The 56,093-nt window shown below is 69.0% G+C and carries 57 protein-coding genes and 1 pseudogene (2 of these 58 running past the window's edge); 30 read left to right on the top strand and 28 right to left on the bottom strand.

Annotated features, from left to right (window positions below):
• The 3 genes in view from ACQ7HM_RS06015 to ACQ7HM_RS06005 are tightly spaced (at most 14 nt apart) and all read left to right on the top strand, a layout consistent with a single transcriptional unit that may run on beyond the window.
• Positions 1 to 661, top strand: the final stretch of a protein-coding gene (locus ACQ7HM_RS06015; RefSeq protein WP_434215297.1) for an aminoglycoside phosphotransferase family protein. It extends 1,382 nt beyond the left edge of the window; 661 of the gene's 2,043 nt are visible here — the last part of the coding sequence; its start codon lies off the left edge, out of view; its stop codon occupies positions 659 to 661.
• A gap of 3 nt (positions 662 to 664) precedes the next feature.
• Complete coding sequence (locus tag ACQ7HM_RS06010) at positions 665 to 2,089, top strand: hypothetical protein (protein ID WP_434215296.1); 1,425 nt, start codon at positions 665 to 667, stop codon at positions 2,087 to 2,089.
• A 14-nt stretch (positions 2,090 to 2,103) separates the two neighbouring features.
• Positions 2,104 to 2,685: a GNAT family N-acetyltransferase gene (locus tag ACQ7HM_RS06005; RefSeq protein WP_434215643.1), complete on the top strand. Its 582-nt coding sequence runs from the start codon at positions 2,104 to 2,106 to the stop codon at positions 2,683 to 2,685.
• On the opposite strand, the gene ACQ7HM_RS06000 is transcribed toward ACQ7HM_RS06005, so the two are convergent.
• Genes ACQ7HM_RS06000 through ACQ7HM_RS05990 form a run of 3 tightly spaced genes read right to left on the bottom strand, consistent with a single transcriptional unit; the run spans position 2,678 to position 7,004 of the window.
• Entirely contained in the window at positions 2,678 to 4,309 is a 1,632-nt protein-coding gene (locus tag ACQ7HM_RS06000; RefSeq protein WP_434215295.1) for a glycosyltransferase family 87 protein, read from the bottom strand. The two genes, ACQ7HM_RS06005 and ACQ7HM_RS06000, sit on opposite strands and share 8 nt — an antisense overlap.
• Positions 4,310 to 4,323: 14 nt before the next feature.
• Complete coding sequence (locus ACQ7HM_RS05995; protein ID WP_434215294.1) at positions 4,324 to 6,540, bottom strand: transglycosylase domain-containing protein; 2,217 nt, start codon at positions 6,538 to 6,540, stop codon at positions 4,324 to 4,326.
• A 59-nt stretch (positions 6,541 to 6,599) separates the two neighbouring features.
• Complete coding sequence (locus ACQ7HM_RS05990; protein WP_045824842.1) at positions 6,600 to 7,004, bottom strand: DUF5318 family protein; 405 nt, start codon at positions 7,002 to 7,004, stop codon at positions 6,600 to 6,602.
• A gap of 219 nt (positions 7,005 to 7,223) precedes the next feature.
• On the opposite strand from ACQ7HM_RS05990, the gene ACQ7HM_RS05985 reads away from it, so the two are divergent.
• The 4 genes from ACQ7HM_RS05985 (at position 7,224) to ACQ7HM_RS05970 (ending at position 10,500) form a co-directional block, all read left to right on the top strand.
• Positions 7,224 to 7,820 carry a PadR family transcriptional regulator gene (locus ACQ7HM_RS05985; protein ID WP_045824843.1) on the top strand — a complete coding sequence of 199 codons (597 nt, stop codon included), beginning with the start codon at positions 7,224 to 7,226 and terminating at the stop codon, positions 7,818 to 7,820.
• Complete coding sequence (locus ACQ7HM_RS05980; RefSeq protein WP_434215293.1) at positions 7,813 to 8,910, top strand: inositol-3-phosphate synthase; 1,098 nt, start codon at positions 7,813 to 7,815, stop codon at positions 8,908 to 8,910. The genes ACQ7HM_RS05985 and ACQ7HM_RS05980 overlap by 8 nt, the downstream gene beginning before the upstream one ends.
• 107 nt (positions 8,911 to 9,017) lie before the next feature.
• Positions 9,018 to 9,572, top strand: a complete 555-nt coding sequence (locus tag ACQ7HM_RS05975; RefSeq protein ID WP_434215292.1) for a dihydrofolate reductase family protein — start codon at positions 9,018 to 9,020, stop codon at positions 9,570 to 9,572.
• A 4-nt stretch (positions 9,573 to 9,576) separates the two neighbouring features.
• On the top strand, positions 9,577 to 10,500 hold the full coding sequence (locus tag ACQ7HM_RS05970; protein ID WP_434215291.1) for an NADP-dependent oxidoreductase: 924 nt from the start codon (positions 9,577 to 9,579) through the stop codon (positions 10,498 to 10,500).
• Between the two features lie 78 nt (positions 10,501 to 10,578).
• Here ACQ7HM_RS05970 and ACQ7HM_RS05965 read toward each other — a convergent pair whose 3' ends face one another.
• Positions 10,579 to 11,838: a lipase family protein gene (locus ACQ7HM_RS05965; protein ID WP_434215290.1), complete on the bottom strand. Its 1,260-nt coding sequence runs from the start codon at positions 11,836 to 11,838 to the stop codon at positions 10,579 to 10,581.
• Positions 11,839 to 11,951: 113 nt separating this feature from the next.
• Complete coding sequence (dinB, locus tag ACQ7HM_RS05960) at positions 11,952 to 13,202, bottom strand: DNA polymerase IV (protein WP_434215289.1); 1,251 nt, start codon at positions 13,200 to 13,202, stop codon at positions 11,952 to 11,954.
• A 99-nt stretch (positions 13,203 to 13,301) separates the two neighbouring features.
• Here dinB and ACQ7HM_RS05955 point away from each other — a divergent pair, with 99 nt between their 5' ends.
• The 3 genes from ACQ7HM_RS05955 to ACQ7HM_RS05945 all read left to right on the top strand — a co-directional run bounded on the left by ACQ7HM_RS05955 (position 13,302) and on the right by ACQ7HM_RS05945 (position 16,694).
• The gene (locus ACQ7HM_RS05955; protein ID WP_434215288.1) at positions 13,302 to 14,111 is read left to right on the top strand and encodes an LLM class F420-dependent oxidoreductase; all 810 of its coding nucleotides are present in this window, start codon (positions 13,302 to 13,304) and stop codon (positions 14,109 to 14,111) included.
• Positions 14,108 to 14,497 carry a thiol-disulfide oxidoreductase DCC family protein gene (locus tag ACQ7HM_RS05950; protein ID WP_434215287.1) on the top strand — a complete coding sequence of 130 codons (390 nt, stop codon included), beginning with the start codon at positions 14,108 to 14,110 and terminating at the stop codon, positions 14,495 to 14,497. The genes ACQ7HM_RS05955 and ACQ7HM_RS05950 overlap by 4 nt, the downstream gene beginning before the upstream one ends.
• A 112-nt stretch (positions 14,498 to 14,609) precedes the next feature.
• Complete coding sequence (locus tag ACQ7HM_RS05945) at positions 14,610 to 16,694, top strand: PhoX family protein (protein ID WP_434215286.1); 2,085 nt, start codon at positions 14,610 to 14,612, stop codon at positions 16,692 to 16,694.
• A gap of 7 nt (positions 16,695 to 16,701) precedes the next feature.
• On the opposite strand, the gene ACQ7HM_RS05940 is transcribed toward ACQ7HM_RS05945, so the two are convergent.
• Positions 16,702 to 17,100 (bottom strand): hypothetical protein, encoded by a 399-nt coding sequence (locus ACQ7HM_RS05940; protein ID WP_434215285.1) that lies wholly within the window; start codon positions 17,098 to 17,100, stop codon positions 16,702 to 16,704.
• Between the two features lie 134 nt (positions 17,101 to 17,234).
• On the opposite strand from ACQ7HM_RS05940, the gene ACQ7HM_RS05935 reads away from it, so the two are divergent.
• A complete protein-coding gene (locus tag ACQ7HM_RS05935; protein ID WP_434215284.1) occupies positions 17,235 to 18,392 on the top strand; it encodes an acyl-CoA dehydrogenase family protein in 1,158 nt (385 codons plus the stop codon).
• 43 nt (positions 18,393 to 18,435) lie between these two features.
• On the opposite strand, the gene ACQ7HM_RS05930 is transcribed toward ACQ7HM_RS05935, so the two are convergent.
• From ACQ7HM_RS05930 to ggh, 3 genes are all read right to left on the bottom strand, one after another.
• Entirely contained in the window at positions 18,436 to 19,443 is a 1,008-nt protein-coding gene (locus tag ACQ7HM_RS05930) for a hemolysin family protein (RefSeq protein ID WP_434215283.1), read from the bottom strand.
• Entirely contained in the window at positions 19,440 to 20,846 is a 1,407-nt protein-coding gene (locus tag ACQ7HM_RS05925) for a hemolysin family protein (protein WP_434215282.1), read from the bottom strand. The genes ACQ7HM_RS05930 and ACQ7HM_RS05925 overlap by 4 nt, the downstream gene beginning before the upstream one ends.
• 89 nt (positions 20,847 to 20,935) lie before the next feature.
• A complete protein-coding gene (ggh, locus tag ACQ7HM_RS05920) occupies positions 20,936 to 22,276 on the bottom strand; it encodes a glucosylglycerate hydrolase (protein WP_434215281.1) in 1,341 nt (446 codons plus the stop codon).
• Positions 22,277 to 22,379: 103 nt separating this feature from the next.
• On the opposite strand from ggh, the gene ACQ7HM_RS05915 reads away from it, so the two are divergent.
• From ACQ7HM_RS05915 to ACQ7HM_RS05905, 3 genes are all read left to right on the top strand, one after another.
• On the top strand, positions 22,380 to 23,078 hold the full coding sequence (locus ACQ7HM_RS05915; RefSeq protein ID WP_434215280.1) for a YceI family protein: 699 nt from the start codon (positions 22,380 to 22,382) through the stop codon (positions 23,076 to 23,078).
• A gap of 97 nt (positions 23,079 to 23,175) precedes the next feature.
• A complete protein-coding gene (locus ACQ7HM_RS05910) occupies positions 23,176 to 23,802 on the top strand; it encodes a TetR/AcrR family transcriptional regulator (RefSeq protein ID WP_434215279.1) in 627 nt (208 codons plus the stop codon).
• Positions 23,803 to 23,838: 36 nt separating this feature from the next.
• Positions 23,839 to 24,516 (top strand): SDR family oxidoreductase, encoded by a 678-nt coding sequence (locus ACQ7HM_RS05905; RefSeq protein WP_434215278.1) that lies wholly within the window; start codon positions 23,839 to 23,841, stop codon positions 24,514 to 24,516.
• Position 24,517: 1 nt separating this feature from the next.
• On the opposite strand, the gene ACQ7HM_RS05900 is transcribed toward ACQ7HM_RS05905, so the two are convergent.
• Entirely contained in the window at positions 24,518 to 24,889 is a 372-nt protein-coding gene (locus tag ACQ7HM_RS05900; RefSeq protein ID WP_434215277.1) for a nuclear transport factor 2 family protein, read from the bottom strand.
• A gap of 162 nt (positions 24,890 to 25,051) precedes the next feature.
• Here ACQ7HM_RS05900 and ACQ7HM_RS05895 point away from each other — a divergent pair, with 162 nt between their 5' ends.
• Positions 25,052 to 26,158, top strand: a complete 1,107-nt coding sequence (locus tag ACQ7HM_RS05895) for a diguanylate cyclase domain-containing protein (RefSeq protein WP_434215276.1) — start codon at positions 25,052 to 25,054, stop codon at positions 26,156 to 26,158.
• A gap of 53 nt (positions 26,159 to 26,211) precedes the next feature.
• Positions 26,212 to 27,360 carry a diguanylate cyclase gene (locus tag ACQ7HM_RS05890; RefSeq protein ID WP_434215275.1) on the top strand — a complete coding sequence of 383 codons (1,149 nt, stop codon included), beginning with the start codon at positions 26,212 to 26,214 and terminating at the stop codon, positions 27,358 to 27,360.
• A gap of 4 nt (positions 27,361 to 27,364) precedes the next feature.
• On the opposite strand, the gene ACQ7HM_RS05885 is transcribed toward ACQ7HM_RS05890, so the two are convergent.
• The 3 genes from ACQ7HM_RS05885 to ACQ7HM_RS05875 are packed head-to-tail and all read right to left on the bottom strand — an operon-like array spanning position 27,365 to position 29,739.
• Positions 27,365 to 28,234 carry an LLM class F420-dependent oxidoreductase gene (locus tag ACQ7HM_RS05885; RefSeq protein ID WP_434215274.1) on the bottom strand — a complete coding sequence of 290 codons (870 nt, stop codon included), beginning with the start codon at positions 28,232 to 28,234 and terminating at the stop codon, positions 27,365 to 27,367.
• A gap of 4 nt (positions 28,235 to 28,238) precedes the next feature.
• Positions 28,239 to 28,739 (bottom strand): DUF427 domain-containing protein, encoded by a 501-nt coding sequence (locus ACQ7HM_RS05880; RefSeq protein ID WP_434215273.1) that lies wholly within the window; start codon positions 28,737 to 28,739, stop codon positions 28,239 to 28,241.
• Positions 28,740 to 28,782: 43 nt separating this feature from the next.
• Entirely contained in the window at positions 28,783 to 29,739 is a 957-nt protein-coding gene (locus tag ACQ7HM_RS05875) for a DAPG hydrolase family protein (RefSeq protein ID WP_434215272.1), read from the bottom strand.
• A 111-nt stretch (positions 29,740 to 29,850) separates the two neighbouring features.
• Between ACQ7HM_RS05875 and ACQ7HM_RS05870 the strand changes: the two genes are divergently transcribed.
• On the top strand, positions 29,851 to 30,432 hold the full coding sequence (locus ACQ7HM_RS05870) for a TetR/AcrR family transcriptional regulator (protein WP_434215271.1): 582 nt from the start codon (positions 29,851 to 29,853) through the stop codon (positions 30,430 to 30,432).
• Positions 30,433 to 30,456: 24 nt separating this feature from the next.
• Here the strand turns inward: ACQ7HM_RS05870 and ACQ7HM_RS05865 are convergent.
• Positions 30,457 to 30,693: pseudogene (locus tag ACQ7HM_RS05865) on the bottom strand (trypsin-like serine protease); the annotation flags it as partial.
• Between the two features lie 528 nt (positions 30,694 to 31,221).
• On the opposite strand from ACQ7HM_RS05865, the gene ACQ7HM_RS05860 reads away from it, so the two are divergent.
• The 3 genes from ACQ7HM_RS05860 to ACQ7HM_RS05850 all read left to right on the top strand — a co-directional run bounded on the left by ACQ7HM_RS05860 (position 31,222) and on the right by ACQ7HM_RS05850 (position 33,876).
• Positions 31,222 to 32,436, top strand: a complete 1,215-nt coding sequence (locus ACQ7HM_RS05860; protein ID WP_434215270.1) for a hypothetical protein — start codon at positions 31,222 to 31,224, stop codon at positions 32,434 to 32,436.
• A 70-nt stretch (positions 32,437 to 32,506) separates the two neighbouring features.
• Positions 32,507 to 33,001 (top strand): hypothetical protein, encoded by a 495-nt coding sequence (locus ACQ7HM_RS05855; protein WP_434215269.1) that lies wholly within the window; start codon positions 32,507 to 32,509, stop codon positions 32,999 to 33,001.
• A complete protein-coding gene (locus ACQ7HM_RS05850) occupies positions 32,998 to 33,876 on the top strand; it encodes a hypothetical protein (RefSeq protein ID WP_434215268.1) in 879 nt (292 codons plus the stop codon). Before ACQ7HM_RS05855 ends, ACQ7HM_RS05850 begins: the two co-directional genes overlap by 4 nt.
• On the opposite strand, the gene ACQ7HM_RS05845 is transcribed toward ACQ7HM_RS05850, so the two are convergent.
• Entirely contained in the window at positions 33,873 to 34,418 is a 546-nt protein-coding gene (locus tag ACQ7HM_RS05845) for a CGNR zinc finger domain-containing protein (RefSeq protein WP_434215267.1), read from the bottom strand. The genes ACQ7HM_RS05850 and ACQ7HM_RS05845 overlap by 4 nt on opposite strands.
• Positions 34,419 to 34,443: 25 nt before the next feature.
• Here ACQ7HM_RS05845 and ACQ7HM_RS05840 point away from each other — a divergent pair, with 25 nt between their 5' ends.
• Both ACQ7HM_RS05840 and lon read left to right on the top strand, forming a co-directional pair.
• Positions 34,444 to 34,638: a hypothetical protein gene (locus ACQ7HM_RS05840; protein WP_434215266.1), complete on the top strand. Its 195-nt coding sequence runs from the start codon at positions 34,444 to 34,446 to the stop codon at positions 34,636 to 34,638.
• Between the two features lie 178 nt (positions 34,639 to 34,816).
• Positions 34,817 to 37,135: an endopeptidase La gene (gene lon, locus ACQ7HM_RS05835; RefSeq protein WP_434215265.1), complete on the top strand. Its 2,319-nt coding sequence runs from the start codon at positions 34,817 to 34,819 to the stop codon at positions 37,133 to 37,135.
• A 58-nt stretch (positions 37,136 to 37,193) separates the two neighbouring features.
• On the opposite strand, the gene ACQ7HM_RS05830 is transcribed toward lon, so the two are convergent.
• The 4 genes from ACQ7HM_RS05830 to ACQ7HM_RS05815 form a co-directional block, all read right to left on the bottom strand.
• A complete protein-coding gene (locus tag ACQ7HM_RS05830) occupies positions 37,194 to 37,616 on the bottom strand; it encodes a tautomerase family protein (RefSeq protein ID WP_434215264.1) in 423 nt (140 codons plus the stop codon).
• 26 nt (positions 37,617 to 37,642) lie between these two features.
• Positions 37,643 to 38,344: an SDR family oxidoreductase gene (locus ACQ7HM_RS05825; RefSeq protein WP_434215263.1), complete on the bottom strand. Its 702-nt coding sequence runs from the start codon at positions 38,342 to 38,344 to the stop codon at positions 37,643 to 37,645.
• A gap of 63 nt (positions 38,345 to 38,407) precedes the next feature.
• Entirely contained in the window at positions 38,408 to 39,097 is a 690-nt protein-coding gene (locus tag ACQ7HM_RS05820) for a cation transporter (protein ID WP_434215642.1), read from the bottom strand.
• Complete coding sequence (locus tag ACQ7HM_RS05815; protein ID WP_434215262.1) at positions 39,088 to 39,417, bottom strand: ArsR/SmtB family transcription factor; 330 nt, start codon at positions 39,415 to 39,417, stop codon at positions 39,088 to 39,090. The genes ACQ7HM_RS05820 and ACQ7HM_RS05815 overlap by 10 nt, the downstream gene beginning before the upstream one ends.
• A 56-nt stretch (positions 39,418 to 39,473) precedes the next feature.
• Here ACQ7HM_RS05815 and ACQ7HM_RS05810 point away from each other — a divergent pair, with 56 nt between their 5' ends.
• Both ACQ7HM_RS05810 and ACQ7HM_RS05805 read left to right on the top strand, forming a co-directional pair.
• On the top strand, positions 39,474 to 40,589 hold the full coding sequence (locus tag ACQ7HM_RS05810) for an alpha/beta hydrolase (protein ID WP_434215261.1): 1,116 nt from the start codon (positions 39,474 to 39,476) through the stop codon (positions 40,587 to 40,589).
• Positions 40,590 to 40,618: 29 nt separating this feature from the next.
• Positions 40,619 to 40,954, top strand: a complete 336-nt coding sequence (locus ACQ7HM_RS05805; protein ID WP_434215260.1) for a TfoX/Sxy family protein — start codon at positions 40,619 to 40,621, stop codon at positions 40,952 to 40,954.
• Between the two features lie 4 nt (positions 40,955 to 40,958).
• Here the strand turns inward: ACQ7HM_RS05805 and ACQ7HM_RS05800 are convergent, their stop codons facing one another.
• Positions 40,959 to 41,654, bottom strand: coding sequence for a YoaK family protein (locus ACQ7HM_RS05800; protein ID WP_434215259.1), 696 nt, complete (start codon positions 41,652 to 41,654; stop codon positions 40,959 to 40,961).
• A 101-nt stretch (positions 41,655 to 41,755) separates the two neighbouring features.
• On the opposite strand from ACQ7HM_RS05800, the gene ACQ7HM_RS05795 reads away from it, so the two are divergent.
• Entirely contained in the window at positions 41,756 to 43,300 is a 1,545-nt protein-coding gene (locus ACQ7HM_RS05795; RefSeq protein ID WP_434215258.1) for an alanine/glycine:cation symporter family protein, read from the top strand.
• A gap of 10 nt (positions 43,301 to 43,310) precedes the next feature.
• Here ACQ7HM_RS05795 and leuS read toward each other — a convergent pair whose 3' ends face one another.
• Positions 43,311 to 46,136 carry a leucine--tRNA ligase gene (leuS, locus tag ACQ7HM_RS05790; RefSeq protein WP_434215257.1) on the bottom strand — a complete coding sequence of 942 codons (2,826 nt, stop codon included), beginning with the start codon at positions 46,134 to 46,136 and terminating at the stop codon, positions 43,311 to 43,313.
• Between the two features lie 64 nt (positions 46,137 to 46,200).
• Between leuS and ACQ7HM_RS05785 the strand changes: the two genes are divergently transcribed.
• Together ACQ7HM_RS05785 and ACQ7HM_RS05780 are read left to right on the top strand one after the other, a co-directional pair.
• Entirely contained in the window at positions 46,201 to 46,647 is a 447-nt protein-coding gene (locus ACQ7HM_RS05785) for an SdpI family protein (RefSeq protein ID WP_434215256.1), read from the top strand.
• A 20-nt stretch (positions 46,648 to 46,667) separates the two neighbouring features.
• The gene (locus tag ACQ7HM_RS05780; RefSeq protein ID WP_434215255.1) at positions 46,668 to 47,660 is read left to right on the top strand and encodes a bile acid:sodium symporter family protein; all 993 of its coding nucleotides are present in this window, start codon (positions 46,668 to 46,670) and stop codon (positions 47,658 to 47,660) included.
• Here the strand turns inward: ACQ7HM_RS05780 and ACQ7HM_RS05775 are convergent.
• Positions 47,611 to 49,053, bottom strand: coding sequence for a serine hydrolase domain-containing protein (locus tag ACQ7HM_RS05775; protein ID WP_434215254.1), 1,443 nt, complete (start codon positions 49,051 to 49,053; stop codon positions 47,611 to 47,613). The two genes, ACQ7HM_RS05780 and ACQ7HM_RS05775, sit on opposite strands and share 50 nt — an antisense overlap.
• 74 nt (positions 49,054 to 49,127) lie before the next feature.
• Here ACQ7HM_RS05775 and ACQ7HM_RS05770 point away from each other — a divergent pair, with 74 nt between their 5' ends.
• Entirely contained in the window at positions 49,128 to 49,763 is a 636-nt protein-coding gene (locus tag ACQ7HM_RS05770; protein ID WP_434215253.1) for a TetR/AcrR family transcriptional regulator, read from the top strand.
• Between the two features lie 17 nt (positions 49,764 to 49,780).
• Here the strand turns inward: ACQ7HM_RS05770 and ACQ7HM_RS05765 are convergent, their stop codons facing one another.
• A complete protein-coding gene (locus ACQ7HM_RS05765) occupies positions 49,781 to 50,422 on the bottom strand; it encodes a TetR/AcrR family transcriptional regulator (RefSeq protein WP_434215252.1) in 642 nt (213 codons plus the stop codon).
• A 106-nt stretch (positions 50,423 to 50,528) separates the two neighbouring features.
• Between ACQ7HM_RS05765 and ACQ7HM_RS05760 the strand changes: the two genes are divergently transcribed.
• On the top strand, positions 50,529 to 51,194 hold the full coding sequence (locus tag ACQ7HM_RS05760) for a peroxiredoxin-like family protein (RefSeq protein ID WP_434215251.1): 666 nt from the start codon (positions 50,529 to 50,531) through the stop codon (positions 51,192 to 51,194).
• A gap of 26 nt (positions 51,195 to 51,220) precedes the next feature.
• Here ACQ7HM_RS05760 and ACQ7HM_RS05755 read toward each other — a convergent pair whose 3' ends face one another.
• The 4 genes from ACQ7HM_RS05755 to ACQ7HM_RS05740 form a co-directional block, all read right to left on the bottom strand.
• Positions 51,221 to 51,760, bottom strand: coding sequence for an AAA family ATPase (locus ACQ7HM_RS05755; RefSeq protein ID WP_434215250.1), 540 nt, complete (start codon positions 51,758 to 51,760; stop codon positions 51,221 to 51,223).
• 53 nt (positions 51,761 to 51,813) lie between these two features.
• Positions 51,814 to 52,536 (bottom strand): mycothiol-dependent nitroreductase Rv2466c family protein, encoded by a 723-nt coding sequence (locus ACQ7HM_RS05750; protein WP_434215249.1) that lies wholly within the window; start codon positions 52,534 to 52,536, stop codon positions 51,814 to 51,816.
• 32 nt (positions 52,537 to 52,568) lie between these two features.
• On the bottom strand, positions 52,569 to 53,285 hold the full coding sequence (locus ACQ7HM_RS05745) for a TVP38/TMEM64 family protein (RefSeq protein WP_434215248.1): 717 nt from the start codon (positions 53,283 to 53,285) through the stop codon (positions 52,569 to 52,571).
• A 76-nt stretch (positions 53,286 to 53,361) separates the two neighbouring features.
• On the bottom strand, positions 53,362 to 53,922 hold the full coding sequence (locus tag ACQ7HM_RS05740) for a molybdenum cofactor biosysynthesis protein (RefSeq protein ID WP_434215247.1): 561 nt from the start codon (positions 53,920 to 53,922) through the stop codon (positions 53,362 to 53,364).
• A 200-nt stretch (positions 53,923 to 54,122) separates the two neighbouring features.
• Between ACQ7HM_RS05740 and ACQ7HM_RS05735 the strand changes: the two genes are divergently transcribed.
• The gene (locus tag ACQ7HM_RS05735; protein WP_434215246.1) at positions 54,123 to 55,526 is read left to right on the top strand and encodes a hypothetical protein; all 1,404 of its coding nucleotides are present in this window, start codon (positions 54,123 to 54,125) and stop codon (positions 55,524 to 55,526) included.
• 18 nt (positions 55,527 to 55,544) lie between these two features.
• Here the strand turns inward: ACQ7HM_RS05735 and ACQ7HM_RS05730 are convergent, their stop codons facing one another.
• Positions 55,545 to 56,093, bottom strand: partial view of a 2-dehydropantoate 2-reductase gene (locus tag ACQ7HM_RS05730; protein ID WP_434215245.1) — the 3' portion only. It continues 378 nt past the right edge of the window; only the last 549 of its 927 coding nucleotides appear in the window; the start codon falls outside the window, past its right edge; the stop codon is at positions 55,545 to 55,547.

Here is a 56,093-nt window from a genome sequence, read left to right as displayed (position 1 = left end):
CGTCGATCCGCTGGCGCACATCCACGTGCGCATCGACGGCGTCGGACACGTGGTGCCCGACGCGTCCGCGGCCCGGTCCACTGTCGGGCCCGAGGTCGGACTGCAGCTCGACCTGCACTGGTACACCTCGGCGAGGCCCTATCAGTACGACCTCACGCGCGTGTACGAGATCGGCTGCATGGTCACCGGGTCGATTGCGCTGCGCGGCGCCGGCCTCCCCGAGGCCCCGATTTCGGTCGACGGGCCGGGGCAACGTGACCACGCCTGGGACGCCCAGAACTGGTGGCACACCGAGTGGTACTGGCTCGCGGCCCGCTTCGACGACGGCTCCCACATGCACGGCGTCGACATCCGGCTCCCGGGGATACCCCCGGTCTCCACCGGCTACCTCCAGGCCCCCGGTGCGCCGATCGTCGCCGTCGACAGCTGCCGCAGGGTCGACGCCGACACCGACGGCCACGCGATCACCGCGATGACCTTCGCGCTCGAACCCGGCTCGTCGACGGTGACGTTCCGCGCCCTCGGACAGGGTCCACAGGTGCTCCGACAGGCGTCCGGTGAGGTCGCCGTCATGCCGCGGGCGTGGGGCGAGTTCACGCGCTCGGACGGTCGCCGGGGAGTCGGCTGGGTGGAGTGGAACACGGGATCACCTAACCTGTAGCCCATGCCCGCGATGTCCACGTCCGATCGGTGGCGCCTGCGATGGCACGCCGCGAAGGGCAACCTCGCGGTCGTCCTCCTCGTCCTCGTGGTGCTCAGCCTGGTCTTCATGTGGCTCGGCTACCTGGGCAAACTCGACTGCGGTGGCGCGCCGTATTTCCCCGACGGTCGCAGCAAGCACTGGCCGGTGGGCAAGAACGAGCTGCTGATGCCGTGCTACTCCGACCTGCAGTTCCTGTGGGTCGGTCGCGACATCAACAACCACGTCTTCCCCTACATCCACGGCGGCATCACCGACGACGGCGTGTTGTACGGCGGGGTCGTCGAGTACCCGGTGCTCTCGGGGCTGTTGATGTACCTCGGTGCGATCGGCGCCCACACCGACACCCAGTTCTTCATGCACTCGGCGCTGATCCTGCTGCCGTTCGGCATCCTCGTCACGGTCCTGCTCGGTCTGCTGGTCCGCTGGTGGGCGCTGCTGTGGGCCGCGACGCCGCCGCTGATCCTCTACGCCTTCCACAACTGGGAACTACCGGTGGTCGCCACCGCTGTCGGCGCCGTGGCGGTGATGGTCTTCGGCGCGCAGACCTCCCCGCGGACGGGCGCACCACGCCTGTCGTTGCGGACGAGCAGCGTGATCGCGTCGGTGCTGCTGGCCATCGGATTCTGTCTCAAGCTCTACCCGGGTCTGTTCGTCCTCCCGCTCGCCGCCTACGTGCTGACCCGCGGGACGCCGGGCGATGCCGCCGCCGTCGGCCGACGCGCCCTCGACCGGGTCGGTGCCGCGTGGGTCGTCGGAGCGGCCGTCGTCACCGTGGCGGCCGTCCAGCTGCCGTTCATGATCGGTGGGTTCGAGGGGTGGAAGGCGTCGCTCGCCTTCCAGGGGCGCCGCAAGTCCGACGTCGACACCAACTCCGTCTGGTACTGGGGCGTCCGTCATCTCACCGGCGGGATGAACTCCACCTACAACTCGATCGTCGGTGTCGCGTCGCCCCTGCTGATCCTGGTGTCGTTCGCCGTGGTGATCTACCTCGGGGTGCGTGTCTGGCGGAGCGGCGAGGCCTACCCGTGGATCGGTGTGAGCGCGGCGATGTTGGCCGGTTTCATGCTGTTCCACAAGGTGCACTCACCGCAGTACACGCTGTGGATCCTGCCGTTCTTCGTGCTGCTGCGCGTCGCCTGGCCGATCATCGCGTTGTACCTGCTGGCCGATCTGTCGTTGGACCTCACCATCTTCCGACTCTTCGGGATCTACACCTCGGGGTCACCGATGAAGTGGTGGGTGATGGGCGGCGTGCAGTTCGGCGTGTGGACGCACGCGGTGTTGCTGGCCATCCTCCTGGTCGCGTTCGTCAAAGCGCCGCTGCGCGTTCGGGCACCGAAACCCGATGGCTTCCTCGAACGGGTTCCCGCTACCGTCGGCGCGTGACACAGACACACGCCATGACGACCTGGATCGGCACCCCGACGCTCACCGGGACCCGTGTCCGCCTGCGCCCGTTGACCGATGGAGACTCCTCGGCACTGGCCGACGCCGTCGACGAACCCGATGCGTTCCGCTGGACCACCGTCCCGGGCGACAAGCCCGCGGCGCAGGCCTACATCGCCACCGCCGATGCCGATCCCGCGCGGGTGGCGTTCGCCGTGGTCGACACCGCCGACGGCACCGACACAGTCGTCGGCACCACGAGCTTCTACGACATCGACACCCGCAACCGCTCGGTGGCCATCGGCTACACCTGGTACTCGCGTCGCGTGCAGGGCACCACGGTCAACCCCGAGTCGAAACTGCTCCTGCTGCAGCACGCATTCGAGGCATGCGGGGCCGTGCGGGTGGTGTGGCACACCGACGAGCGCAACGCGCAGTCGCGTGCGGCGATCGCGAAACTCGGCGCCGAGTTCGAGGGCCTGCTCCGCAAGCACCGGCCGTTGCCGGACGGATCGTGGCGCACGACAGCGCAGTACGCGATGACCGACGACGACTGGCCGGCGGCGCGATCGACCCTGCGGACCCGGATCAGCTGATCGCGTCGGCCTTCGCGCGGCGTCGGGTGACCGGGGCCGAGCGACGCGGGCGCAGACTGATCGTGTCCACCGCCCGATCGAGGACACCGCCACCGGGGTCGTCGTAGGTCTCGCCGTCGCGACCGATACGCACCAGATCGCGTTCGGGATGGTAGATCTCCCAGACCACGACAGCACACAGCCCGATCACCGCGAACGCCCGGATCACCACGGCGCCGGTGAACCACTGTTCGGGAAGCCATTTGACGTCGTCGGGGAGATAGAGACCCATACGCGGGATCCACACGAGCGCGTCGAGCACCATCCACACCAGCAACAGACGGGTGCGGGGTAGAGCCAGCACCGCGAGGGGGACCAGCCACAGGGAGTACTGCGGACTCCACACCTTGTTCACGAGCAGGAACCCCGCGACGGTCAGGAACATCAACTGCGCCAGGCGTGGTCGCGACGGGGCGTGCAGACCGACGAACACGACACCCACGCACACGAGGACGAACGCACCCAGGGAGATCGCGTTGACGAGATCGGACCGGCCGTTGGCGTCGGCACCCCAGGCGTATCCGCTGATCTTGCTCACCACCGTGAACCAGGTGTCGGGGTCGGTGCCGCGGTCGGAGTTGTACCGGAAGAACTCCCACCACCCCGTGGGTACCGTCACCATGAAGGGGAGGTTCACCGCCAGCCACGCCGCGACGGCGACGGCGGCGGTCACCGCGAACTCGCGTATCCGTCCCGCGCGCAGACACAGCACCGCCAACGGGATGATCAGCAGGCCCGGATACAACTTGGCCGCGACGCCGATGCCCAGGAACAGCCCTGTCGCCCAGGGGTTCTTGCGTGCCCAGGCCAGCATAGCCAGGGCGAGGAGCGCGGTGGCGATGGCGTCGAAGTTGGTGAAGATGTGCACGATCACCAGCGGCGAGAGCGCCGCGATGGCCGCCGACCAGATACGCACACCCGCGGTGAGAGCGGTCGCCCAGATGGTCAACAGCCAGAACAGCGCCAGCCCGAGGGCGACGACGTTGAAGAACAGCACGACGTCGAGCGCGCCGGGCACACCCCAGTTGTCGTGCGCCCACCGCCAGCCGTGCGAGACCTCCATCGCGGCGTACATGTACATGCCGGTGAGCACCGGGTACTCCATGTACCGCGTCTCGGTCGAACCGTCGGGTCGCTTCTGCTCCCACGACGACTTGTACGGCAGCGCACCGGTGTCGAGTCGTTCGGCGGTGTAGAGCGGGATCGTGTCGGAGTAACACAGGGCGATGTACTGGCGGTGGTTGCTCCAGTCCAGTTCCAACCGTTCGCTGCCCGAGGCGGCGGATCCGGCGACCGGCGCCTGCTGCAGACAGCCCGCCTTGCCGTACCACCCCAGCGCCAGCGCCACGAGCGCCATCAACAGGATCACCCGCAGGGGTGTCAGGTAACGCGAGCGGCCGACCACCGCGTGCAGGCCCAGTGGGCCGCCCACGGCGATCGACGCCTCGCGGGCGACGGTGTCGGTCCGCGACGGGAGGTCACGAGAGGTGTTCTCCCGTAGGTCGTCCGACAGACGGGTCGGCGAATCCCAGAGATCGGAATCCGTCGGGTCCGGGGTTGTCGGACCGGTCTCGCGATCGCCCATCGGCCGGATACCCGTCAGGGCCCGTTACCGGCGCCGGCGGGATCCTGCGGTGTCGGCGTCACCACCGTCTCGGTCGGCGGACCGGGGAGCGGGATCGTGACACCCGGGGCCAACGTGGCCGACGGCGGCGCGAACGTCGTGATCGGCGCTTCGGGATCGGTGGTCTCGGAGTCCTGTTCCCGCGACCGTCGGGTGGCGGTGGTCTGCGGCGCCTCCTCCGGAACACCGGCGACACCGCCGATCGCGGCCGGTGTCGGGAACTGTTCGATCGGCTCGTCGGCCAACGCGCCGTCCATCGCGGCCTGCCAGATGTCCGACGGCAGACCCGACCCGTAGACGATCGCACCGTTGTAGTTCTTCAGGGCCACACCGGCATCGGTGCCGACCCACACCGCGGTCGACAGCTGCGGGGTGTAGCCGACCATCCAGGCGTCCTTGTTCTGGCCGGTGTCGCCGAGCTGGGTGGTACCGGTCTTGGCCGCCGACGGACGCTGACCGTCGTCGAGGGAGTGGCCGTTGGAGTACGCCGCGATCGGTTGCATCGCCGAGGTGGTGTTGTTGGCCACCGCCGCCGAGAACCGGCGCTCGCCCTCGTCGTTCTTGCGCTCGTAGAGCACCGTCCCGTCGGAGGTCTCGACCTTCTGCACGAAGTGCGGTGCGTGGTAGACGCCCTGGTTGGCCAGGGTCGCGTACGCCGAGGCCATGTCCAGGACCCGCGACGGGTACTGGCCGAGCACGACACCGCCCTCGACGCCGGTGCCGTCGGTGTTCTGCAGCGTCTTCTTGATGTCGCCGAAGCTCTCGGCGACACCGGCCTGGTGTGCGGCGTCGGCCACGGCCTGCGCCTGACCGTCGAGGTCCATCATCAGGCGGTAGTAGACGGTGTTGAGCGACATCTTCAGGGCGGTCGCGAGGTTGCACGAACCGCAGCTCTCGCCGTCGGAGTTCGTGACGGTGAGACCGCCGGGCGCCTCGAACGGGGCCGACGAGTACACCTTCGACAGCGGCACACCCTGCTCGAGTGCCGCGATGAGCGCGAACACCTTGAACGACGAGCCGGTCTGCAGCGCGGCCTGCGCGTAGTCGAAGCCCTGGCCGTTGTTGCCGCCGAAGTATCCCTTCACCGCACCCGTGCTCGGATCGATCGACACCACCGCGTCGCGCACGTTGTTCGGCTCACCCTCGAGCTGACCGTTGGCCGCCGAGACGACCGAGCGCTGCACCTTCGGGTCGATGGTGGTGGTGATCTTCAGACCCTCGGTCTGTACGTCCTGCTCGGAGATGTTCAGCGAGCTGAGCTCGGCGAGGACCTGCTGCTTGATGAGTCCGTTCGGACCGGTGGTGGTCGTGCCCGAGGAGTCGCGGGGTGCGGCGACCTTGGGGTACTGCAGCGTCGCCTCGTCCGTCGGGGTGAGGGCACCGATGGTGACCATCCCGTCGAGGACGTAGCGCCAGCGCGCCTGCGCCGCGGCGAGGTTGGTCGCGGGGTCGTAGAAGGACGGGGACCGGATCGACGACGCGAGCACAGCGGCCTCGGGGACGTTGATCTGGGTGATGTCCTTGTTGAAGTACGCGCGTGCCGCCGCGGAGATGCCGTACGCGCCGCGACCGAAGTAGATCGTGTTGAGGTAGGCGGCCATGATGTCGTCTTTGGTCCACTCGTTGGACATCTTGGTCGCGATCGCGAGTTCTTTGAACTTGCGGGTGTAGCTCCGCTCGTCGCCCACGAGGGCGTTCTTCACGTACTGCTGGGTGATGGTCGATCCGCCGCCGGCGTCGTCGTTGTTGGTGATCTGACCGATCACCGCACGCGCCAGGCCGGTGGGCGAGAAGCCGGCGTTGGTGCGGAACTGCCGGTCCTCGGCCGCGATGACCGCGTCCTGCACGGCCCTGGGGATCTTGTCGATGGTGACGTCGGTGCGGTTGCCCTCCGGCGGCACGATGCGGGCGATCTCGCCGCCGTTCGCGTTGAGGATCGTCGCGACCTGGTTCTGCTTGATGGAGTCGGGACCGGGCACCGAGGCGCCGAGGTAGGTGAAGAGGAACACCACGGCCATCACCACGACCCCGAGGGGGATCAGGCTGCCGAGGATGCCGAGGATCCACGCCACGACATTCAGCCGCGAGCGCTTCTTCTCGCGGACCGTGCGCGGCTGGGCGCCAGTTCCGTTGCTCACAACACCGTCTCCATACTCATAGTTCGAGCCCGCCACCGACTTCGGGGCGGGCATGTCGCCGCGGTCGTCCCACGACGGTCATCTCGTGCGGGTCACCGCGTGTGGCGCCGACCTCACTCGCCGGTACCGGCGACCCGGCGCGACCGGCGGGCGCGCGGTCGCACGGGCAGCCCGGCAACGAAGGACTGCACGAGGTGGTTCCATCGGCAGCTCCGGCAGACCTCCACCACGTGCACCGAGAACTCCTCGGTGCTCGCGGCCAGACGCGTGATCTCCTCGGTCGAGCGGGCCGAGCCGTTGACGGTACCCATCTTGTCGCCGAACACCCAGGAGACCAAGGTGAGCTGCTCCTTGCGGCACACCGGGCAGAGCACGGTGCTGGGGCGGCCGTGGAACTTGGCGGCGCGCAACAGGTACGGGTCCGCGTCGCAGACCGCGCCGACGGCGGTCCGTCCGGCGTAGACCTCGGACAGCAGGGATCGGCGCTGCAGCGCGTAATCCACCGTCTGTCTCTGCACAAGCACGATCTCAAGAGTACGTGCAGCCGCCCACCTGCCCACGGGTTCGGGTGCACCCGGCCCCGAGGTGCGGCGCGACCCTTACCGGCCACCCCCGTACCCGGTGTCGGTAAACCCCAGTTCACACGTGGTTTCCTATCCCGATTATATCGGCGCGATACATTGCGGGTAGTGTCAGTGCCACACGTTCGTTCGACAGGTCGGGAAAGGGGTTACGCAATGCTCGAGTTGGCGGTGTTGGGTCTGCTCCTGGAGGCACCCATGCATGGCTATGAGCTGCGCAAACGCCTCACCGGACTGCTGGGCGCATTTCGCGCCTTCTCCTACGGCTCGCTGTATCCGACGCTTCGCCGGATGCAGACCGACGGTCTCATCGAAGAGGACGCCGGGCCGCAGGGAACTCTCAAGCGACGTGCGCGCAGGGTCTACAAGATGACCCCCGCGGGGCGGGAACGCTTCGCCGAACTGGTCGCCGACACCGGTCCGCAGAACTACACCGACGACGGCTTCGGGGTGCATCTCGCATTCTTCAGCCGCACGCCGGCCGTGGCTCGCATGCGGATTCTCGAAGGTCGTCGGCGTCAGGTCGAGGAGCGCCGTGAAGGACTGCGTGAGGCGGTGGGTCGGTCCAACCGGGCCGTCGACCGCTACACACGACAGCTCCATCAGCTGAGCCTGGAGTCCAGCGAACGCGAGGTCCGCTGGCTCAACGAGCTCATCGCCGCCGAATCGGCGGCCGAGCCCGATTCCCAGCTGCTCGAACCGGATACAACATCAGTTTCACCACAGAAAGAAGGAGATCCCGACCATGGGTGACACAAACTCAGTCCGCGTGGCCATTGTGGGTGTGGGTAACTGCGCCTCATCCCTGGTCCAGGGCGTGCAGTACTACAAGGACGCCGACGAGACCGCCACGGTCCCCGGCCTCATGCACGTGACCTTCGGCAAGTACCACGTCCGCGACGTCGAGTTCGTCGCCGCGTTCGACGTGGACGCCAAGAAGGTCGGCTTCGATCTCTCGGAGGCGATCTTCGCGTCGGAGAACAACACCATCAAGTTCGCCGATGTCGAGCCCACCGGTGTGACCGTGCAGCGCGGCCACACCCTCGACGGCCTGGGCAAGTACTACCGCCAGACCATCACCGAGGCCGACGGCGAGGGCGGCGACGTCGTGCAGGCGCTCAAGGACAACAAGGTCGACGTCCTCGTGTCCTACCTGCCCGTCGGTTCCGAGCAGGCCGACAAGTTCTACGCGCAGTGCTGCATCGACGCGGGCGTCGCCTTCGTCAACGCCCTGCCGGTGTTCATCGCCTCCGACCCCGAGTGGGCCGAGAAGTTCCGCGCCGCGGGCGTGCCGATCGTCGGCGACGACATCAAGAGCCAGGTCGGTGCCACCATCACCCACCGCGTGATGGCGAAGCTGTTCGAGGATCGCGGCGTCGCGCTCGACCGCACCTACCAGCTCAACGTCGGCGGCAACATGGACTTCAAGAACATGCTCGAGCGTGAGCGTCTGGAGTCGAAGAAGGTCTCCAAGACCCAGGCCGTCACCTCGAACCTGCATGGTTCGCTGGCCAACAAGATCGAGGACAAGAACGTCCACATCGGACCCTCGGACCACGTCGCGTGGCTCGACGACCGCAAGTGGGCCTACGTGCGCCTCGAGGGTCGCGCCTTCGGCGACGTGCCCCTGAACCTCGAGTACAAGCTCGAGGTCTGGGACTCGCCCAACTCGGCCGGCATCATCATCGACGCGGTGCGTGCGGCGAAGATCGCCCTCGACCGCGGCATCGGCGGACCGGTCATCCCGGCCTCGGCCTACCTCATGAAGAGCCCCCCGAAGCAGCTCGCCGACGACGTCGCGCGCACGCAGCTCGAGGAGTTCATCATCGGAGCCGACGCCTGATCTGTCTGATCTGATCTCTGCTCCGACGAGCCCGCACCCGTACCCCGGGTGCGGGCTCGCCTGCGTTCTGCGGCGTGTCGAGGGGTGATCCGCGCGAGACTGGTGCGATGCAGCCGCTCCGCTACTCCATCAACGTGACCCTCGACGGGTGCTGCGACCACCGCGGCATCACCCCGGATCTCGAACTCCACCGGCGCGCCGCCGAGATGTTGGCGCGGTCCGACTCCCTGCTGTTCGGCCGCGTCACCTACGAGATGATGGAGGCGGCCTTCCGTGGCCCGCAGGACGAGCCCGACCCGTTCGCCGCGGTGATCGACCCCGCGAAGAAGTACGTGGTCTCGTCGACGCTGTCGAGTGTCGACTGGAACGCCGAGTTGATCCGGGGCGACCTCGCCGAGGCGGTCACCGCACTCAAAGCCGCTCCCGGCCAGGGCATCCACGTCGGTGGGGTGATGCTGCCGATGGCGCTCGCCGAGCTGGGGTTGATCGACGAGTACGAGTTCGTGGTGCACCCTCGCGTCGCCGGACACGGCCCGCGACTGTTCGACGGTCTGCGCACACCGCTCGATCTGGAACAGGTGGGACGTCAGGAGTACGCGTCGGGCGCCGTCGCGATGCGGTACATCCCGCGGCAGGCGACGGCATCACAGGACAGGAGCTGACGGCATGGACGCGATGCGCTGGGAAGCACACGGCAGCAGCGGTCTCGACGACTTCCACTTCGTCGATCACGAGGTGCCACACCCGGGGTCGGGTGAGGTGACGATCGAGGTGCGGGCCGCGGGGGTCAACCCCGCCGATCTCAAACACACGATGCGCGACGGCGCGGAGTTCCCCCTGCCCGTCGGGTACGAGATCGCGGGCGTGGTCTGCGCGATCGGCCCCGACACCGAGATCGGTTCGGGCCCGGTGTCGCCGGGCGACGAGGTCCTCGCCTTCCGCGTCCGCGGCGGTTACGCGACCGCGATCACCGTCCCCGCGCGCGACGTGTTCGCCAAGCCCCCGGGTGTGCCGTTCGAGAAGGCCGCCAACCTCCTGCTCGCCGGGACCACGGCAGCGGAGATGCTGCACGTCGTCGGCGCGACCGAGGGCGAGACGGTGCTCCTGCACGGCGCGTCGGGTGCCGTGGGGGTCGCCGTGGTGCAACTCGCACGCGCCCGGGGCATCACCGTCATCGGCACGGCCGGCCAGTCCGGGGCCGAGCGCGTCCGGCGGTTCGGTGGTGTCGCCGTCGCCTACGGCGACGGCCTGCTCGACCGGGTGCGTGAGTTCGGACCGGTCGACGCCGCCCTCGACGCCGCGGGCACCGACGAGGCGTTCGACGTCTCGGCCGCGCTGGTCGACCCCGACCGATTCGTCACGGTCGTGAACATGCCGCGCGCACAGCGGGACGGTCTGCGCGCGATCGCCGGTGCGATGCCCGCGAGCGCCGTGTTCCGCGATGCCGTTCGCGCGGAACTGATCTCGATGGCCGGGCGCGGTGAGCTCGACGTGCCGATGGCGCGCACCGCACCCCTCGCCGACGCCGTCGACGCCCTGGCGTTCGTGATGGAGGGCCACCCCGGCGGGAAGGTCGCCCTGATCCCCTGAGCGACGCGTCACTGCAACGCACGACGGCGCCGAACCCCTCGGTCGAGGATGTCGGCGCCGTCGGCGGTGGAGCTGCGATCAGTTGACGGAGTTGAACCGGTCGTAGAGGAACTGCGACGCGGGCAGCGTGCTGAACAGATACGGCAACACGTGGTTGGCGGCGAGCTTCGGGAAGATCGGCGGGGTCCCGTCGGTCACCACGCGCACGTTCGCACCCTGTGACCGCCAACTACGCACCATCGCCATCACCTGGCTGTTGGGGATGATGTCGTCGTTGATGCCCGTGTCGACCAGCACCGGAGCATTGGGCTTCGACTTGCCGATCAACTGCTCGGCGAGGGCCTTCTGGATCTGCGGGTACTTCTGCGAGATCTGGTACAGCGACTGTCCGGATGTGGTCCACCCGTTCGTACGCTGGAACCCGTAGCGGAACACGGTGTCGCCGATGCAGGAGGTCGCGAGCTGCTTGAGCGCCGCCTTGCCCGCGGGGCTCGCCTCCCTCTGGATCAGAGGTCCCAGCTCGGGGTAGCGGGCGACCAGACCGTTCACGGTGTAACCGATCACGCCCGCGATCGACGACCCGTCGACCGCCTTGAGGACGACCTCGAGATCCGCCGGAGGGGCACCGGCGTAGGTGCCCTTGATGTTCAGTTCCGGCGCGTAGGTCGAGGCCATCTCGGCCGCGGACGCGGTCGCGCCACCGCCCTGGGAGTAGCCCCAGAAACCGATCGGCGAGTCGGCGGGGAGCTTGCCGAGGTTGAGTGCTGCCCTGGCACCGTCGAGGACCGCATGGCCCTCCTCGATGCGGTTCACATAGGTGTGCACTCCGGGCGTCCCCATACCGATGTAGTCGGTCATGAGGACCCGGTAGCCCTGCGCCAGCAGGAGGTTCGCGAAGAGCAGCTCGTAGTTCGACCCCAGCGCCAGGTTCTTCGTGTCCAGGGAGAGCGGGAACGACACCAGCTTCGAGGGTGCGCAGTCATCGCCCTGCCCGATGGTGCCCGGCGCCATCACCACCGTCGGTCGCGGACCGCGGCCACCCCATCGTGCGAACGGCTCGATGTAGGTACCGGTGACCGCGGTGGGTGAACCGTCCTGCAACCGTGAGGTGTACATGACCGTCTTGGCAGCACCCGGGAACGGGCGCGGATTGCCGGGGATCTGCAGGAAGATCGGCGTGGGTCGCGATTTGATGATCGCGCCCCGGGCCGTCGAGTACTGCGCCGGCGGGGTGTAGAAGGTGTCGCCGGGAGCGGCGGACGCGGTCCCCGTGGCGACGGTCCCGACACCGGCTACCAGGGTGATCGCAACGGCGATCGCGCGTAGTTGTGACTTCACGCACTCACCCTAGGACACTGCAACCCGTTCTTGTTACCCCTGGGTAGGTACTTCGTGCAGACCACACCGATGGGGGCGCATCGCTGTCGTGACGAGCACATCGATCGGCGTGGTCAATCGGGCAGCTTGGGGACCTCACCGTGGTCGGCTCGGCCGAGCAGCACGCCCCGGGTGAGTGCGCCGGCGCCGAAGCGACTCCGGAGGTCGTCGACGGCGGCGTCGAGCGCTGAGGTGTCCAGGGTGACCTGCGCGCCGCTGGTCTGTTCCCGATGCTTCTCCTGCTCGCCGAAGGGCAGGGCCAACTGCACCGCGTCGGCGTCGTCGAGGTTGGCCAGCGAGACACCGATCAGCGTGCACCCGCGTTCGCCGAGGAGGTCGGCGGCGTCGGCCAGCAACCGGCGCGCGGCGACCATGATGATCTGTGTCGACGCCGTCGCCTCGTCGAGGGTGTGCGAACGGGTCACGCGGGTGAAGTCGTCGAATCGCAGCCGCAGCACCAGCGTTCGGCAGACACGGTCCGCGTGGCGCAGGCGCCGACCCAACCGGTCGACGATGGCGACCACCGTCGCCTCGAGATCGCTCATGGCGTGCGGCCCGCGCCCGATGGCGCGTTGCGACCCGATCGAGTGGCGGCGTCTGCCGACGTGCACCGGACGCGGATCGCGGGCCAGCGACAGCGCGTAGAGATGCGCGCCCGCCGACCGTCCGACCACCGAACCGAGCATCTCGTGGCCCATGTCGGCGATGTCGCCGACGGTGTGGACGCCGCTGTCGTGCAATTTCGCCGCGGTCACCGTGCCGACACCCCACAGGCGTTCGACGGGGAGCGGGTGCAGGAACTCCAGCTCGGCATGCGGGGCGACCTCGAGCAGTCCGTCGGGTTTCGCGACCGCGCTGGCCACCTTGGCGAGGAACTTCGTGCGCGCGATGCCGACGGTGATCGGCAGACCCACCTCTGCGGCCACACGTTCGCGGAGGCGGCGTGCGATCTCGACGGGGGTCCCACTGATCCTCCGGAGACCACCGACGTCGAGGAAGGCCTCGTCGATGGAGATGCCCTCGACCAGCGGGGTCGTGTCGTGGAAGACGTCGAACACCGCGCGGCTCGCCTCGGTGTACGCATCGAAACGCGGCGGGACGACCACCGCGTGGGGGCACAGCCGCAGCGCCGCACTCCCTCCCATCGGGGTGCGGATGCCGAACGCCTTCGCCTCGTAGCTCGCCGCGAGCACCACGCCGCCGCCGACGATCACCGGGCGACCACGCAGTCGTCGGTCGTCGCGCTGTTCGACCGAGGCGTAGAACGAGTCGAGATCGGCGTGCAGGATCGACGCAGCACCGTCGGCCGAGACACGCTCCCTCACGAACACATGTTCGCACCCGCCACCGACACCTCGCCGACGGTCGGGACCGTCGCAGCCGACCGGCAGCGAAGATCGTTCCCGACGGGTAAGACTGGACCCATGGCCAAGAAGGTGCGCATCGGTGTCCAGCTCCAGCCACAACACTTCAGCGATTACTCGCAGATCCGCGACGCGGTACGCCGCGCCGAGGACATCGGCGTCGACGTCGCCTTCAACTGGGATCACTTCTTCCCGCTCTACGGCGACCCCGAGGGTTCACATCTGGAGTGCTGGACGATGCTCGCCGCGTGGGCCGAGCAGACCTCGAACATCGAGATCGGCGCGCTGGTGACGTGCAACAGCTACCGCAACCCCGAACTGCTCGCCGACATGGCGCGCACGGTCGACCACATCTCCGGTGGACGACTCATCCTGGGCATCGGTTCGGGCTGGTTCGAGCGTGACTACACCGAGTACGGCTACGAATTCGGCACGGCGGGTTCACGATTGAACGCTCTCGGTGAGGCACTGCCCCGCATCGTCGACCGGTGGTCGAAGCTGAACCCGGCCCCCACACGCGAGATCCCGATCCTCATCGGTGGCGGCGGCGAGAAGAAGACGCTCAAGCACGTCGCGCGCTACGCCCACACCTGGCACTACTTCGTCGACCCGGAGTCCTACCGCCACAAGTCGGGCGTGCTCGAGGCGCACTGCGCCGACATCGGGCGCGACCCGGCCGAGATCGAGCACTCCGCCGGCGTCGAGTTCGACCCGAAGGCCGCTCTCGCCGACGGCCTCAAGGGCGTCGTCGAGCGGGCCGAGCAGCTCCACGCCGAGGGCGTCACCTTCTTCACGGTCGGCGTCGGCGGTCCCGATTACGAACTCGCGCCCGTCGCCGAACTCTGCCGGTGGCGCGACTCGCTGACATGAGCCCGACACCGGGAGTCCTCTACTTCGACGGCGACTGCGGCATGTGCACGCGAGCCCGAGATCTGTTGCAGCGACTCAACCGGACCGGGAAGGTGCGCACCGAACCCCTGCAGTCGGCGGGCACCGCCGACCGCGTCGGGGCGACTCCCGAATCGCTGATGGAGTCGGTCTGGTGGCTCGGCGACGACGGGACCGTGTACTCCGCCGCGCATGCCGCCAACGCCGCGGTCGCGGCGGCCCTCGGCACGTCGCTGCCGTTGCGCGTCTATCGGATCCCCGGCGTGCACCAGGCGCAGGAGGCGGCGTATCGCTGGGTCGCCACCCATCGCCAGTACTTCCCGGGGGTCACCCCGCACTGCCAGGACGCCCCTGCCGACTGCCGCTGAGGCTGTCGCCAGGCACTTTGCCAACCATTTACCTTCTCCACGGGAAGCCTTTACCTCGGCTGCGTAGCGTTCGGCCGTCCCACCCATCCCCCACAGCCCTGGGAGAGTTCTCGTGGTCCGTATCGCGCTGCCCCTGTTCGCCCCCGCCTCCTCGGCACCCGGTTCGTCGAGCCGCGCGCACGTCACGTGCAAGTACAAGTGTGGTGAGGCGTGCTGGCAGGAGCCGGGCAACACCAGCGACAACGAGTACTTCGGCGACGTGGTGCGGTCGATGGTGTCGCGCAGATCGGTGCTCAAGGGCACGGCGACCGCGGCGATCGGTCTCGGTGCCGCCTCGGCTCTCGCCGCCTGCGGCGACGACGGTGGCTCCTCGACGGCCGCACCCTCGACCCCGCCGGTGACCGGCACGGGCACCGGCGACGGTATGAATTTCGCCGCGGTGGCACCGAACACGACCGACGCCGTGGTCATCCCGGCCGGCTACGAGCAGTCGGTGGTGATCCGTTGGGGCGATCCGGTGATCCCCGGTGCACCGGCGTTCGACTTCGCCGCGCAGACCCCGGAGGCGCAGGAGAAGCAGTTCGGGTTCAACAACGATTTCGCCGGTCTCATCGCCGTCGACGGTCAGGCCGACCGCTTCTACCTGGTGTGCAACCAGGAGTACACGACCGAGGAGTTCATGTTCGTCGGCTACACGGCGAAGAACCCGACCGAGAACCAGGCGCGGGTGTCGATGGCCGCGCACGGGATCACCGTGGTCGAGGTGGCCGCCGAATCGGGCAGCGGGAAGCTGACCCCCGTTGTCGGAGAGCGCAATCGGCGGATCACCGCGATGACGCCGTTCACCCTCACCGGCCCGGCCGCCGGCAGCGAGTTCGTGAAGACCTCCGCCGACCCCGCCGGCACCACCATCCTCGGCACCATCGCGAACTGCTCGGGCGGTCTCACACCGTGGGGCACCATGCTCTCCGGCGAGGAGAACTACAACAACTACTTCGCCGGCGCCGACGGCATCTCCGACGCGTCGACCAAGGAGCGGCTCGACCGCTACAGCTTCGCCGACGAGTCGGACTACCACCAGTGGGGTCGCTACGAACAGCGCTTCGATCTGTCGAAGAACCCCAACGAGGCCAACCGGTTCGGCTACATCGTGGAGGTGAACCCGCACGATCCGTCGTCGACGCCGATCAAGCATTCCTCGATGGGCCGCCTCAAGCACGAGTCGGCGAACATCTTCGTCACCTCCGACGGCACCGTGGTCGCCTACACCGGCGACGACGAACGCTTCGAGTACATCTACAAGTTCGTCTCGAGCCGCAAGATCCGTTCGGGCAACGGCAATTCCGCCATGCGCGACAACATGCGCATCCTGGAGGTGGGCACCCTCTATGTCGCGAAGCTCACCGGGGACTCCCCGCAGAGCATCGACGGCTCCGGGAAGCTCCCCGCCGACGGGAAGTTCGCGGGGTCGGGCACGTGGATCCCGCTGCTGACGGTGAACGAGGACGGGACGTCGGAGTCGAGGATCGACGGTATGACCGCCGCCGAGGTCGCGGTGTTCACCCGTATCGCGGCCGACAAGGCCGGCGCGACCAAGATGGACCGCCCCGAGGACATCGAGCCGCACCCCAAGACCGGGAAGGTGTACTGCGCGTTGACCAACAACACCAAGCGCGGCACCGACGGCAAGGCGGGTGCCGACGAGGCGAACCCGCGCAACGAGAACAAGAACGGCCAGATCATCGAGTTCACCGACGACCACGCCGGTACCGCGTTCACCTGGGAGCTGCTGCTGGTCTGTGGCGACCCCGCTGCGGCCGACACCTACTACGGCGGGTTCGACAAGACGAAGGTCAGCCCCATCTCGTGCCCCGACAACGTCGCCTTCGACCCGCACGGCAACCTGTGGATCTCGACCGACGGCAACGCGTTGAAGAGCAACGACGGGCTGTTCGCCGTCGCGCTCGACGGGGCGAATCGCGGTGAGACCAAGCAGTTCCTCACGGTGCCCAAGGGCGCCGAGACGTGCGGGCCGATCATCACCGAGGACCGCATCATCGTGTGCGTGCAGCACCCGGGCGAGACCGACGACGCCAGCGCCGACGCACCCGCATCGAACTGGCCCGACGGCGGATCGGCCCAACCGCGGCCGTCGGTGGTCGCGGTGTGGAAGACCGGCGGCAAGATCGGGGTGTGACCGGGCCTCAGTGCCCGGGCGCCTCGCGGCGTGCGAGCGCGGCGACCGAGGACACGACCCCGGCGCCGTTGATCACGGCCCAGGCGATGTTGCCCGGCTTGCCCGAGCGAATCGCGGCCACAGCGTGATTCGTCCCGAACAGTGCAGACAGCACGGTGAGACCACGGAGCTGGGCGCGGACCGGGTCCTTGTCGCCCGCGACGATGGCGCCACCGGCGACGAGCGTCCCGAGATTCCAGATCGCGATCTCGCGCTGCCACCCGGCGTTGACACCCCACGCCGTGGTGCCGGCGAACTTCTCGGGGAACACTCCCTGGACGACGAGCGCTGCAGCGGTACCCGCCAGCCAGGTCGCGGTGGCGGTTCGAACGGACGGCAGATACACGGCTCCCCCTTGCATGCTCACGGATCAGATGGGCACGACGATACAACCGGGCGCCCGGCCATCGCAGGGGCCTCATCACGGTCCGGATCCCGGTTAACATCGGTTCACCGATCGCTCATCGCGTCGGAGTCCGCGAACCCGAGGGGCAGCCCGTCATGACCACCACCGACTTCGACCTGTTCGCGCTGCCCGAGGAGCATGTTGCGTTGCGCGAGGCCGTCCGGGACCTGTCGGAGAAGCAGATCGCGCCCCACGCGGCCGAGGTCGACGAGGACTCGCGCTATCCCGACGAGGCCCTGGCGGCGCTGAGTGCGGCGGGCTTCTCCGCACTGCACGTCCCCGACGAGTTCGGTGGCCAGGGCGCCGACGGGGTCGCGGTGTGCATCGCCATCGAGGAGGTCGCTCGCGTCTGCGCGGCGTCGTCGATGATCCCCATCGCCAACAAGCTGGGCACCACCGGTCTCATCCTCCGCGGGTCCGACGAGCTGAAGCGCCAGGTGCTGCCATCGGTGGCCTCCGGTGAGGCCATCGCCGCGTACGCACTGTCCGAGCGGGAGGCGGGGAGCGACGCCGCGGCCATGCGGACCCGGGCCCGTGCCGACGGCGACGGGTGGGTGCTCGACGGCGCGAAATGCTGGATCACCAACGGAGGCAGAGCATCCTGGTACACGGTCATGGCGGTGACCGATCCCGACAAGGGTGCCAACGGGATCTCGTCGTTCATGGTGCACTGCGACGACGAGGGTTTCGTCGTCGGGCCGAAGGAACGCAAGATGGGCCTGCACGGGTCGCCGACCGCGGAGATCTACTTCGAGAAGTGCCGGATCCCCGGCGACCGCATCATCGGTGACCCCGGCACCGGGTTCAAGACCGCGCTCACCACCCTCGACCACACCCGCCCCACCATCGGTGCGCAGGCGGTCGGCATCGCTCAGGGCGCGCTCGACGCCACCATCGACTACGTCAAGCAGCGCAAGCAGTTCGGGAAGTCGATCGCGCAGTTCCAGGGCGTCGAGTTCATGATCGCCGACATGGCGATGAAGATCGAGGCCGCCCGCCTGCTGGTCTACTCCGCCGCCGCCCGCGCCGAACGCAACGAGCCGGCGCTGAGCTTCCAGGCCTCGGCCTCCAAGTGTTTCGCCTCCGACGTCGCCATGGAGGTGACCACCAACGCCGTGCAGCTCTTCGGCGGCGCGGGCTACACCCGCGACTTCCCAGTGGAGCGGATGATGCGCGACGCCAAGATCACCCAGATCTACGAGGGCACCAACCAGATCCAGCGAGTGGTGATGGCCCGCGCCCTGCTGCGCTGACCGAACGTCGCCGGCAGTTCGTGTCGTCCGACGACACGGACCGCTACGCGTGTGCGGGCAGGAGGCGATCCACGACGTCGGTGAGGGTGACGACCCCGCGTACCTCGCCTCCCCCGGGTGCCTGCACGACCGCGAGATGCGTGCGGGACTCGCGCATGGTGCGCAACACCTGATGGACCGGCTCGTCGGCGTCGACCCACAGCGGCGACCGCATGATGTCGCCGGCCGTGGAACCCTCCGGCGCGGTGAGACCGTCGCGCACGTGCACCACGCCGACGATCTTGCCCGCCGCCCACACCAGCAGGCGCAGATGGCCGGTGGCGTGTGCCGCAGAACGAATCTCGGAGATCGGTGACCCGACGTCGACGGTCGCCGGGACGGACTCGCCGACGATGTCGCCGACGGTGAGGCGCTCGACCTCCAGCGCACTGATCAGACGGCCGTGATAGCGCTCGTCGAGAGTGCCCACCGTGCCGGAGTGCTCCACCAGATGGCGCAGGCCGTCGGTGTCCTGGGTGCCGTCGGTCTGGTCGACCGGCTCGACGCCCGCACGTCGCAGGCACCAGTTGGCGGCCGAGTTGAGCGCGACGAGCAGTGGTCGGGTGAACCACATGAAGCCGCGCATCGGGATCGCGAGCAGGGTGGCCGAGCGCTCCGGGTGGGCGATTGCCCACGACTTCGGCGCCATCTCGCCGACCACGAGGTGCAGGAACGTCACGATGACGAGCGCGAGCACGAACCCGATGACGTCGGCGACCCACAGCGGGGCACCGAGACTCTCGAACCGCGGCGTGAGCCAGTAGTGCACAGCGGGTTTCGTGACAGCACCCAACGCCAGGGTGCACACGGTGATGCCCAGCTGCGACCCGGCCAACAGCACCGACAGGTCCGAGGCACTGCGCAGCGCGGCCCGGGCGGCGCGGGAGTCGACCGCGGCGTCCTCCAGCCGATGGCGTCGTGCGGCGATCAACGCGAACTCGATCGCGACGAAGAACGCGCTCGCGGCGATGAGGCCCACGGTGACGATGACGAGTACCCAGGGATTGCTCATCGCGTCGTCTCCTCGGTTGCGGCGTGGCCGGTGCGGTCGGTGTCGGTGTGGTCGGGAAGATCGCGGACGACGACCCGGGCGTGGACGCGGGCGGGGACCATGCGCTCGACGGCGACGACGTCCACGGCCAGTTCGCGAATCGGGGGATCGTCCTCGTGCACGAGATCGGCGGCGTCGCCCAGCAATTCGATGGTCACGGTGCTGCCGCACTCCGGAAAGCCCCCGGCGGCATGGATCGCGGCACCGGCGAGCGTCTCGTAATCACCCGCGGGAAGGCGGTATCCGATGATCCGCTCCACCTCGTCGATGGGCATCCCGCCGGGCAGCGACCAGCCGTCGGCCGGCGAGCCGGTGATCTGGACAGGGGTGTCGGCGTCGTGCTCGTCGGCGATGTCACCGACGAGTTCCTCGGCGATGTCCTCGACGGTGACGATGCCCGCGAAGCCGCCGTATTCGTCGATGACCATCGCCATCTCGGCGTTCGCCCGGTCGAGGGTGGTGAGCACCACGGGCAGCGGGAGCGTCGTGGGCACCATGACCGCGGGGCGCACATGGTCGCCGGCGACACCGCGGGGGTCGTCGACGAGCAGGTCGTGCAGGGTGATGACGCCGACCAGGTCGTCGGGATCGTCGCCCATCACCGGGTAGCGGGTGTGGCCGGTGCCCATCGCGGCGAGGACGGTCGACACGTCGTTCGACGCGGCGACGGTGTCCACCCGCGAACGCGGGATCATCGCGTGGACCGCGGTGCGGCCGGGGAAGTCGAGGATGCGGTCGAGCAATGCCGAGAGATCCGGTGCGAGTTCACCGGTCGCGCGTGACTCGGCGACGATGTGGGCGAGGTCGCGCGGTGTCGCCGAGTGCTCGACGTCGTGCACCGGCTTGATACCGAGGACCTTGAGCAAGACGTTCGACGACTGGTCGAACAACCAGATGAGCCATCCGAACGCCGACAAATAGAGCGTCGTCGACCTGGCGAGCCATTTCGCAACGGGTTCGGGCCGGGCGATGGCCAGGTTCTTGGGGAACAGCTCACCGAAGAGCATCTGCACCACCGTCGACAAAACGACCGCGACGACGGTGCCGATCGCGACACCGATGGCCGCGCCGACGCCGATGCCGCCGAGCAGTTCGCCGACCCCCTCGCCGATCAGCGGTTCGGCCACGTACCCGACGAGCAGGCCGGTCACGGTGATGCCGAGTTGGGCGCCCGAGAGCATGAACGAGGTGCGGCGGGTCACGCCGAGGGCGCGTTGCGCGGCGCGGTCGCCTGCGGCCGCGGCGGCCTTGAGTCGCGACCGGTCGACCGCCATGTAGGCGAACTCCTGCGCGACGAAGTACCCGGTGAACGCGGTGATGATGAGCACCACCACGATGCCGGCGAGGATTCCCAGGATCGTCACGACAGTTCTACGAGCGATCCCGGGTAAAAGTTCCTTTACGCTTCATCGGCCGAGTGCGCCACCGTCGACACGCATCGGATCGCATGTCGTCAGTCGAGCCAGTCGAGCACCGCGGCCGCGGTCCAGCTCTGCTGCATGCTGCCCAGCGGTTCGCCGGTGAACGGTTCGTAGTACTCCGCGAACGACCCGTCCTGCGCCTGCCGCAGCCCCTCCTCGCGCAGTCGCGCCGACTTCTCCGGCCATCCGCGCCGGGCGAAGGCCCACGAGAACAACCACGTCATCACCGGCCAGACCGGCCCGCGCCAGTACTCCCGCGGTTTGAAATCCGCCGCGATCGGCGAGTTGCTGGGCGGGACAGCGTATTTGAGATCCGGATGACCACAGAACCGCGGTCCCTCGAACATCCGCATCAGTGCCCGCTCACGCTCGCGGGGCAGTCCCCCGCACAGCAGCGGCGCGAACGACGCGATCGTCTCGGTGTTGACCCATCGACCCGCACGCAGGTCGAAGTCGCGCGCGGCGCCGGTGCGTTCGCTGGTCGCCGCGACGACGCCGGCCCGGAATCGGTCGGCCCACGCCCGCAGGTCGCGGACGTCGGACCGGGGTTTCGAGTAGTCCTCCCCGATGGTGGCCAGCACGTCGCAGGCGACGGCGAAGATGGCGCTGACGAAGACGTCCTCGACGGCGAAACTCATGACCGACGGCAGCAGCGCGTCGTCGTAGTGCACGCGCTTCATCTGCTCGACCAGCCAGAGGTAGCGGTCGTATTCCAGATCGGTGGGTCGCATCGTCAGGTCGGCGACGTGGGACAGGTCGGCGCGGGTGTAGTGCGGCAGATCGGCGCCGGGAACCACGTTGCCGTAGGCGGCATCCCACCGCGGCGAGTTGTCCATACCCGATTCCCACCCGTGGAACAGCGTGATCCGTCCGCGTCCCTGGGGATCGCGTGCGTGGGCGAGCCACCGGTGCCACCGCATGAGGTTCCCCCACCGGCGGTCGATGAACTCGTTGGCCGCCTGACGGGTGGTGCGACCACGTCGGCGCGACTGATCGAGGATGCGCTGCACCGCGATCGCGTGCACCGGGGGCTGGGTGATGCCGGAGGTGTCCGCCGTCGTCGGTGCGTGCTCCGCGAGACGGGAGACCTCCCAGCGAGCCGGTCCCGGGAAGTAGCCGTCGCGACCGTTGGCGAACACGATGTGCGGGATCATCCCGTTCGACCACTGCGCCGAGAGCAGCGTGTCGAGCTCGACGACGGCGCGTTCGACGCTGAGCGGCGCCAGACCGACGGCGACGAATGCCGCGTCCCAACTCCACATGTGGGGATAGAGCCTCGGGGCGGCGCTCGTCATGGTTCCCAGATCGTTGCCACGCAACAGGTATGCCGCGCGCGCCGACAACTGGGTCGGGGTGAAGCCGAGGTTCGCCACCCGGCACATTCTGCCTCGACCGCCGCACCCCTCGCTCGTCACACGACGCTCACAGGTTGCTTAGGTAAGGTTTGCCACACCCGAGACGACGGATGTGAGCACGATGACGAAGAAGCTGCTGTGGGCCGCCGGGATCGTGGTGGTGTTCGCGATCGTCGCGTTCGCCGCCGGACCATGGGTCTACAAGAACTGGATCGTCACCGACGCCGACGCCGAACTCGCGCTGCCGTCGCAGACCCAGGGCGCCACCGTCGACGTCGCCGGGAACTGGACCGTGGTGCCCGGCCCGAGCACCGACGACGCCCGCACCCAGGCCGGCTACCGCGTCGACGAGGTGCTCCGCGGGGAGAACATCACCGTCAACGGACGCACGACACAGGTCTCCGGCGGCATCACCGTCACCGGCAACACCCTGGAATCAGGCACCATCACCGTCGACGTCGCCTCCATCCGCAGCCCGGATTCATCCCGCGACAACCGATTCCGCGGCGCGAACATCATGGACACGTCCGCGCACCCGACCGCGACGTTCACCATCACCCGGCCCGTCGACATCTCCGGCGTCCCGGCCTCGGGCGCCCGCGCCACGGTTCCGGCGACCGGCACGATGACCGTGAAGGGCGTGGAGCGTCCGGTCACCACCGACCTCGCGGTGGCGCGCTCGGGGGCGTCGGTGATCGTGCAGGGTTCGATCCCGGTCACGTGGTCGGACTTCGGGGTCGAGGCACCGTCGATCGGCAACTTCGTCACCGTCGAGAAGACGGGCAGCATCGAGTTCCTGGTCAATCTGGCCAGGTCGTGACCGTCCGCGTCGCCGTGGTCGAGGCCGACGGCTCGGTAGCGTGGACGCGATCCGCGCCGAACGCCGACCTTCCACCGGCACCTGAGAGAGGACATCAGTGACCGTCACGCCTGACGCCGACCCCACCGACACCCGACGTACCGGTTACCGGCGTCGGCTGATGGACGGGATGGCCGAGGCGTTGGCGGCATCGCCGTACCGCGACGTCACGATCGGTGACGTCGTGAAGCGGGCGCACACGTCACGTCGGACCTTCTACGAGGAGTTCCGCGACCGCGACGACTGCTACTTCGCGCTGTTGCGCTCGGTGCATTCGGTGATGCTGACCGAGGTCGCCGCCGCCGTCGACCCGCGGTCGGGCTGGCAGGATCAGATCCGGCAGGCCGTCACCGCCTACTTCACCGCGGTGGCCGCACACCCCGCGGTGATCCGCAGCTGGGTACGCGAACTGCCGTCACTGGGCGACCCCGCGGTGACCCTCGCGAGCCGACCCCGCGACGAATTCATCACCCTGCTCGTCGGACTCAGCGCCACCGACGAGATGCGCACCGCCGGGTTCCACCCGCTGTCGGTCGACACGGCCCGATTCCTGGTCGGCGGGGTCGAGGAGATGACCGCACTCGTCGTCGAGGACAACCGACCCGTCGGCGAGATCGTCGAGGTCGCCGTCGAGGCCATGACCGCCGTCGTCGGCCTGGCGCGCACGCAGACCGCCGACGTCTGACCGCAGCCGACCGCCGTTCGTGCCTATCGTGGGTCCATGCCCACCGCCCTCATCACCGGTGCGAGCCGCGGCCTGGGTGCCGCCATCGCACGTGCCCTCGCCCCCACCCATGACCTGCTGCTCGGCGGCCGTCCGTCGGCCGAACTCGACGATCTCGCGGTGGAGCTCGAAGGGTCGTCGACGTGGTCGGTGGAGCTGACCGACCACGACGAGGTGGAGGCCGCCACCGAGGCGATCACCTCCCTCGACGTCCTCGTACACAACGCCGGGGTGGGCGGCATCTCGCCAGTCGAGGAGACCCCTGCCGAGGAGTACCGCCGGATCATGGAGGTCAACTTCATCGCCGCCGCCGAGCTGACGCGGTTGCTGCTGCCCGCGTTGCGCGAGGTGGACGGGCACATCGTGTTCGTGAACTCCGGTGCCGGCCGCGCCGCGCGACCCGGGTGGAGTGCCTACGCCGCGAGCAAGTTCGCGCTGCGCGCGTTCTCCGAGTCGCTACGGGAGGAGGAACCCGACCTGCGGGTGACCTCGGTGTTCCCTGGTCGCATCGACACCGACATGCAGCGCGAACTCGTCGACATCGAGGGCGGCGAGTACGACGCCACCCGGTTCCTCACGCCGCAGACCGTCGCCGCGGCGGTGGCACATGCGATCGCCACACCGCGCGACGCGCATCCCACCGAGATCGTGCTGCGCCCCACCGGACGTCGCTGAGTCAGATCTGCTTGAGGTCGGTCGCGGGGTCCCACACCGCCCGCATGCTGACGACGCGGCCGTCGTCGTCGAATCGCATGATGTCGACGGGGGTTACCTCGAACTTCGCGTCGCCCGCGGCGGTCACCAGCGAGAACTCGAACACCGCGGTGTCGCCGGCGATCCGCATCCACTTGAGTTCGGTCGAGCGCTCGAGCTGGGCGATGACGCCGTAGAACTCGAGCAGCGCCTCGCGGGTCGACTTGATGTCGCTGCCGATCGGGTCCTCCACGGTCGCCGACTCGGCGTAGAGGTCGACGACCTGCTCGGCCGTCCCCGATCCGACCAGCTCCACGTACGCCTGCACCGCACTCGCGATCTGCTCGTTGCTCATCGATCACCTTTCTCGAAACTAGAACGTGTTCTATCTTTGCGAGCAGAGTAGATCACCGACCGCGGCGATTCGACCCGATCGGCTCCTCGCCGATCTCCTCCGACCCCGACTGCTTCGTGTTAAGAGCCCCAAAACACCACGACGTCGTAGACAATCGTGGTCGTGCCGACTAACCGTGGGGGATCGCTGTCGGGGGGACCGTTGGATCCGGGTGGTCGCGCCCGCGCGTTGTCGACCGGGATCGCAGTGTTGTGCCTGCTCGCCGCCGTGGGCTGGACGGTCGCCGCCACCGCACCCGGTGGCCCCGACTCCGGCCTGCGCGTGGTCGGTGCGGTCGTCGCCATCGCCGTCGCGATCGCCGCCACCGTGCTCTGGGCGACCCGTCGGTGCACGTCGGCCGCGGCACTTCTCGGGTTCATCGTCGTCGCCGACCTCGCGACCCTGGTGGCGGCCCTGTCCCCCGCCGATCCGCGGGTCGGTCTCGCGGCCACCATCACGCTGGTCTTCCTCGGCACGTTCACCGCGGCCTTCTCGGTCACCGCCGTCGTGTACGGCCAGGCCGCGGCCTCGGCCGCGATCGTGATGCTCACGGCGGTCGTCGGGGTCTCGCAGTCGGCGGCGTCGGCCGGCGATGTGGCGCCGTTCGCCGTCGAGGCGGCAGTGGCCGCCATCGTGCTGCCGCTGATACTGCATCATGGGTTCGCGGTGGCCGGGAACAGGCACCTGACCCAGAGAGGTGAGCCGATGCGCGATCCACTGACCGAAGTCCTCACCCGACACGGTCTGTACTCCGCTGCGTCGACCGGTCTGACGACCCTCAACCGCAAGGACTACCTCGTCGTGGTCCGGGTACACCTCGACCAGTTCCACGACATCGCCGTCGGTGACGGCCACGAGCGCGGCGAGCAGGTCCTCAAGCGCGTCGCGGGCCGCCTCGCACAGGGTGTCCGCGGCGGCGACTTCGTCGCCCGCACCGGTGACGCGGAGTTCTCGGCCCTGGCCGGCGTCACGCACGAGGGTGTCGAGATCTTCGCCAACCGCTTCCGCGAACTCGTCTTCGACGTCGACGACCCGGTGCCCGTGAGCGCCAGTGTCGGCGTGGCGTTCACGCCGACACCCATCGATGCGGCCGACGTGCAGACCCCGATCGACGACCTGCTGCACCGCGCCGGTGTGGCGATGCAGTCCGCGCAGGACGCCGGCGGCGACCGCGTGGAGATCGACTGGAGTGCCGTCCCCCCGGTGGTCGCCGGTGGCCCGGACGCATGATCACCCGCTGATTCACCCTGATCGTCGACGTTTCACCGCGTACCGTGCATCGGGTGCGCAGCGCCGTGGGGGAGATGCGCCGTACCGTCCTGCATCTGGCGGTGGCGGCCTGGGGCAAGCCTGACCGTTTCCAGTGGTTCTCCGACTACCTCGAGATGCACTCCCTGCGAGCGTTCGTCCGACTCGCTGTCGCCTTCACCACCGCGCTGATATCGATCATCCCGTTCGTCAACATGGCGAGCCCCGACGGCGCCGCGGGACCGGTGCGTTACACGACGGCCGTCATCGCAGGCGTCGGCGGCTGCGCACTGGCGGTGCTGTGGATGACGACGGCATGGCCCGATCGCCGTCGGTCGATCACGTTCGTCGCGCTCGCCGACGTGTTCATCACACTGGGACTGTTCAGCGACAGCCTGCCGCTCGCGGGACTGGCCGGCGCCACGGTCTTCGCGGTCGTCGGCGGGTACTGCGCCTTCTTCCACAACACCCGTGTCCTGGCGGCGCACGTCGCCATGGTGACGCTGGTGACCGCCGTCCTGGCCACGATGACCGCCGTCGCGGGGGATCCGGCGATGGCGATCAGCAAGGCGATGGTGGTGATCTTGGTCAACCTCGTGATCCCGGCGACCTCGCAGGTGCTGCTCGGCATGCTGAGCTCCGACTCGGTCGAGTCCCGCCGGGATCCGTTGACGCAGTTACCCAATCGTCGCGGCCTCGAGCAGGCGGTGGCATCCGTCGGCCGGTATCGTCCGCGCGGACCCGACGACGTCGTGGTCGCGATCGTGTTGGATCTCGATGCGTTCAAGCGCGTCAACGACGCCCGGGGACACGAGTGCGGGGACCTGGTCCTCGCCGAGACCGCGCACCGTCTCGCCGCCACCATCGGCGACGCCGACATCCCCTGCCGGATGGGCGGAGAGGAATTCGTCGTGGTCGCACGACGACCACTCGGCGAGGCCGCCGTGCTCGCCGAACGGATCCGAACGGCCGTGCTCGCGCCCAATCAGGGGTTGCGCGTGACCGCCAGCGTCGGGGTGGCCTGGGCCGACGCCGAGGCGATGTCGGTCGACAGCGCCGCGACCGTCGTCGAGAACCTCATCCGGTCGGCCGACCGCGCGATGTACGACGCCAAACGGTCCGGGGGCAACCGTGTGCGCCTGCACACCGACCGCGACGACACCGCCGACGAGTACGCGGGCTGAGCCGTCAGATCGCGTCGAGTCGCGGCTTGACCTGCTGCACAACTGATTCGACCCATCCCGCGGGGTCGTCGGATGCAGGTCCTACGAACACCTGACCGACGCCGAGTGCGGCGTAGCGCTCCATCTCGGCGAGGAACGCGTCGGTGTCGGCGAGCGGGTCGGTGGCGATGATGATCGTGCGCAGGATCGTCGAGGGGTCGCGGTTCTCGGTGTCGCAGTGTCCGTCGAGCACCTCGATCTTGTGGCGCACCTCGTCGACGCCTGTCGCGAACAGGTTGCACATGTCGGCGTGGCGGGCCACGAGACGCAACGTCTTCTTCTCGCCGCTGCCACCGATCATCAGCGGCGGACCCGGTTGCGACAGTGTCGGCGGGTTGTTGAGGGTCTCGGCCAGTCGATAGTGCGTGCCCTCGTACGGACCGGTGTCGGCACTCCACATCTGCCGACAGATCTCGATCGTCTCCTCCAGACGTTCAAAGCGCTCGGAGGTCGACGGGTAGGGCACGCCGAGGCCGTGGTGTTCGCGTTCGTACCAGGCGGCGCCCACCCCGAGCAGCGCCCGCCCCTGCGACAGCACGTCGAGGGTCGCCACCGTCTTGGCGAGCAGTCCGGGGTGCCGGTAGGTGATGCCGGTGACCAGCGTGCCGAGCTGGATCCGTTCGGTCTGTCCGGCGAGGAAGTTCAGCACCGAATAGCCCTCGAGCATGGGCTCGTCCGGTCCGCCGAGGTTTTCCATCTGGAACCAGTGGTCCATCACGGTCAGCGTCTCGACGCCGCCCTGATCGGCCGCGCGCGCCGCGCCCGCGAGCGCCGGGCCCAGTGCGGCCGGCCCGCCGGGCAGGGTCATGTTCGCCAGGTGCACAGCGAGTTTCATGCCGTCACCACCCCATCGATCCGGGGATGCCCTTGAACGGGCCGGCCACGGTGCTGGTGACCCAGCCGCCATAGAAGCCACCCGGCTGCGGTGTCACCGTCTCGCCGTTGACCGTGGCGCGGTCGACCTGCGCGGCCATCACCGCGATCGCGCCACGCAGATCCACGAAACCCGGTGTCGGGTCGAGATATGTCCATGCCGCGCGCGGCGCCCCGGCCTCGGGGGTGACGAGGTCGAAGTAGGAGGCCTCGCCCTTCCACTCACACCACGAGGCGCCCTGGGTCTCGCGGAGTACGCCGTCGACGAACGCCTCGCGCGGCAGGTAGTAGGTCGGCGGGTGACTGGTCTCCAACACCCGCCACCCCGTGGTCGTCGAGGCGATCTCGATGCCGCCGAGGGAGATGGTGATCGATCCCGAGAACGGTTCCAGCCGTGGCGGTCGCGGGTAATCCCACACCGATTCCTGTCCGGGAGCGGGCTTGTCGGGCGTGGGTCGACGCATCATGGGACCACTCTACGGACGCAGAACACCCCGCGACGGCGTCGGTTCAGACGCGGAACTCCCGGTAGATCTCCGGCAGGAACTGTGCGAGGTGGTTCATCTCCTGACCGCAGTGCATCAGCAGGTCGCGGGCGAGATCGATGCCCAGGAACAGGTCGCTCGGATCGACCGACGCCCCGCGGGCCACGGCGCACGCCGCCTGCGGGAGATCGGGCACGTGCAGGCCGCGGATGTTGAGGTAGAAGCGACTGCGCATCTCCGCGCCGCCGGGGACCGGCCGCACCTGGTGGGCGAGCCAGCCGAGGTCGACCGGGGCGATGCTGCTGCCGACACGGCCATAGATGATCGTCTGATCGGCGGGCACGGTGAACCCGTTGGCGACCGGATCGCGGAAGTCGATGCCCAGTTGCTGCAGCTTCGGTCCGACGAGTTCGTCGACGTAGCTGGTGTTGCCGATGTACTTGGCCTTGTCGGAGATCGGGGCCGTCGTGCGGTTCTCCCGCAGGGCCGCGTACTCGTGGGCGTCGGGGTGCCACAGCTTGTAGCGCGCCGACTCGATGGAGTGCCAGCCGAACCACCAGTCCCACATCGCCGCGGTCACGCGGGGCATCTCGGTGCGGCATGCGACGAAGAGGACCCCGTCGGACCGCTGGCCGTAGCCGACCTCGATCGGTGAGTACCCCGACGGACCGAGATCGCGGGTGAGGCGACCGAATTCGGGGATCGACGCCGGCGGCAGTGGTGGCCCGTCGAATGCGGTGCGCACCACCTGCGGCGCCGGATCGGTGTGGCCCGTGAAGTATTTGGCGTACGGCGTGGCCTGATCGGCCTCGCGGTACCCCACGTAGCGCTCGGAGCAACTCTGCGTGATCGGCCCCTCCGACGATCCCGTCGGTGCCGCCCCGGCGACCGGGCCGCGCCCCAGCGACATGGTGGCCGCCGCCACCCCGGCACCGGCCGCGCCGAGGAGGGTGCGCCGGTTCGGATTCCAGGTTCTCAACATCTGTTGAGCATAGGTCGTCGACGCCGACTCGGTCAACGATCCGGTCGCCGACGTGCGCGGCGATCGATGCTGCATTGTCGGTGGCCGATATCGGACCGTAAGTTCTTGGTCGTGGAGGAAGCCCAGAGCAGTGCCGAGCGGCCCGGTCGGCGCGACGTGATCATGGCTGCCGCGGTGACCGTCCTCGCCGAGCGCGGACCACGCGGGTTCACCCACCGCGCGGTCGATGCCGCCGCCGGCCTGGGCGCCGGAGCGGTCAACTATCACGCGCCGTCACGTGCCCGACTGCTGTCACTCGCCCTCGAAGAGGTGTTCCGGCGCGACCTCGAGACCGCCGCCCGCCACTTCGCGATCGAGACGTGGACGCACGAGAACGTGGTGTCCGCCCTCGTGGGCTTCGTGACCGACATGACGTCGGACGCCAACCGCGACCGCATCGTGGCCCGCCATCACCTGCGCGGCGAGGCACGCACGAACGACGAACTCCGCGACGCCTTCGACAGGCAACAGGCCGGGTTCGTGCAGCTGGTGCGCGCAGGCTTCGAGACGGCCGGGGGCACCACGAGTGAGGTGACCGCAGAACTGTTCCGACTCGCGGTGGACGGCCTGATGAATCGCCAGACCCTGTACGGGTCCACGCCCCTCACCGACGATCAGATCCTCGAGATCGCCCACCTCATCGTTCCGCGTTGATCCCCTACAGACGCGGGTACGGCCTCACAGATGCAGGTGCGCCCGTAGTGCCGGCCAGCGGAGGGCGGCGACGCGAACGTCGGTCGCCGCGTTGAACCCCGGTGTGAAGACATCGGCGACGGTCTCGGTACCGAAGCTGAAGATCCCGAACAGCTGAGCCCGCGCGCCGTCACCGATCACCATCGGGCCGCCGCTGTCGCCGAAACCCGCCTGCACCGATGGGACACCTGGGCGCGACTGCGCGCACACCATTCCCGCCGTTCGACATCGCCGACGCCACCGTCGGACCCGCGACGATCCCCGCCACCGCGGCGACCGCCACGACCACGGCGGTCAGCCGACCACGACACACACCCCTCACGACGCCTCCTGAACACCGGTCATCATCGACACCGTTCGCCACACCGACGAGGCCCGTACCGGTCCACGACGCCCACTGTGAGGCGGATGAGCCCGCGGGACGGTCGGTCATCTCCTCCACGAGCACGTCGGCCGGATCCGATCACCGCGATCCGTATTCGGACTTATGCACAGGGTCGTGTTGAGCAGCGGAGAAGCCCATGATTGACTTCCTTTCACATGCTTCCGACGTGGTGATTCCCGAGAGCTGTCCGTGCGCTCTCGGAGGGGTGTTCATCGATCACCCGCCGGGATCGTCGTGCCCGCTCGTGGGCACGCCGAGGCCACACGCCGCCGTGTACCTTTTCGCTCGACCCGCCGTCGCCGGCCCCTGCCGGCGCCTGACCGATCACGAGGAGAGTGACCGTGTCGCTTCACCATCCGCAGAGGGTGACCCGGACGACCGCCGGGGTGATGCTCGCCGCCGCCATCGCCGCGGGTACCGCGGGTCAGGCGTTCGCCGCGCCCCCCGGCACAGCTCCCCCGTCGACCGACATGGCACCGGGCATCGCCCCTGCCACGCCGACGCCTCCTCCCCCCGCGCCGACGCCTCCGCCCGTGCAGGGACGCAGCATCATCCCCGCGCCGACCTTCGATGCGCCGGTCATCTACGAGGACTCGCCCGGCTACACGCCGCCGGTCTACTCGGGCACCTACAACCCGGTCCCGCCGACGATCACCGCGCCCAAGCCGACCAAGCCGGTCAACCCCGTGCTGCCCCGGCCCGGCATCATCAAGCTCGGTAACTTCCGCACCCCGCAGCCGGCGTTCCTCTCCGACGCCGACGCCCGCAACCTCAACGGCCAGGCCGCGACCATCGAGGCCCGCACCGCGACCTACTACGAGTCCATCGGCTTCCCGAAGGACCAGGCCGCCCGTACCGCCGCGTCGACCACCGTCGGCATTCTCGTCGGCGGTGCTGCCGGAGCTGTCGCACTCGGCATCCCGGCCACGGTTGCCGGTGCAATCATCGGTCTCCCGGTCGGTGCAGGAGTCGGTGCCGCTGCAGGTGCGATCACGGGCGCCGTGATCGGCGGGCCCGCGGCTCCGGCAACGGCAACGCTGTTCGCGGGCCAAGGCGCCCTCATCGGCCTCGCCGCAGGCCCTGCGGTCGGCGCCATCGCCGGTGCCGCCGGTGGCGGTCTCCTCGGTGCGACAGTCGGCGGAGTCATCGGCGGCGCGATCGGTTACGCGGTCGGCGCCGGTGACCCGGGTGCCGATCCGAACGCACCGCTGGGTGGGGCCACGCAAGAGGATCCGCGGAAGTCGAAGCCGGCTCCGCCGAACCCCGACGCCAACCAATACGAGCTGCACCTCGACCGCTCGAACCTGCCCGGTAACGACAAGGTCGACTACGTGGTCGCCAAGAACGGTGACGTGAAGGGTCAGGTGAAGATCGGTGCGGTGAACGTGCCCATCGACATCGACCACGACGCGGCTGATGCGCCGTTCAAGGCAGCCGGGGTGTTCGCCCAGACCGCTCGCGATTCGGTGACGGCCGCGGTGATCAACTTCGGTAAGGAGGCCCAGCGTGCGTTCCCGGGTCTCGAGATCTCCTACCCGCAGTACGTCGGTGCGCCGGCGGGGGGCCGACACCGACAGTGACACCCACGCGATGACGTGCGACCACGCCACCAGGCCACCCTCTCGCCACCCGGCGAGACCGGGTGGCCTGGTGGTGTGTGCCGTCACCGCGCTACTCCTGGTCCTCACCGCGTGTGGCGACGACTCGCGGGCCGCCCCCGTCGTGACCATGCCGTCCGGAACCACCTCGGCGGCAGCGATTCCCGCGATCGATCCGCTGCGGTGCGACCCGTCGACCGCGGCTCCCGGTGAAACCGTCACCAATGGTGAGGGTGGGCACGATTCGGCGGTGGCGGTGGTCGCCGACTACCACTGGGCCGTCATCACCGGCCGCGACAAGGCCCGAGCCACCGACGCCGTCGCGACGGGTGCGGCCATGGCGTCCCCGGAGCTGATCTCACAGGCACTCGACGGGTATCCGCCCGGCACCACCTATTGTCTGCGGATGCGACAGACGCGGCCGGACACCGTGTTGCTCACCCTCACCTATCAGCCCCCGGCCGGCGGGACCAACGAGTATCGGCTCCGCGCGACGGTCACGGGCCCTCCCGGTGACGTGCGGATCACGGGCGTGGTCGACCAGTGACCGACGGCCCCGACCACCGACCCGACGACCAGCCCCACCACCCCGATCCGTCAGCGAGACCTCCGGTCGATCCTGACACCGATCCGTTCGCCCGGCAGCCGGGACCGGGTCCGGCCGACGCTCCCCCTCCGCGCGTCACCCCGCCCGAGCCCCCGTGGTTCACCGCCGCGGACCCGGGACCACCACGGGGTTCACCGGAGGCCCCGCCCTGGGTGCCGATGTCCACCGACCCGTCGTCGAACTGGTCGGAGACCCTCGAACAGATCGCGGTACGCGGGCGGCGGCGGTCCCGCGGCGGCAATCGGCGTCGCGTCGCTCTCATCGCCGGCGCTGTGGTGGTCGTCGCCGGGATCGCCGCGGGCGCCATCGTCTTTGCCACCTCATCGGGTTCGAGCGGATCGGGTACCACCGTGTCCGGAGCGGGCTCGGGCGCGAATGCGACCGTGCCGGCCCAGGACGGTGCCGCTCCGGCCGACGGTCCGCAGATTCCGTTCTGCACCACCGGCACCGACGGCGCGGTGACCACCATCGACCAGCGGGCCGATCCGACCTCGCCGACCGGCGCGGTCGCGACCTTCCTCGCGGCGGCGATCACCGACAGGTCGCCGGTGGCCGCGCGCGCGGCGATCGCCGACACCGCCCCCGTCCCCACCGTCATCGAGTTGCAGCGCTGGATCTCCGCGCTGCCCCAGGGAACCGACGCCTGGTGCGCGCGAGTCACCCTCACCGATTCGGCCGCGCGCGTCCTCGTCGACGTCCGGGTCCGCACCCCGGTGGCCGTCGCCGACGTCGCACGCGGCGACGCCTTCTACGTCTCGTCGGACGGAGCCGATCGCTGGACGATCGACGCGATCGTCTCCGACGACGCTTCCTAGCGCCGCACCGACGACGCCCGAGCTCGATGCCGGCGCACCGCAGCACGATTCGCGCATCGCACAGAGCAGTACCGCTGGGTGCCGTTGCGGCTGACGTCGACGATGACCCTGTCGCACTCGCCGCCACCGGGCAGGCCGGCCGCGCAACGGCCGATGCGGTGCATCCCGCGCGTGGTGAGGTGCAGCGCCGTCCCGACCGAGATGACCGCGGTGAGCACATGGGCGAGCGACTGATCCCGATCGCGATAGTGCAGGTGCCACCCCTCGTCGTCGTGGTTGGTCAATCGCGGATACGCCGCGGCGACACTCATCGTCTCGTTGAGCAGACGCGCCCGCTCGTCCTCGGTGGGGGTATCGACCATCCGCAGCCACTCGTCGATCACCTCGCGGGTCCGCGCGTGGTCGTCGCTGCGGGTCTCGAAACGCCCTGTCATCCCGAACTCACGTGCGCGGGCCTCGATCCCGGCGCAGTCGTCCGGCCAGTCGTTGGCCAACGATTCCGCCAGGAGGACCGCGTATTCGCCGTAAGGGTTGAGATGCACAAGACCATGACATCACAGTGGACGCATGCATCCCACACCGACCGAGAACTCGACCCGCAGCCCGACCCACGAGCACGCGTGGCTCACCGAGTCCGCCCATCGAACGAGCGACGGAACGGTGCTCTACGTCCGCTGCGACGACTGCGGCACCCGACGCATCGACATCGCGACCCGGACCGACGTGCCCCCGACCGCGGTCAGCGCCCCCGTGCGCGACTGAGATCGTCCGACCACGACGCCACCTCGGGCACATTGCCCGAGGTGGCCCCCAGGACGGACGATCTCCGCGCCGGCGGGCCGGCCACGACCGGTTCTGCTCACGACGAACACCGGAGTTGAGCGGGAACAGATCAATCCCCGGGTCAGTTGAGCGAGTCAGACTCACCCCTGGAGGAAGAATGAGCGACACCCGCTTGCCAGTCCTGTTCCTGACCGATCCCATCCTGCTGCCCGGCATGGTGGTCCCCATCGAGCTCGATGACTCCGCGCGTGCAGCCGTCGACGCCGCGCAGGCGACCGATTCGCAGAAACTGCTGGTCGCGCCGCGTCTCGACGACCGTTACCCGTCATACGGCGTGATCGCGTCGATCGTGCAGGTCGGCCGCCTCGGCGGCGGACAACACGCCGCCGTGGTCAAGGGCGAGGTGCGCGCGCACATCGGTTCGGGCACCACCGGACCGGGTGCGGCCCTGTGGGTCGAGGTCGACGAGGCCGCCGAGCCCACCGTCACCGACGAGACCCGCGACCTCGCCGGCGAGTACAAGAAGCTCGTCCTGGCGATGCTGCAGCGCCGCGAGGCGTGGCAGGTCATCGACTCGGTGAACAAGCTGACCGACCCCTCGGCCCTGGCCGACACCGCCGGGTACGCGTCGTACCTCACCGACGTGCAGAAGCGGCAGCTCCTCGAGACGCCCGACGTCGTCGAGCGGTTGCGCACCCTGATCACGTGGACCACCGACCACCTCGCCGAGGTGGAGGTCAACGACAAGATCGCCGGCGACGTCCGCGACGGCATGGAGAAGACGCAGAAGGAATTCCTGCTGCGTCAGCAGCTCGCCGCCATCCGCAAGGAACTCGGCGAGGGTGAGCCCGACGGCTCCGACGACTACCGCGCGCGTATCGAGGCGGCGACGCTGCCCGACAACGTGCGTGAGGCGGCGCTGCGGGAGGTCGGCAAACTGGAGCGTTCCAGCGAGCAGTCGCCCGAGAGTGGTTACCTGCGAACCTGGTTGGACACCGTCCTCGACCTGCCGTGGGACACCACCACCACCGACTCCACCGACATCGCCTCGGCGCGCGAGATCCTCGACGCCGATCACCACGGCCTCGAGGACGTGAAAGATCGCATCGTCGAGTACCTCGCGGTGCGTGCGCGTCGGGCCGACCGTGGTCTCCAGGTCGTCGGCGGACGCGGTTCGGGTGCGGTCATGTTGCTCGCCGGCCCTCCCGGCGTCGGCAAGACCTCGCTCGGCGAATCCGTGGCTCGGGCCCTGGGCCGCACGTTCGTCCGCGTCGCCCTCGGCGGCGTGCGCGACGAGGCCGAGATCCGCGGTCACCGTCGCACCTACGTCGGCGCGCTGCCCGGCCGCATCGTTCGGGCCATCGGCGAGGCCGGTTCGATGAACCCCGTTGTCCTGCTCGACGAGATCGACAAGGTGGGCTCCGATCAGCGCGGCGACCCGGCCGCGGCCCTGCTCGAGGTGCTCGACCCGGCGCAGAACCACACGTTCCGCGACCACTACCTCGACCTGGATCTCGACCTCTCCGATGTCGTGTTCCTCGCGACGGCCAATGTGGTGGAACAGATCCCGTCGGCGCTGATCGACCGCATGGAACTCGTCACCCTCGACGGCTACACCGAGGACGACAAGGTCGCCATCGCGCGGGACTACCTGCTCCCCCGCCAGCGCGACCGCGCCGCCCTCACCGCCGACGAGGTCACGGTGACCGACGAGGCGCTGCGCAAGATCGCCGCCGACTACACCCGGGAACCGGGCGTGCGGCAGTTCGAGCGCTTCCTGGCCAAGGCGATGCGCAAGGCGACTACGAAACTGGCCGCGGACGACACCGCGCTGGTGATCGACGAGCCCGATCTCGTCGACTACCTCGGCCGGCCCCGGTTCACCCCGGAGTCGGAGGAGCGGACCGCGGTGCCCGGTGTGGCAACGGGTCTGGCGGTCACCGGCATGGGTGGCGACGTCCTGTTCATCGAGGCGTCGTCGACCGTGGGTGATGCGGGGCTGACGCTGACCGGCCAGCTCGGCGACGTGATGAAGGAGTCGGCGCAGATCGCGCTGTCCTACGTTCGCTCACACGCCACCGAACTCGGTGTCGACCCGGCGGCGTTGGATCGCAAGATCCACATCCACGTCCCTGCGGGCGCCACCCCCAAGGACGGACCGTCGGCAGGCGTGACGATGGTGACGGCGCTCGTGTCGATGGCGACCGGCCGTCGCGTGCGCGCCGAGGTCGGGATGACCGGCGAGGTGACGCTCAACGGTCGGGTGCTCCCGATCGGTGGGTTGAAGCAGAAGCTGCTCGCGGCCCAGCGGGCCGGTCTCACCACGGTGTTCGTCCCCATCCGGAACGAACCCGACCTCGACGACGTGCCCGCCGAGGTGCTCGAGGCGGTCGACGTGCGGCCCATGACCGACGTCGCCGACATCATCCTCGCGGCTCTCGAGGACGTCGACGTGGAGGTCACCGCCGCGGCCTGAGGCCGCAGACCGACCGGCGCCCCGCCACCACGGTGGGGCGCCGGTCGGCAGGGGCGGGTCAGTAGGGCGCCGCACGTCCGTTCACGGCCCACGCCTTCTCCGCCTCCGACCGTGCCGGGGGCGGGACGAGTCCGTTGATCATCCACAGCTCCTCGCTGGTCTCGTCGATGTGGAACTCCCAGTGGATCTCATCGCGATCGAGATACGGCGACAGCACGTCGCCGACCCAGCCTGCCGTGCGTCGACGGCTCGCCGAGTCCGGGAGATGTCGGGCGATGTGGGCGATCTCGATCCGCGCGGTGCGCGGCGCGGACGTGCCGCCCACGAAGATGTCAGCGGCGGAGACCTCCCGGAAGATCACCACGACGTAGAAGCGGGGTAGGCCCACCGACTCGTAGCGGTCGGTGATCTGTTCGGCGAGAACCCTTTTGTCCTCGTCGGTGAAGATTCCCGGTGAGTGGTGGATGGTCCACAGCGGCATGGGTGTGTCTCCTGTCGCGGGTCGGATCAGTGGGCGGCGGTGAAGACCAGGTCGTCGACCGGTCCGGACAGGATCGACTTGACGGCCACGGTGATGTCGTCGGTCAGCACCTCCCGCTCCCCCGCCTCCAGGGCGTCGAGGATCCGGCTCGCCACGATCGCCGGCGAGGTCTTCTCCATCGGGATGTCGGCGACCATCTCGGTGTCGATGAACCCGGCGTGCACCCCGAGCACCTGGGTGTTCTGTGCAGCCAATTCGGTGCGTAGCGAATTGGTGATCGACCAGATCGCCGCCTTCGAGGCCCCGTAGGCGCCGCTGCCCGCGAGCCAGGAGAGCACCGAGTGGACGTTCACGACGGCTCCGCCGCCGTGCTGCGCCAGGATCGGCGCGAACGCCCGCGTGATGCGCAGCGGTCCGAAGGCGTTGACCTCGAACGTGTCTGCGATGTCGGAGAACTCTCCGCTGAGCAACGGCGCGGGCAGCAGCACCCCGGCGTTGTTGATGACGATGTCGACATCGGTCGCCCTGTCCGCCAGGGCGTCGACGGAGTCCTGTGACCGCACGTCGAGGGCCATGGTCGTGACCGCGGGTCGGTCGTCGGCGAACTCGGTGCGCGCCGTCGAGTAGACGGCCCGAGCGCCGCGCGCGAGCACCTCGTCGACGAGAGCCGCGCCCAGGCCGCGCCTACCCCCGGTCACCAGCACCACCGCATCGGCCACTCTCGTCATACCCACTCCTGACTCTAGTTTGTTTGAGTCAGACTAGGCCGGGAAGCAGCGGCGGCGCAAGCGTCAGTCGCAGCAGTCGCAGGCGCGTTCCGGTGTCGCTGCCGAACCGGGCAGCACCGGTGCACAGCACGACTCACCCCTCCACGCGTTGCGCCCCTCGCGCATCGCGATGGCGGCGATCACCAGCGCTGCGATCGGATCGGCCCACGACCACCCCAGGGTCGCGTTGAGGACGAGGCCCACCAGCACCACGGCCGACAGGTAGGTGCACAGCAGTGTCTGTTTCGAATCGGCCACCGCCGATGCCGAACCCAGTTCGCGGCCGGCACGGCGCTGTGCGTACGAGAGCACCGGCATCACCACCAGACTCACTGCGGTCAAGGCGATCCCGACCGTCGAGTGCCGGGCATCGGCCGCACCGAGGAGTCCGCGCACGGCATCGACCGCGACGTAGGCGGCGAGTGCGAAGAACGAGACCGCGATGATGCGCAGCGCGACCTTCTCCCGCGCCTCGGGATCGGTCCCGGCGAACTGCCACGCCACCGCTGCGGCCGACGACACCTCGATCACCGAGTCGAGCCCGAAACCGATCAGCGACGTCGACGACACCCGCGTGCCCTCGACGAGGGCCACGACCGCCTCGATCACGTTGTAGGTGATGGTGATCCCGACGAACCAACGGATGCGTCGCGACAACAGCGCCCTTCGCTCGGTCGTCGCCGTCGTCTCGACCCGGATCGTCATCAGCAGCATCCCTGCGCGTCGGAGTCGGCGCAGCACGCCGGGTCGACCGCGAGCACGACCCCCACGAGGTCGTGGAGTGCGCGCCCGACACGGGCGTCGGCGAGGTCGTACCGCGTGCGGCGGCCCTCCGGCGTCGCGGCCACCAGTCCGCAACCGCGCAGACACGCGAGGTGGTTCGACAGGATCTGCCGCGACACCCCGATCTCCACGGCCAGATCCGACGGATACCCCGGCGCGTCGGCGAGGCGCATCAGGATCTGCGTGCGGGTCGCGTCGGACAGCGCGTACCCGAAACGGGCCAGGGCGTCGTGACGCAGCGCGGTGGTCATGGCCCGTGACGATACAGGGTTCGCTGTACCGATGGGGCCTTCCCTAGGATGAGCCCATGGTGATGGCGGATCGTCCCGAAGTACAGACCGCATCGGCCCCGGTGACCGCGTTGGCGATGGTCGGACTGGCCGAAAGCATGCTCAACGGCCTCGCCCGTGTCCCGTTCCGGCGATTCTGGGAGGGGCCGGGCGGGTTGCTCGACAACATCGGCCAATCCGTGACGCGGCAGACGATCCGGTCGTTCATGGGGTACTCCATGGCGCTGCCCATCGAGGAGTTCCGGTCGATGGAGAAGATCCTCGACGACATCTGTCGGGTGGTGATGCCGCCGTTCATCAGCCTCACCGACGGTGTCGAGCTCACCGACGACACGGTCGGTGGCATCGAGGGCATCTGGTGCCGCGCGAAGGCCAGCACCGACGAGTACGTCGACGACAGCGAGGACAAGGAGACGATCACCGCCACGGTGCTCTACCTCCACGGCGGCGGGTACATCGGCACGTCGCCGATCATGTACTCCGCCTTCGCCGCCTCGCTGGTGAACATCACCGGCTACGAGGTCTTCATCGCCGATTACCGCATGGCTCCCGAGTTCCCTTTCCCGGCCGGCGTGCACGACGCCGCCGACGCCTACCGCGGGCTGCTCGAGCGCGGGATCGACGCCGACCACATCGTCATCGCCGGCGACTCGGGCGGCGGTGGTCTCGCCACGTCGCTCGTGTCGTACCTACACGATCACGGTCTCGCGAAACCCGCTGCGGTCATGCTGTTCTCGCCCGAGGTGGACCTCGATCTCAACCACCCGTCGATCACGACGAACGCGCAGCTCGACATCCTGCCGTGGAACGTGCCGGTGAGTCCGTACCTGCAGGGTGTGCAGCCCAACGACGAACGCGTGTCGGCGATCTACGCGAAACCCGACCCGACGTGGTTCCCGCCGACGTTCGTCTGCTGGGGTGCCGACGAGATGTTCCGCGACGGTATCCGGAAGTTCTCCGAAGGGCTCTCGGCGGCAGGCGTCACGGTGTACGCGATGGAGGAGAAGGGCATGTTCCACGTGTTCCCGATTCTCATGCCGTGGGCCGAATCGTCTCGACGGGTGTTCCGCGCGTTGCGCGAGTTGTCGCACCGCCACGTCGAATCCGATCCCGCGGCCGTCGCAACACACTGACACCGCGGGTACCGGGACACTCAGCGATCATGGCCTACGACGAGGACCTCGCCGACCGCATCCGCGACGCGATGGAGACCGAGCCGCATCTCACCGAGAAGCGGATGTTCGGCGGTCTCGCGTTCCTCGTCGACGGCCACATGGCCGTCGTCATCCTGAGCAAACAGCAGGGCCTGATGGTGCGCGTGGACCCCGCCGACGCCGACGCGCTGATGGCGCGTGACCACGTCGGCCCGATGATCATGTCCGACAGGCCCGCCCGCGGGTGGCTGCGCATCGATCCGCCCGGCCTCGTCGACGACGACGTGCTCGGCGACTGGACCGATCGTGCCGCGGCCTTCGTGCTGACCTTGCCGCCGAAATGACCCCTCAGCCCTCGGTTTCAGGGGAGTCCGCGTCGATCCGGCGCGCGTCGTGGACGACGAAGAGGGCGACGACGACCATCGCGACGGCGCACACGGCCACTGCCGGGGTACCCCACCATCGGGACACGATCGCGCCCACCACCGCTCCCCCGGCGAACGCCGCCACCACCGCACTGTAGAGAGCGCACCGACGGCGACTCTCGGCGTCGCGCTGCGTGGCCAGCGCGTGCACCGACTCGACGAAACGCATCAGGTTGCCCGTGGTCGCGATGGTGATGATGGGCATCCCGCCGATGGTGCGGAACAGTTCCATCTGCATCGCCGCGACGAACGCGATCGGCACCGTCACAGCAACATTCGGCCACCCCTCGGGGATCGCGGCCACCACACCCAACACCAGAGCCTGGGCTGCCGTCACCGCCACCAGCAACACCGCGCTTGTCGCGTCCCGCCACCACGTGCGCAGGACCGTCGCGACCAGGACACCGACGACGAACGCGAGGATCGACCACAGATGCGCCACGGCACGATGCCACTCCCCCGCCGCGCCGGACGTCGCGAGAAGGATGACGTTGCCCGTCTGGGTGTTCGCGAACACGCCACCACGGGTGAGGTAGGTGTAGGCGTCGAGGAACCCGCCGACCCCGATGAGGATCAGCACGAACCGCGGCGTCGATGCCGTCGACACACCTCTTGTCACAGACAACGAGTCTGCCGTGTCGAGCGAGGGCGCGTCGGAGACCCTGCGACGCTGTCCGATTTGTGTGATTCTGGACGTTCCCCGACTTCTCGAAGGCTGGTATGAGCGACATCCTCTCGGCGATCTACGACGTCATCTGGTCCAACGCATTGGTCTACCTGTGCCTCGGTGCAGGTCTGTACTTCTCCATCCGGACCCGCTTCGTGCAGGTGAGGCAGGTACCGGAGATGCTCCGACTGCTGGTACGCGGAGAGAAGTCGCCCGACGGGGTGTCCTCGTTCCAGGCCCTGGCGATGTCGCTCGCCGGCCGGGTGGGCACCGGCAACATCGCAGGCGTCGCGACGGCGATCGCGTTCGGTGGGCCCGGCGCGCTGTTCTGGATGTGGGTGGTCGCGTTCCTCGGTGCCTCGACGTCGTTCGTCGAGTGCACGCTCGCCCAGATCTACAAGACCCGGGACACACTCACCAACGAGTACCGGGGCGGGCCGGCCTACTACTTCAGCCGCGCTCTCGCGCACACCCGGTTCGCCGGCGTCGGGAAGATCTACGGCGTCGTCTTCGCCGCGGTCACCGTCATCGCCTGCGGACTGCTGCTGCCGGGTGTCCAGTCGAACTCGATGGCCGTCGCGATGAACGAGGCGTGGGACCTGTCGACGTGGGTCGTCGGCGTGGGTGCGGTGATCGTGCTGGCGTTCGTCATCATCGGCGGCGTCAAGCGGATCGCCTCCTTCGCCTCGGTGGTGGTGCCGTTCATGGCCATCGCGTACATCCTGCTCGCCCTGATCGTGCTCGGCGCCAACGCTTCCGCGGTCCCGGGAGTCATCGGTCTCGTCTTCTCGAGCGCGTTCGGGTTCGACTCCGCCTTCGGCGGCATCATCGGCGCCGCCATCATGTGGGGCGTCAAGCGCGGCATCTATTCGAACGAGGCCGGCCAGGGAACCGGACCGCACGCCGCGGCGGCGGCCGAGGTCTCGCACCCGGCGAAGCAGGGACTCGTCCAGGCGTTCGCGGTCTACGTCGACACGCTGTTCGTCTGCAGCGCAACCGGATTCCTCATCCTGGTCAGCGGGGCGTATCGCGTCTTCGAGGGCGAGACCGCCGACGGCCGTGTACTGGGGGAGGGCGGCGCACTCGTCGACGGCGCCGTCGTCGGCCCGGCCTACGTCCAGAACGGGTTCGACACGGTGTTCTCCGGGACGGGGTCGACCTTCGTCGCGGTGTCGCTGCTGTTCTTCTGCCTGACGACAATCATCGCCTACTACTACATGGCCGAGACCAACCTGCGGTTCATGATGGGCAGCGTCGCGACACGCTCGATCCCGGTGGTCAAGGGCACGGTCGGGGCCGCGCTGACGATGGTCCTGCAGGCGGCGATCCTCGTGGCGGTCGTGTGGGGCACGGTCTCGACAGCCGCGGACGCCTGGACGCTCGGCGACATCGGCGTCGGCGTGATGGCGTGGCTGAACATCGTCGGCATCATCATCCTGCAGCAGCCGGCGCTGAAGGCTTTGCGCGACTACGAGTCCCAGAAGAAGCGAGGCATCGACCCCCAGTTCGACCCGGCGAACATCGGCCTGGTGGGTGCGCACTTCTGGGAGCAGCGACGGGTCGCCGCCGATGCGACGAAGGACTCCGCCACAGCGTGACCCGACGTCGTCAGGGGACGATGTTGATCATCTTGCCCGGCACGTAGATCACCTTGCGGGGCTCACCGTCGAGCAGGGGCACGATCTTGTCGTCGGCCAGTGCGAGCGCGGTCACCGAGGCCTCGTCGGCATCCACCGCGATCGTGACGCGGCTGCGCACCTTGCCCTTCACCTGGATCGGGATCTCGACGGTGTTCTCGACCAGCAGGCTCTCGTCGGCGACCGGGAAGGGGCCGCGCGCCAACGGATCCCGGTGCCCGAGCTTCGACCACAACTCCTCGGCGATGTGCGGGGCCACCGGGGCCAGCATCAACAGCAGAGGCTCCACCACGGCGCGCGGAGCGCCGTCGACGTGGACCTTTGTGAGGTGGTTCGTGAACTCGATGAGCTTCGCCACCGCAGTGTTGTCGCGCAGTGCCGCATAGTCGTCGCGCGTGCCGGCGATGGTGCGGTGCAGCAGTTTCAGCGTCTCCTCGCTCGGATCGGTATCCGTCACGCGGACGGCCCCGGTCTCCTCGTCGATCACCAGGCGCCACACCCGTTGCAGGAACCGCTGAGCGCCGACCACGTCCTTCGTCGCCCAGGGACGGGACTGGTCGAGCGGGCCCATCGAGAGTTCGTAGACGCGCAGGGTGTCGGCGCCGTAGTCGCGACAGATGTCATCGGGCGCAACCGAGTTCTTCAGGGACTTGCCCATCTTCCCGTACTCGCGGTTGACCGGGATGTCACCGAGGAAGAAGCCACCGTCGCGTTCGACGACCTCGTCGGCGGGCACGTAGATGCCGCGGGCGTCGGTGTACGCGAAGGCCTGGATCATGCCCTGGTTGTAGAGCTTGCGGTAGGGCTCCTTCGAGCTGACGTGACCGAGGTCGAAGAGCACCTTGTGCCAGAAGCGGGAGTACAGCAGGTGCAGGACAGCGTGTTCCACGCCGCCGATGTAGAGGTCGAGGCCTCCGGGATCGTTCGGCCCGTGCAGATCGGGGCGCGGGCCCATCCAGTACTGCTCGTTCTCGGGCGCGCAGAACGTGTCAGGATTCGTGGGGTCGATGTAACGCAGTTGGTACCAGGAACTCCCGGCCCACTGCGGCATCACGTTGGTGTCGCGGGTGTAGTGCTGCAGTCCGTCGCCGAGATCGAGGTCGACGTTCACCCAGTCGGTCGCCTTCGCCAGCGGGGGAGAGGGCACGCTGTCGGCGTCGTCGGGATCGAACGAGACCGGCGCGAAGTCGTCGACCTCGGGCAGTTCGACGGGCAGATCGGTCTCTGGGATCGCGTGCGCGCGGCCGTCCGACCCGTAGACGATGGGAAACGGCTCGCCCCAATACCGTTGGCGCGCGAAGAGCCAGTCGCGCAGCTTGTACTGGACGGTTCCGGTGCCGGCTCCGCGGGCTTCGAGCCAGTCGATGATGGCCGTCTTGGCCTCGTCGACACGCTTGCCGTCGAGGAAATCCGAGTTCACGATGGGGCCGTCACCGCTGTAGGCAGCCTCGGCAACACCCTGCTCGGAACCGATGACCTCGACGATGGGCAGGCCGAACGCGGTCGCGAACTCGTGGTCGCGGCCGTCGTGGGCGGGAACCGCCATGATCGCGCCGGTGCCGTACCCGATGAGGACGTAGTCGGCGATGAACACCGGGATCGGCGTGCCGTTCACCGGATTGGTGGCGAAGGCACCGGTGAAGACGCCCGTCTTCTCCTTGCTCTCCTGGCGTTCCAGGTCGGATTTGGCGGCGATCACCGCCCGGTACTGCGCCACCGCGGTCGCCGGATCGGCTGCGCCACCGGTCCATCGGGGGTCGGTGTCGGTGGGCCACGCGGCGGCGAGAATCGTGTCGACCAGGGGATGCTCGGGCGCCAGCACCATGTAGGTCGCGCCGAACAGGGTGTCGGGGCGGGTGGTGAACACCTCGATGGGAGTGTCGGCGCCGTCGACGCCGAAGGCGACCTGCGCGCCACGCGACCGCCCGATCCAGTTCTGCTGCATCGCCTTGACCTTGTCGGGCCAGTCGAGCAGTTCGAGGTCGTCGATCAACCGGTCGGAGTAGGCGGTGATGCGCATCATCCACTGCCGCAGGCGCTTGCGGAACACCGGGAAGTTGCCGCGGTCGCTGCGACCGTCGGCGGTGACCTCCTCGTTCGCCAGCACCGTACCCAGGCCGGGACACCAGTTGACGACCGAATCGGACTGGTAGACCAGGCGATAGGAGTCGAGGATCTCGGCGCGGCCCGCGGCGTCGAGGTCGGCCCACACCTCGCCGTTCCTCGGAGTGCGCTCGCCGCTGTCGAACTCGGCGACGAGTTCGGGGATACGGCGGGCACGGTCGGCATCGGTGTCGTACCAGGCGTCGTGGATCTGGAGGAAGATCCACTGGGTCCACCGGTAGAAGTCGACATCGGTGGTGGCGACACGGCGGCGTTCGTCGTGGCCGAGACCCAACCGACGGATCTGGGCGAGGTAGCGCTCGACGTTGGCCTCGGTGGTCGAGCGCGGGTGGGTGCCGGTCTGCACGGCGTACTGCTCGGCGGGCAGTCCGAAGGAGTCGAAGCCCATGGTGTGCAGGACGTTGGCGCCGTCCATGCGGTGGAAGCGCGCGTAGACGTCGCTCGCGATGAACCCGAGGGGGTGACCGACGTGCAGGCCCGCGCCCGAGGGATAGGGGAACATGTCCTGGACGAAGAGCTTGTTCGACCGGTCCGGGGCACCGAAGGACGACAGATCGCCGGCCAGCGGACCCACCGGATTGGGGGCCTCGTAGGTGCGGCGCTCGTTCCAGATCCCCTGCCAGCGCTCCTCGATCTCGCCGGCCAACTGGGCGGTGTAGCGGTACTCAGTCACCTGACCAGCGTAAAGCGTCACCTCGATGCGGTCGGGGGCGGTAGGTGCTCGTAGAATCTGTGGTGTGAACGCTGCCGCCCTGACCATCGCCGTGGTCGATGCCGTCCTGGCAGTCGTCTTCGTCACGTCCGGGGTGCTCGGCGTGACCCGGCGGCTGCCGCGCAACCGCTTCGTGGGTATCCGCACGCCGGTGACCCTGCGCAGCGACGAGACGTTCTCCGCGGCGCACGCCGTCGCCGGCCCCGGACTGATCGGCGGGGGTGTCATCCTCGCCCTCGGTGCCGTGCTCGGCCTGGGTGCGGGCAACGTCACCGGCCTGGTGTTCGCGCTGGTCGCGCTGGTGGCGGCGCTGGTCATCCTCGGTGCGGCGAGTTCCTACGGACTCCGTGCCGCGGCGCGTGTGCCCGACTGGGACGAGGACTCGTCGGGGTGTGGGACCTCCGGCGGCTGCGGCAGCTGCGTGCTGCAGGGCTCGTGCGCACCTGCCGACGCCTCCGCGCACACGTCCTGACGCGCGCCCGGTAACCCCCCGTGCTCGCACGTCTGCACATCGACGGCTTCATCCTGGCGATCCTCGCCGCCGTGGCGATCGCGTCGATCCTCCCCGCGGGTGGTGGCTTCGCCGACGTGATGTCGTGGGTCGTCGTGGCCGCGATCGCGCTGCTGTTCTTCCTCTACGGCGCACGGATGCACCCCCGCGAGGCACTCGCCGGTCTCACCCACTGGCGCCTACACCTGACGATCCTGGCGTTCACCTTCGTGTTGTTCCCGCTGATCGGCCTCGCGCTGCGACCCGTCGCGCCCCACGTGCTGGGTGACGACCTCTACACGGGTGTCCTGTTCCTCTGCCTCGTGCCCTCGACGGTGCAGTCGTCGATCGCGTTCACGTCCATCGCGCGGGGCAATGTCGCCGGCGCGATCGTGAGCGCATCGGCGTCGAACCTTCTCGGTGTCGTCCTGACACCTCTGCTCGTGGTGGCACTGATCTCGACCACGGGCGGGGTCAGCATCTCGCCCGGCTCGTTCCTGACGATCGTGCTCGAGATCCTCGTGCCGTTCATCGTCGGCCAACTCGCGCGACCGCTCATCGCCTCGTGGCTCACCGCGCACGCCAAGCCGACGAAGCTCGTCGACCGCGGGTCGATCGTGCTGGTGGTCTATGTCGCCTTCAGCGAGGGCATGCAGCAGCACATCTGGTCGACGGTGCAGTGGTGGCAGGTGCTGGTGCTGATCACGGGATCGATCGCGTTGGTGGGCCTCCTGCTCTGGCTCACCTCCCGGGTGGCACGCCTGTTGCGCTTCGACCGCGCCGACGAGATCGCGATCCAGTTCTGCGGCACCAAGAAGAGTCTCGCCACCGGTCTCCCGATGGCCGCCGTCCTGTTCTCGGATTCGCAGGTCGGGTTGATCGTGTTGCCGCTGCTGGTGTTCCACCAGGTTCAACTCATGATGTGTGCTTGGTGGGCGGGGCGGCTCAGTCGTGAGCCCGAGCACGAGGGCGAACCCGCCCCGACCACCACTTGAGGTCACCGTGGGCGGGGCGGACCGCGACGACGACCGACACGGCGCCCCATGTCAGCGCGACGGCCGCGAGCCCGACCACGACGTCGGGCGCCCAGAACCAGAGCTGCCGCACCGTCGCTCCCAGGAGAGTGGGCGCCGACAGCGACGCACCGACGACGAGGAGCGCGCCGAGCGCCGCCGCGACACGGGTGCGGCGACCGGGCGGGTGGCGCAGCCCCGCGGCCACCGCCAGTGCGCCGAGGATCGACACCACCCCCAGGGCCCACGGCACCGCGGCCAGGACCCCGTCGCCGGGCGTGATGGCGGGCGCGCCGCCGTCGAGGATCTCCAGGACGTCTCCGGCCGCGGCGGCGAGCGTGGGCGCACGCGATTCGCTGTAGGCGTTCGCGAGCATCACGACCCCTCGACCGTCGGAGCGGACCATGACGTGCGCGAAGTAGCCCGGCGTCGCGCCGGTGTGGTGCACCACCACCCCGTGCTCGGACGGGGTTGTCCGCCAGCCGAATGCGTAGCTGTCGTCGCCGGACCGGACACGCGGTCGATGCAGCTCGCCGAGTGTCGACGGGTCGAGGGCACCGGGATCACGACCCATCTGCGCTCGCGCGTAGACCACCATGTCGCCGAGAGTCGAGGCGACATAGCCGAACGGGCCACCCGACTCGTCGAACCCGGGGTCATATCGCACCGGTGTGCCCCACCAGATGCGATGTCCCGCAGACACTCGCGCGGTGTCGGCCGAGGCGGTCGTCGACGACATCCCGAGGGGCACGAGGACGGTGTCGTGCAGGGTGGCGGCGTACGGCCGGCCGGTGACGTGCTCGATCAGGGCACCAAGCATGAGGTAGTTCGCGTCGCTGTACGCGTAGCGACCGCTGCGACCCGAATGTCGGAGCTCTCGTGCGGCGCGGGTGACCGCACCCGGCGCGTTGTCGAACCGCTCGGACACGGCGAGTCCGTCGCCCGACGTGAACCCTGCGGTGTGGGTCAACAGTTGCGTCACGGTCGCATCGGGCACAGGGGACCACGGCAGAGCCGCACCGATGCGGTCGTCGAGTCGCAGGCGGCCGTCGCGGACGAGTGCCAGGACGGCGGTCGCGGTCATGGATTTCGCCACCGACCCGATGAGAAACGGCGTGTCCGTGGCGATGTCGTGTCCGTCGCCGTCTCGGCCGGTGAGGTGCGTCGTCGTGGTGTCCCGGTCGAGGACGGCGACGGCCAGTCCGGGGGTGTCCACGTCGGAGACGAGGTGATCGAGGTAGCGGTCGATGGTCGACCCCATCGACTCGGCGGTGGTCGCTCCGGCGACCGGTGGCGCCGTGCCGACGGCGACGAGCACCCCGAGGGAGACGACGATTCTCGGGATCGACGAACGGAGCAGGCGGCTGCGGGACACAAACCAATATGATCATATTGGTTTGACCAATACAACCATATTGCTTGGGCGCCCGGCCTCGCTAGGCTCGACGCATGGCGACGATGGAACATCGCGACGCGCGACGCGCGCAGATCATCACCGGTGTGCGGTCGGTCCTGCGCGACCAGGGGATCGGGAACGTGACCGTCGCTCGTGCCGCCGACGCCGCAGGAGTGTCGGTGGGCATGGTGCAGCACTATTACCGGTCCAAGGAGGACCTCCTCGTCGACGCGTTCATGGCCGTACGCGCCGGGGTCCTCGACCGGGTCGATCATCAGATCGTGCTCTCCGAGCGGCGAGGATCCCGTATCGAGGACATGCTCACCGAGGGCCTCGCGCAACTGCTCCCGCTGTCGCCGAACCGGCGCGACGAGGTGTACCTCGCACACGCGTTCGCGGGCATGGCGCTCGAGAACGACACGATCCGCGAGCACCTCGAATCCGCCCGCGAGGCACTCCGCGAACGCGTACGGACGGCGCTGGAGAACGGTCGCCTGTGCGGCGAGGTCGACACCGACATCGACGACAGCGCAGCAGCATTCGGTATCGTGGCCCTGGTCGAGGGGGTGGCGGCCCACCTTCTCGGCGACCCCTCGCCGAGGGCGAGATCGTTCGCGCTCGCGGCGCTGTCCGCCGAGGCCGCACGACTGTGCCCCGGGGAATGCCATCACGGGACCGAGGAGTGGTGACCTCGCCACAGTTGCTCTCAGCTCGCCGACCGACCGGCCAACAGTCGGGCGTGCGCGACGACGGCGTCGAGCGCGGCCTCCAACGGCGCTGTGCTGCGCTGGATCTGGGCCATCAGGAGTCCACCCTGCAGTGACGCCAGCGTGGACTTCGCGAGTGTCGCGGTGTCGACGTGTGCGGGCAGGACATCGCGGGCCTGCATCGCGGCGTACCCCTGCGTGATCGCACGCTCCCATCGCGAGAGAGCCCGTGCGACAGCGGCTCTCGCGTCCGGATCGGTCTCGGCGAGCTGGACACCGAGCGACCCGAGTGGACACCCGCCCGAACACCCGCCGAGGCGTTGGTACTCGACGATCCCGCGGCACCAGTCGCGCAGTCCGTCGAGGGAGTCGATGTCGGCGAAGATGGCCTCGTGGGCACCGACGATCGACTCGTCCTGGTGGTCGACCACGGCCCGCACCAGCGCGTCCTTGTCGGCGAAGTAGTGGTAGATCTGCGAGCTGCTGACCCCGGCACGTGCCCGGACGTCCTCCATCGTGGTTCCGGCGACGCCGGTGTCGAGCATCAGCTCGGCGGCCGCGGTGACGATCCGCTCGCGGGTCTGGCGTCCCCTCGAAGTCAACGGTCGGCCGGTGTTCGTGCGCTGGGTGTCGACACTCATCCGACCACCATAGAGTTTCTGGATTGGACAGTCCACTTTCTCATCGGCAGGCTGGTGTGACCGAGGCGGCGTCGCCCCGGGACCGACGAACCAGTGGAGGATCACGATGACCACATCGCAGGATTCGATGACCCAGCAGTTGACGGCCACCCTCGAGGGGTCGCTCACCCAGCTCCCGGCCGAGGTCAGTGCGGCGTTCGCCGCCGATCGCGACGGGCTCGACGCCGCCGGTACCCCGGCCGGGGTGGCCGCGGTCGGCACCACCGTCGCCGACGCGGAACTGCTCACCGCGCAGGGCTCGAGCACCCGTCTGCGCAGCGAGATCGGCGATCGGCCGGCGGTTCTGGTGTTCTACCGCGGCGCCTGGTGCCCGTACTGCAACGTGGCGTTGGGCGCCTACCAGCGCGAGCTCGTGCCCGCGCTGACCGAACGCGGTGCCACCCTCATCGCCATCAGCCCCCAGAAGCCCGACGGCTCGCTCAGCGCCGCGGAGTCGAACGAGCTGACCTTCACGGTGTTGTCGGATCCGGGCAACACGCTGGCCGGCGGGCTCGGCATCATCGCGCCGAACAACCCCGACGCCATCGCCGCGCAGAAGCAGCTCGGCCTCGACGTGACCGAGCACAACGCCGACGGCACCGCCGATCTGCCGTTCCCGACCGTCGTCGTTCTCGACGCGGACGGCACTATCGCGTTCATCGACGTCCACCCGAACTACACGACTCGCACCGAGACGGCCGACATCCTCGCCGCGGTCGACGCGCTGGGCTGACCACGCGGTCGGCGAGAGACGTTCCGTCAGAGCCGGTATGCGCCGTTCTCGACGGCATCGACGACACGGGGCACGGTCACGTCGACCGTGTCGTCGGTGGTGTCGAGGACATGCGCCTCCATCACGCCCAGACCTGCGAACTGGTCCCACATCGCGGTGATGGGTTCTGGGTCGGTCAGGGCCTCCGCGTCCGAACGCGCTCGAGCGCGGGCGAGAGTGGTCTCGCGGTCCGGACGCAACACCACGTAGTGCACCGGCACGCGCAGGTACGTGGACATCTGCCGGCGGAAATGGTCCGTCATCCACGGGCCGACGATCCCGTCGACCACCGTCGTGTAACCACCATCGGCGTAGGCGAACGCGGCCGAAGCGATCACCCGCAGGACCGTCTGGTTCTGAGGGTCGGACGGCGGCTCGTAGGGCGGGATGGCGCCGGAGACGATCGCGTGCCAGAAGTCGTCAGTGTGTAGGTGCACAGCTTTCGGACGCCCTCGTGCCACGTGCGTCGCGACGGTGGTCTTTCCGGCACCCGGCGGGCCGGTGAGGATGATCAGATCGCCGCTCACCGCGGTGACGCTAGTGAGGCGTCACGACACCTGTCACGCCGATTTCCGCCGTCTCAGCGTTTCTGGCGCCGCGAGCCCCCGTGCCAGTCCTCGGTGGCGCCGGCCTCGTCCTCGGAGACACCGAGCCCCCGCAGCTGCGGCATCTCACGCAGGCTGCGCTTGAGTTCGGCGAATCCCGGGAACCGGGCGAGACCGACGACGTGGTCCCACAACTCGGCGGCGTCGGCCGGATCGGGCAGGCGACTGATCACCGGCCCGAAGAATGCGACACCCTCCGGCGGCCGGAAGTGGATGATCGGCGTGCCCACGTCCTTACCGGTGAGGGCGAGGGCCTCGTCGGTCTCGGCCTGGATCTCCGCGTCGCGGCCGGCGTCGTCGAGGGCGTCGAGGTGCGTCTCCGACATGCCGAGCTCGTCGAGGATCGGCGCGAGGAACTCGCGGGTGCCGCGGTGTCCCGCGTGCTCGTCGGGCACCGGATCGGAGTCGAAGATGTGCTCACCCAGGGTCGCGTACAGCGCCGTGACCCCCTCGCGCCCGTACTGCTCGCGGACCGACGACGCGGCACGGAGCAGGCGCAGTCCCGCGGTGTGCCCGGCCTCGTACTCCGGCGGGAAGTGCGCGTCGTAGTCGATGTGGGAGTTGAGAAGACGCAGCGAGATGAACTTCCACTGGACCGAATAGTCCCGGTCGCGCTGCACCATGCGCACCCATTTGCTGGTCATCCAGGCGAACGGGCACACCGGGTCGAAGTAGAAGTTGATGTCGGCGGTGGTCATGTCTCCAGACAAGCACATCCCGCCGGCCGCGGTCAGTGTCCGACGATGTCGTCGACCGGTCGGCCCGCGGAACCCTCGGGGGTCGGCTCGGGATGACGCAGGCGTCGCGCGGCGACACCGGAGACGACGGCGATCACCAGCACGGCGGCCAGCGCGCCGACGAACGGCCACGACAGGGGAGAGGTCCCGTACGCGCCGACGGCGGTGTAGCCGATGGCCGACGGGAGGATCCCCACGACGGTGCCGATCAGGTAGTCGCGGCCGCGGATCGCGCTGAGGCCCGCGGCGTAGTTGACGACGGCGAACGGGAAAGGGATGAGGCGGATCAGCACCATCGCGATGAGTCCGCGGCGCCGCAGGATCGCGTCGATCGAGGCAATCCGTTCCCACCCGAGCCGGGCGACCCCGTCGCGTCCGAGCCATCGGGCGAGGAGAAAACCGAACCAGGCGCCGATCGTCGCCGCGACCATCACCGCGATCGTCCCCTCGACGAGCCCGAACAACAGGCCGCTCGCGATGGTGAGCGCGCTGGCGGGGAACGGCGTGAGCGACACCGCGATGTAGATCAGGACGAACAGCAGGAGACCCCACGCTCCGGCGGAGTCGACGCGGTCGCGCAGGGGTTGCGGGTCGGGGATGTCGACGGTCACCGCGATGACGACGGCGGCAACCACGATCGCGACGAGGAGGGCAGCCTTCCACCGATGGCTGGATCGGCGGCTGGGGCCGACCGGCGCGGCGTCGTCCACTTCACTCCCCGGGGTCGGGTTCAGCGTAATGCCCGATGTGTCGGGGCCTCACCGCCGCCGCCCTCAGCGAACCCCGTCATCGCCCGTCGCCGAGGGGTTGGGCGCGGCGAACCTGGTCGGCGGCGCGGGCGGGGTCGAGGTCGACCGGCGACAGCAGCGTCGCCGGACCCACCCGCAACGTTCCCGAGGTGAGCGGTTGCGCGCGCAGACCACCACGACCGATGAGTGCCTTACGGGTCCCGTCGCCGGCCATGGTGTCCATCCACGAACACGGATGTGCGGGCCGCCCGCCGCGGAACCGTACCGGGCCGTCCCCGGTGTCGATCGCGAACTCCACACCACGCAGCGGGTCGAGCTCGAGGCCGCGCACCATCACGTTGCGGCGGGCGACCACCGGATCGACGCCTCCCGCGGCGGCCTCCCATGCCTCGAGGGCGAGGAAGGTGACCGCGGCCTCGGTGTGGGCACGGACCCCGAAGAACCGGTCCCCGCGGATGCCCTTGTCGGCGACGACGTCCACATGGCCGGGGAGCGCAGTGGGTACATCCTCGGCCGGGCCGTCCTTCGCGCGTCCGAAGTAGGCGTGCCCCGGTGACACCAGCAGCGTCACCACCTCGAAGCGGTATTCGCGATCCATGCCCTCCACGCTGGCACACTGGCGGGTGTGACGACATCCGGAGACGCGCAGAGCCGCTTACCGGGCGAGCGTCTCCCCGGCCGGCACCGCGGCACGTTCGACCCGGTTCGGGCGGCATCGGCATCGCGCGAGGCCATCGCGACCGAGACCGCACGCTGTGCTCTGGACCGCCCCTGACCGGCACCAACGCCGACCCCCGGGTGCGGGAACTGAGCAGTCGGTGGTCGTTCGGTCTGTTCTCGATCCTGCTGGCGGTGTCGCTGATCCTCCACCAGCTGTGGTGGGACGGCCTCGAGACCGACTCCCTGCACGCCGTGGTCGTCCTCGCCGCGCTGTGGCTGCTGGTGCGGCCGACATCGGTCGTCCGGTTCGCGATGATGCTGGCCGCCGAGGTCGTCGCGGTCGGCCGCGACCTGCCCTACGTCGGCGACCACACGCTCGTCGTGTTCGTGACCGGCGTCGCGGTCCTCGCCTTGCTGGGCTGGACCAGCCTCCGGAGCCGACGCCCGCCCGCGGCCGGCGCGTTGTTCGACACCATCGCCCCGTTTCTCCGGGTGCAGCTCATCATCGTCTACGCGGCTGCGGCGCTGTCGAAGCTCAACACCGACTTCCTCGACCCGCAGACCAGCTGCGCCGGCCCGATGTCGCAGAAGATCGTCTGGTTCGACCCCACGCTGATGAGCGGGACCTGGCGGATCACGCCGTCGATCTGGGCGACCGTCGCGGTCGAGATCGCACTGCCGATCCTCCTCGCGGTGCCCCGGACGCGCGTGGTGGCACTGGTGCTCGGGTGCACGTTCCACGTGGTGCTCGCCCTGGCGGGCAATGTCCCGTTCTCGGCTGTGGCGCTGGCGCTCTACGTCGCGTTCCTGCCGACGCGCACCGTCTCGGGTGTGCACGCCGTCCTGCTCCGACACCGGCAACTGCGATCGGTGACACGGACCGTCGCGACACCAACCGCATCGGTGCTCCTGTTCGCGGTCGGGGTGGGTCTCTGGCTCGGGGCCGCGCGGGTGCTCGGCCCCGAGCCGTGGTCGCGGTCCGATGGACTCGGCGGCCTCGCCCGACTCTCCATCGTGGCCATGGTCGGGCTCGCCGGGCTTGCGTTCGTGACCGGTCGACGCCGCGGCGACACACCCGAGTACGCCCGCCCGCGTTCGGAGCGGCGTCTCGGCCACCCGATCCTCGTCGTCGCGGCCGCGCTGCTGGTCGTGAACGCCGCCTGTCCCTACCTGGGACTCCGCTCGGAGAGCACCTTCACCATGTTCAGCAACCTGCGGACCGAGCAGGGCGCCTGGAACCACGTGCTGCTCCCGGAGTCGTTGCGCGTCTTCGGGTTCCAGGACCGGCTGGTCACCGTGGTCGCGACCGACGATCCCGCGTTGGCCGCCCGGACGAGTTCGGGCACCGAGCTGACCCGGTTCGAACTGAACCGCTACCTGCGATCACACCCTCGCGCGCAGGTCACGTGGTCGGAGGCGGAAGCGGACGGCGCCGTCATCCGATCGCATGGGCCCATCGCGACAGCGCCGGGACAGACGGTCACCGAGAAACTGTTCCACTTCAAGGACGTACGCCCGCGCGACGACGGTGACTGCGGCTGACTCGCTGCAGGCACGAGGTCAGGCGTCGGGTCGCCTCCGACTCCGGTAGAGCGACAGGTTGACCGACGCCGCGGTCAGCAGCGGCACCGACACCCCCAGGCGGTCGGCACGGCGAACCAGATCGGCGATGACACTGTCGGATTCGACATCGCGGCCGGCGGCCATGTCGCGGTAGAGCGACGCGGTGAACGGTGAGCCATGGGCGACCAGACGTGCGCGGGCGCCGTCGATGACCTGGGGACGGACGGTGATCCCGGATGCCGCGGCGACGGAGGCGCATTCGTCGATGACCGCGTGGGCGACCGAGGGTCCGTGTTCGGTGGCGGTGATGTCGCCGACGGTGGCCTGCAGCAACGTCGTGAGAGCCGCGGCCGAGGCCAGGAAGATCCACTTGTCCCACATGTCGGTGACGATGTCCGACGAGCACACGGTGTCGAAGCCGGCTCCGGACAGCGTCGCGTCGACGGCGTCGATCCGTGCCGATCGCCCGCCCGCGAGTTCGCCGTACCGCATGAACCGGTCGGGGCCGAGGAGATCGATGGATCCGTCGGGGCGGAGCTGGCTCGC

Origin of the sequence: Williamsia sp. MIQD14 (assembly GCF_051025635.1) — a bacterium.
Taxonomy (GTDB): domain Bacteria; phylum Actinomycetota; class Actinomycetes; order Mycobacteriales; family Mycobacteriaceae; genus Williamsia_A.
Note: the sequence above shows the minus strand (reverse complement) of the source record. Positions and strands in the feature narration are given on the sequence as shown.

Coding starts and splice junctions, on each gene's coding strand:
- ACQ7HM_RS06010 (WP_434215296.1), top strand. CDS start 665: ATGCCCGCGATGTCCACGTCCGATCGGTGGCGCCTGCGATGGCACGCC.
- ACQ7HM_RS06005 (WP_434215643.1), top strand. CDS start 2,104: ATGACGACCTGGATCGGCACCCCGACGCTCACCGGGACCCGTGTCCGC.
- ACQ7HM_RS06000 (WP_434215295.1), bottom strand. CDS start 4,309: ATGGGCGATCGCGAGACCGGTCCGACAACCCCGGACCCGACGGATTCC.
- ACQ7HM_RS05995 (WP_434215294.1), bottom strand. CDS start 6,540: ATGCCCGCCCCGAAGTCGGTGGCGGGCTCGAACTATGAGTATGGAGAC.
- ACQ7HM_RS05985 (WP_045824843.1), top strand. CDS start 7,224: ATGCTCGAGTTGGCGGTGTTGGGTCTGCTCCTGGAGGCACCCATGCAT.
- ACQ7HM_RS05980 (WP_434215293.1), top strand. CDS start 7,813: ATGGGTGACACAAACTCAGTCCGCGTGGCCATTGTGGGTGTGGGTAAC.
- ACQ7HM_RS05975 (WP_434215292.1), top strand. CDS start 9,018: ATGCAGCCGCTCCGCTACTCCATCAACGTGACCCTCGACGGGTGCTGC.
- ACQ7HM_RS05970 (WP_434215291.1), top strand. CDS start 9,577: ATGGACGCGATGCGCTGGGAAGCACACGGCAGCAGCGGTCTCGACGAC.
- ACQ7HM_RS05955 (WP_434215288.1), top strand. CDS start 13,302: ATGGCCAAGAAGGTGCGCATCGGTGTCCAGCTCCAGCCACAACACTTC.
- ACQ7HM_RS05950 (WP_434215287.1), top strand. CDS start 14,108: ATGAGCCCGACACCGGGAGTCCTCTACTTCGACGGCGACTGCGGCATG.
- ACQ7HM_RS05935 (WP_434215284.1), top strand. CDS start 17,235: ATGACCACCACCGACTTCGACCTGTTCGCGCTGCCCGAGGAGCATGTT.
- ACQ7HM_RS05930 (WP_434215283.1), bottom strand. CDS start 19,443: ATGAGCAATCCCTGGGTACTCGTCATCGTCACCGTGGGCCTCATCGCC.
- ACQ7HM_RS05915 (WP_434215280.1), top strand. CDS start 22,380: ATGACGAAGAAGCTGCTGTGGGCCGCCGGGATCGTGGTGGTGTTCGCG.
- ACQ7HM_RS05905 (WP_434215278.1), top strand. CDS start 23,839: ATGCCCACCGCCCTCATCACCGGTGCGAGCCGCGGCCTGGGTGCCGCC.
- ACQ7HM_RS05900 (WP_434215277.1), bottom strand. CDS start 24,889: ATGAGCAACGAGCAGATCGCGAGTGCGGTGCAGGCGTACGTGGAGCTG.
- ACQ7HM_RS05885 (WP_434215274.1), bottom strand. CDS start 28,234: ATGAAACTCGCTGTGCACCTGGCGAACATGACCCTGCCCGGCGGGCCG.
- ACQ7HM_RS05880 (WP_434215273.1), bottom strand. CDS start 28,739: ATGATGCGTCGACCCACGCCCGACAAGCCCGCTCCCGGACAGGAATCG.
- ACQ7HM_RS05875 (WP_434215272.1), bottom strand. CDS start 29,739: ATGTTGAGAACCTGGAATCCGAACCGGCGCACCCTCCTCGGCGCGGCC.
- ACQ7HM_RS05840 (WP_434215266.1), top strand. CDS start 34,444: ATGCATCCCACACCGACCGAGAACTCGACCCGCAGCCCGACCCACGAG.
- lon (WP_434215265.1), top strand. CDS start 34,817: ATGAGCGACACCCGCTTGCCAGTCCTGTTCCTGACCGATCCCATCCTG.
- ACQ7HM_RS05830 (WP_434215264.1), bottom strand. CDS start 37,616: ATGCCGCTGTGGACCATCCACCACTCACCGGGAATCTTCACCGACGAG.
- ACQ7HM_RS05825 (WP_434215263.1), bottom strand. CDS start 38,344: ATGACGAGAGTGGCCGATGCGGTGGTGCTGGTGACCGGGGGTAGGCGC.
- ACQ7HM_RS05820 (WP_434215642.1), bottom strand. CDS start 39,097: ATGCTGCTGATGACGATCCGGGTCGAGACGACGGCGACGACCGAGCGA.
- ACQ7HM_RS05815 (WP_434215262.1), bottom strand. CDS start 39,417: ATGACCACCGCGCTGCGTCACGACGCCCTGGCCCGTTTCGGGTACGCG.
- ACQ7HM_RS05810 (WP_434215261.1), top strand. CDS start 39,474: ATGGTGATGGCGGATCGTCCCGAAGTACAGACCGCATCGGCCCCGGTG.
- ACQ7HM_RS05805 (WP_434215260.1), top strand. CDS start 40,619: ATGGCCTACGACGAGGACCTCGCCGACCGCATCCGCGACGCGATGGAG.
- ACQ7HM_RS05795 (WP_434215258.1), top strand. CDS start 41,756: ATGAGCGACATCCTCTCGGCGATCTACGACGTCATCTGGTCCAACGCA.
- ACQ7HM_RS05770 (WP_434215253.1), top strand. CDS start 49,128: ATGGCGACGATGGAACATCGCGACGCGCGACGCGCGCAGATCATCACC.
- ACQ7HM_RS05765 (WP_434215252.1), bottom strand. CDS start 50,422: ATGAGTGTCGACACCCAGCGCACGAACACCGGCCGACCGTTGACTTCG.
- ACQ7HM_RS05760 (WP_434215251.1), top strand. CDS start 50,529: ATGACCACATCGCAGGATTCGATGACCCAGCAGTTGACGGCCACCCTC.
- ACQ7HM_RS05750 (WP_434215249.1), bottom strand. CDS start 52,536: ATGACCACCGCCGACATCAACTTCTACTTCGACCCGGTGTGCCCGTTC.
- ACQ7HM_RS05740 (WP_434215247.1), bottom strand. CDS start 53,922: ATGGATCGCGAATACCGCTTCGAGGTGGTGACGCTGCTGGTGTCACCG.